This window comes from Lysobacter sp. N42, from assembly GCF_004344885.1.
The window spans coordinates 1-56,475 of the sequence record NZ_SKFB01000013.1; the positions used below are offsets into that span (position 1 = coordinate 1).

Sequence of the window (56,475 nt, forward strand, 5' to 3'; positions counted from 1 at the left end):
TGAAGCCCAGCGCCGCCAGGCGGGCGATGTCCTCGGGCTCGACGAAGCGCGGGTCCAGCTCGATGGAGATGTCGCGGTCATCGGACGGCGAGAAGCGGAAGCGGCGTTCCAGCTCGCGCACCACGTCGGCGAGCTGGGCCGGCGACAGGAAATTCGGGGTACCGCCGCCGAAATGCAGCTGGCGCACCTCGCGGTCGGCGTCGAACAGCGGTGCGACGCGCCCGATCTCCGTTCGCAGGCACTGCAGGTAATGTGCCGAGCGGCTGCGGTCGCGCGTGATCACGCGGTTGCAGCCGCAGTAGAAGCAGGGGCTGTGGCAGAACGGCACGTGCACGTACAGCGACAGCGGCCGCGGGATCGGGTCCCCGTTGCTGGACGCGATCGCCGCGCGCAGGTCGGCGTCTCCGAACGCGGCATCGAACTGCGGCGCCGTCGGGTACGACGTGTAGCGGGGGCCGGGCTGGCTGTAGCGTTCCAGCACGGAGCGCTCGGGCAGGGTATGGGTGGCCATGGGCGCCACGGTACGGGCAGGCCTGCGGACCCGCTTGATCTCGATCAACCCGGCCTGCCCGCCGGCGGCATGCGTTCACGCCCGGCCCCAGGACGGGCCCGCGCCGCCCGCCGGATCAGTGGAGGCCGGCCTGCGTCACGTAGCGGCCGAGTGCGTCCGACAGCGTGGGCATCGGGAAGGCGCGGCGGCTCGACAGTGCGCTGTAGCGCGGGCGCCGCGCCGCCAGCCGGCTCCGGTGGTCGCTGCAGATCTCCAGCCGGCTGGCGTCGACGCGTGCCAGTTCGGCGGCCTGCAGGGCGAGGTCGGCCCAGGTCACCTCGCCCTGGTTGGTCAGGTGCCAGATGCCGGCCTCGCGGTCGATCAGCAGGTCCAGGCAGGCGTTGACCAGGTCGGGCACGTAGGTCGGCGACACCGTCATGTCGTCCGCGGCCAGGAAGGCCTCGCCGCGCCGCAGCGCGCGCAGCGCGATGGTAATGAAATTGTGTTCGTCCCAGGGTCCGAAGAAGGAGCTGGTGCGAACCACGAGAGCGTCCGGATGGCGGTCGAGCACCAGCTCCTCGGCGCGCGCCTTGCTCATGCCATAGACGTTGAGCGGCCGGATCGCATCGGTCTCGACGTACGGACAGTCCTGCTCCCCGTCGAACACGAGGTCCGAGGAAAAGGTCACCAGCGGTAGCCCGTGCCTGGCGCATGCGGTGGCCAGGTTGGCCGGGCCGGTTGCGTTCTCCAGGAAGCAGCGCTCGCTGTCGCGCTCGGCGTCGTCCACGCGCACGTAGCCGGCGGCATTGATCACCGCCCACGGCTGGTGTGCCTGCAGTGCCCTGTCGATGGAGGCGGGGTCGGTGATGTCCATCTCCGCCCGGGTGAGTACGCGGCAGGCCAGTTCGCGCTCGGCGCAGATGCGGGCGAAGGCGCGGCCCAGTGTGCCCGTGGCGCCGGTGACCAGGATGGGCGCACGGTTGCTGCCGGTAAGCGGCCGCGCGGGGAAGTCCAGGCCCGGCAGCACCACCGGCCGGCTGAAGAAGCGGTCCGGCCGCTTCCACCAGCCGTTGCCGGCCAGCACCGGGTGGTCGGGCAGGCCGCCGCGCGCGAGGTCCTTCATCAGGTGCGCGACCGCCGTGGGGCGGGGCTCGCCCCCGCGGATGTCGAAAGCGCCGGACTCGTAGTAGTCGCGCACTTCGGTGAGCAGGCAGTTCCAGTCGTACAGGCCCAGCATCCCCCAGACCGTCACCGCGCGCACGTCCACGCCCGCCTCGCGGGCCTGCTCGGCACCGCGCCAGATCTCGGCCAGCCAGCGCAGCTGGTCCTCGCGGCGCGCGTCGATGTGGGCTTCGGTGACCGCGATGGGACGCCGGTAGCGCTCCCAGATCTCCAGCAGCAGCGGGCGGATGCCGCCCGTGGGCTGGGAGAGCACGCGGGCCGCCTCGACGTCGGCATAGCGATGACGGTGGTTGCCGCCGCGATGGTGCTCCGGATAGCGCTCCCAGTCCTCGTCCAGGAACCGCTCGCTGGTGATGTAGTGGTTGACGCCGATGATGTCGGGAGGACAGGGGTTGTCCCGGAACCACAGGATCTCCGCGGGCGTCGCGCCGCAGTGCGTGGTCAGCCAGTCCCACATGTAGTGCGCCGGGTCGACCATCCCGCAGACCAGGTCCCAGGCCAGCCAGCGCAGCTCGTTGTTGAACTCCGCCTGGTAGGCCAGCAGCGGCGTGCTGTAGGTCTTGCCCAGGTCGTCGGTCTGCACCAGCCGGGCCGCCGGGTTGACCTCACGGATCGCGCGCATGGCCATCACCACGCCGCGGCACTCGTTGAACAGGCAGTCCTTGAAAGTCGCAGGGTCCCGGCCATGCGGGTACCAGAGCCCGTACAGGCCCGAGAAGCGGGCGGTGGTCAGCGGCTCGTTGATCGGGGTGTAATGCCCGACCCAGGGATAGCGCGCCGCTACCGCGCCGGCATAGGCGGCGAGCTTCTCGGGGAAGGCGGGGTCGACCAGGCTGGTGTCGATGGGCCCGCTGCCATGGTGCACCAGCCCGACGATGGGCATGACGCCCAGCTCACGCAGCCGCGCGAGGCGCTCGTCGGGCCATGACCAGTCGGCCGAGTGCAACCCGTCCGGGGCCATCTGCTCCCAGAGCACCGGGTAGCGCATCGCCTTCAGCCCCAGCGCCGCGAAGCGGTCGAGGTCGTCGATCCGCGTCGCATGCGCATTGCGCTCGAGCTGACGGATGTACCGGTCGCCGACCCGGTTCACCGTGCATTCGACGCCGCCCCAGAGCTCGAGCGGCTCGCGCGTTTGCCTCATTCTCGTACCGTCCGGCTCAGTGCCTGGCGATGAGGGGTGCGGCCACCTCGCCGGGCGCGCGTGCGCCCGCGAGCTCGGCCGGCATGGTTTCGGCATCCGAGCCCATCTTCTCCAGCACGTATTCCACCGCCTTCAGCGCCGCGCCCACGCACTGGTCCATGTTGTAGTAGCGGTACTGGGCCAGGCGGCCCACGAAGGTCACGCCCTTCTCCTGTTCGGCCAGGCGCTCGTAGCGCTTGAACAGCGCCTCGTTCTCCGGGCGCGGCACCGGGTAGTAGGGGTCGCCCTCGGCCGTGGGGAACTCGCGGACCAGCGACGTGCCGCGGTGCGTCTGCCCGGTGAGGTGCTTGAACTCCGTGGTGCGGGTGTAGTCGTAGTCGTTCGGGAAGTTCACCGTGCCCACCGACTGGTACCACTCGGTATCCGGCAGGTGCTCGTGCTCGAAGCGCAGCGACCGATAGGGCAGCTTGCCGAAGCAGTGCGCGTAGAAGGCGTCGACCGGGCCGGTATAGACGATGTGGCGCGCCTGCACCTTGTCGCGCATGGCGAAGAAGTCCACGCCCAGGTCGACCTTGATCGACGGGTGGTCGAGCATGCGCTCGAACATCCTCGTGTAGCCCTCGGCCGGCATCTTCTGGAAGGTGTCGGTGAAGTAGCGGTCGTCCCGGTTGGTGCGCGTGGGCACGCGCGCGGCGACGGAGGCGTTGAGTTCGGACGGGTCCAGGCCCCACTGCTTGCGCGTGTAGCCGCGGAAGAACTTCTCGTAGAGGTCGCGGCCCACCGCGTTGATGACCACGTCCTCGCTGGTGCGGATGCGCTCGCGCGGCTCGCGCACCGAATCGTAGAAAGCCTGGATGCTGCCCTCGTCGAGGTCCAGCCCGTAGAGCTGGTTCACCGTATCGATGTTGATCGGGATGGGGACGAGCTTCTCGCCCACCTTCGCCAGGACGCGGTGCTCGTACGGCCGCCACTGGGTGAACTGCGAGAGATAGCTGGCGATGCGCTCGCTGTTGGTGTGGAAGATGTGCGGGCCGTAGGGGTGGATCAGCACGCCGTGGGCGTCCATGCGGTCATAGGCGTTTCCGCCGATGTGCTCGCGCTTGTCGATCACGAGCACCTCGAACCCGCGCTCGGCGAGCTCCCGGGCGACGACGGCGCCGGAGAAGCCGGCACCTACGATCAGAACGTCGGTTTTCATGGATGGCTTCCTTTCAGGCGGTTGCGGCGGCGCGCAGCGGGGCGTCGGCCCATACGGCTTCCTGGATGTTCCGTCGCATGGACGCGACCGTCGCGTCCCAGGAGGAACCGGCGGCGCGTTCGATGCCCCGCGCGATCAGTTCCACGTCCGGCGCCCGCCAGGCGCGTTCCACCGCCTCGATGAACTCCTTCGGCGAGTGCGCCACCTGCACGATCGGGGTGACGTTGCGCACCACGTCGGCGATCGGGGTGGAGACCACCGGCTTGCCGCCGGCCATGTACTCCAGCGTCTTGGTCGGGTTGATGTAGCGCGTGGCCTCGTTCAGCGCGAAAGGCATCAGGCAGACGTCGAACCCCTTCACCAGTGCGGGCAGGTCCTCGTAGCGCTGCTGCCCCAGCCAGTGGATGTTGCCGTGACGCGGCAACTCGTCCGGGTCGATCTTCGCGAACGGGCCGGCCATCACCACCGACGCATCCGGGAAGCGCTCGGCGAGAGCCGCGATCAGCTCGTAGTCCAGGCGCTCGTCGATCACGCCGAAGTAGCCGAACACGGGGCCCGGCAGCGCGGCGACCGCGTCGGGTACCTGCGTGTCGTCGGCGCGCGCCTTCGAGTAGTGCTCGACGTCCACGCCGCAGCCGTAGAAGTGCACGTTGCCATGATGGCGCGACTTGGCTTCGAACAGCTGGTAGCCGCCGGTGAAGACCACATGCGCCCGGGACAGCACGAAGCGCTCGCGGTCGGCGATGTCCGGCGGCGCGAACCGGAAGTTCGCCAGCTCGTCCATGCAGTCGTAAACGATGCCCGGCCCGCCGAAACGCCCGAGGTAGCCCGGCGCGGGCATGGGCGAGTAGAACCACTGCAGCGGCTGCTCGAAGCGCCCGGCCAGCAACGGATGCTCGTCGAGTGCGCGGCGGATGAGCGGATAGAAGATCTCCGCATCACGGTCGGCATTGACCGCCAGAGGCTGCGGGATCTGCGGAACGAGCCTGACCACGTTGGGGTAGGGCTCGGTGAGCTCCAGGCGCGGCTCGCCGTCGGCGATCACCGGGTCCTCGATGAAGAGCACGCGGTGCTGCTGCGCCAGGCGGGAGAAGATCTGCTGCGGGCGCTGCCAGACGAAATCCCAGCGCAGGTGGCAGTGCACGATGATCGGGAAGTTCTCGCGCGCGCCGATCGGCGTGCCGATGTCGACGAGGGTCGATTCGTCGAATGCCACTTCCGCGAATGCGCTGTCGCCGGCATCGGAAGCAGGTGGCGCGTCGGGTTCCTTTGACATGGCGCTCTCACTGAATTGGTTAGAACTGAGTTTCCGCTGAACCGTATCGGCGTGAAGTGAAGCCCAGGTCCTTTCGATGACGAGAACCGCGCAGGCCGTCCTGCAGCCCTTTTTCGCGGACGAGGTCTATCCCCGCCCGCAGTTGCAGCGTGCGCATTGGGTATCGCTCGACGGGACCTGGCGCTTCGCGTTCGACGACGAAAGGCGCTTCGCGCATCCACGCGAGGTGGACGCGTGGCCGCTTCGCATCGTGGTGCCGTACCCGGTGGAAGCCCGGGCAAGTGGCATCGGTGATCGCGGATTTCACAAAGCCTGCTGGTACCAGCGTGAGTTCGACGTGGAGGCCGGCCCGGACCGCGTGATCCTGCACTTCGGCGCGGTGGACTACCGGGCGAAGGTGTGGGTCAACGACCAGCTGGTCGCCAGCCACGAAGGCGGCCATACGCCTTTCTCCGCGGACATCACGGAGGTTCTGGCTCCCTCCGGGCGTCAGGTCGTCAGCGTGCTCGTGGAGGACGATCCGCACGAACTGAACAAGCCCCGCGGCAAACAGGACTGGCAGCTCGAGCCGCATTCGATCTGGTACCCCCGCACCACGGGCATCTGGCAGACGGTCTGGCTCGAGCGCGTGCCGCGCACCTACGTGCAGAAGATCCGGTGGACGCCGCATGTCGAGGGCTTCGCCTTCACGTTCGAGGCGCGCGTGGTGGGCGATCCGCAGCCCGAGCTGTCGGTCGAAGTGGAATTGCGCCAGGACGCGAAGTTGCTGGCGCGCGACCGCTACCTGGTGATCGACGGCGAAGTGGATCGCCGGATCATCCTCTCCGATCCAGGTATCGACGACTATCGCAACGAACTGCTCTGGAGCCCCGAACGGCCCACGTTGCTGGAAGCCCGCGTGCGCCTGCTGCGTGGCGACGAGGTGCTGGACGACATCCGGTCCTACACCGCCCTGCGTTCCGTGGGCGTGCTGCGCGACCGCTTCATGCTCAACGGTCGCCCGTACCTGCTCAAGCTGGTCCTCGACCAGGGCTACTGGCCGGACACGCTGCTCGCCGCACCCGACGATGCCGCCCTGCGGCGGGATGTCGAGCTCGCGAAGGCCATGGGCTTCAACGGCGTGCGCAAGCACCAGAAGATCGAATGCCCGCGCTATCTGTACTGGGCCGACCGCCTGGGCCTGCTGGTCTGGGAGGAGATGCCCTCGGCCTACCGCTTCACGCGCACGGCGATCAAGCGCCTGATCAGGGAGTGGGGCGAGGCGATCGAGCGCGACTTCAGCCACCCGTGCATCATCACCTGGGTGCCGTTCAACGAGTCCTGGGGCGTCCCCGAACTGACGTCCGTGGGCGCGCACCAGCATGCGGTCGCCGCGCTGTACCACCTGACCAAGACGCTGGACCCCACGCGCCCGGTGATCGGCAACGACGGCTGGGAAAGCAGCGACACCGACATCATCGGCATCCACGACTACGACGCCAACCTCGACCACCTGCGGCAACGCTACGGCCCGGAGGTCAGCACCCAGCAGCTGTTCGACCGCCGTCGGCCGGGCGGGCGCATCCTCACGCTCGACGGCTATCCGCACCGCGGCCAGCCCATCGTGCTGACGGAGTTCGGCGGCATCGCCTTCGATACGCGTCCGCCGGAAGAAGCGGCGCAGGAGGGCGAGGTCTGGGGCTACTCGGTGGCCGACCGGGCCGAGGAGTTCGCGCAGCGGTTCACGCAGCTCATCGAGGTGGTCACCAACACGGCGCTGTTCTCCGGCTACTGCTACACGCAGTTCGCCGACACCTTCCAGGAAGCCAACGGCCTGCTTACCGAGGACCGCGTGCCGAAGATCCCGGTCGAACAGATCCGCCAGGCCGTCGGCCAGTCGCGAACCCACATTCCGGGCGCCGCCTGATGCATCGCCTGGAACTGACGAAGCCGGACGGCCGTGGCCTCACGCTCTACGCGCTGGAGGCCATGCATGACGTGGGCCCCGCGCCGAGTCCGTTCCTCGAGCCGCTGGGGCGGTTCCCGCATCTTCGGCGCCATCCGCTGCGCGACGAGTGGATCACCTACGCGGCCTACCGGCAGGACCGCACCTTCCTTCCGCCCCCCGAGTACAACCCGCTGGCGGTCACCACCGACGCGGCGGCACCGACGGAACTGCCCGCGGGAAGCTGGGACGTGGCGGTGTTCGACAACCGCTTCCCCTCGCTGAGCCCCGACGCGGCTGAGGCGCCCGCATCGATCGTCGAGACGGCAGCCGGCGTCGGCAAGTGCGAGGTGGTCGTGTTCACCCAGGACAGCGGTTCGGCATTGGGCCGCCTGCCGCTGCGCCATATCGACCTTCTGCTGCAGGTCTGGGCGGACCGCACCGCCCGCCTGGCTGCGGATCCGCGGATCGCCTACGTGCTGCCGTTCGAGAACCGCGGCGCGGAGGTGGGGGTGACGCTGCATCATCCGCACGGGCAGATCTACGCCTATCCGGAGGTGCCGCCGGTGCCCGCACGCATGCAGCGGGTGGCGCGCGAGTATTTCGATGCACGCGGTCGCGGCGTGCTGCAGGACCACATCGCGAACGAGCTGGCCTCGGGCGAGCGCATCCTCTACCGCGGCGGGCACGCGGTGGCCTTCGTTCCGGCCTGCGCCCGCTATCCCTACGAGGTCTGGGTGGCGCCGATCGAGCCCGTCGCCACGTTCTGCGATCTCGACGCGGCCACGCGCACCGACCTCGCGCGCGCGCTCAAGACCGTGCTGATGAAGTACGACGCGCTTTGGGGGCGGCCGTTTCCTTACCTGATGGCCTGGTACCAGGCCCCGGTCGATGGTGCTCCGCACCCCGAGTGCCACCTGCATGCCGAGTTCTACCCGCCCTACCGCACGCGCGACCGCCTGAAGTATCTGGCCGGTACGGAACTCGCGGCGGGATGGTTCGCCATGGACGCGCTGCCGGAGGACAAGGCGCGCGAACTGCAGGCGATCAACGTGGAGATCGATGCGCCATGAGCTTCCAGGACATCTTCGGCTGCGAGCCCGCCGTCACGGCCACCGCGCCCGGACGCGTGAACCTGCTGGGCGAGCACACCGACTACAACGACGGCTACGTTCTGCCCACCGCGATCCCGCAGCGCACCACCGTCGCGATGCGGCCCAACTCGCAGGCCGAGTTCATCGTGTATGCGGCGGACCTGGCGACCGAGGCGCGCTTCTACCGCGACGAGGGGCCGGGCGACCATTTCGCGCAGTACGTGCATGGCTGCATCCGCGGCATCGAGGCGCTGGGCGTGAAGGTGCCGGTGCTCGACATCCACGTGGAATCGGACGTACCCATCGGCGTGGGGCTGTCGTCGAGCGCGGCGCTCGAGGTCGCCACCCTGCGCGCCCTGCGCGAACTGCTGCGCCTGGACATCGACGACGTGCGCATCGCGCAGATCGCGCAGCGCGCGGAGATCGAGTTCGCGGGCGTGAACTGCGGGATCATGGACCAGATGGCGTCGAGCCTGGCCGATACGCGAAGCGTGCTGTTCCTGGACACGCGCACGCTCGAACGGCGCCTGCTGCCGATGCCGCCGCGCACCGAGCTGCTGGTGCTCGACTCCGGGATCAGCCGCTCGCTCGCCGCAAGCGGGTACAACGAGCGGCGCGCACAGTGCGAAGAGGCGGCGACGCGGCTGGGCGTGGGCGCATTGCGCGACGTCGACGACCCCGCGGCCGTGGAGGCACTGCCCGATCCGCTGCGCCGCCGGGCGCGGCACGTGGTCACCGAGAACGCGCGCGTGCTGCGGGCGGTCGACGGCGTCGATGCAGCGGAGTTCGGCCGGCTGATGAACGAATCGCATGCCAGCCTGCGCGACGACTACGAAGTTTCCGTGGCGCCGCTGGATCGGCTGGTCGAGCTGCTGCAGGCGCATCCGGACGTGCACGGCGCGCGCCTGACGGGCGCCGGCTTCGGCGGCGCCTGCGTGGCGCTGTGCCGCGAGGGCACGGCCTCCGGGGTGGCACGACGCGTGCTGGCGGGCTATGCGGCCGACGGCCACGCCGGGCGCCAGCTCGTCCCCGCGGCGGAGGAGGGCGCGTGAGCACCACGGCACGCCGTGCGGTACCCGGCGGAGCACCGCGCACCCACATGATGCGCGCGGGCGACCTCAGCGCGACGTTCCTGCCCGAGTACGGCATGCTGGGCACGTCGCTGACCCACCGCCGCGAGGAACTGCTGCGCTTTCCAGCGGACATCGACCGCGCCGCACGTGATGGCACGTCGATCGGCATCCCGCTCAACTATCCCTATGCCAACCGCCTGCGGACGCCGGGTTATTCGGTCCTCGGGCGCCGCGTGGAACTCGATCCCGGTTCGGACTGGCTGATCACCGACTGGAACGGCACGCTGCTGCACGGCGTGCGCTGGGCCCGGCTCGAATGGGAAGAGCAGGAGGCCGGCGACACCGTGCTGGCCTCGCGGCTTTGCTGGGACCGGCCGGAAATGCTGGCGGTGTTCCCGTTCCTCCACACGGTCTCCATGCGCGTGGCCCTGGACGGCGACGGCCTCACTGTCGAAACGACGGTCCATGCCGACCGGGGCGAGGACGTGCCGGTGAGCTTCGGCTTCCATCCCTACATCGCCCTGCCGGGCCTGCCGCGCGAACGCTGGCGGCTCACGCTTCCGCGGATGCAGGCGATGGTGCTGGACGAACTGCTCCTGCCCATCGGCGAACGCGAGGACTTCCCGGCCTACGACCACCGCCTGGCCGATCTCGACTTCGACCACGGCTTCGCCTTCACCACGCATGAGCGGCGCATGGCGATCGCCGGCGCCGGGCGGCGCATCGCGGTGGAGTTCCTGGAAGGCTTCCCCTTCGCGCAGATCTACGCGCCGCCGGCCCACGACTACATCTCGCTCGAGCCCATGACGGCGCCGGCCAATGCCCTTGTCACGGGCGAGGACCTGCCCATCGTGCGGGCCGGCGGCAGCTACCGCGGCGTGTTCCGCATCGCGGTGGGCACCGAGGACGAGGGCCGCCGCGTCCACTGACCGGCGGCCCCCGGCGGATCAGGGCGATCCGGACTCCGGCGCGCTGGACACGTCGTCATTGCCCTGGCGCACCTCGCCCTTCGCATCGGCGGAGCGTACGTGCCGCTGGTCCTGCGTGCGGCGATCGCCGCCCTGGTTCATCAGGTCGCGGCGCTGGTTGTCGTTCAGGCCGGCCAGGCCCTGGCCCATGTTCTTGCCGGCGTCGTGCTGGTTGCGATCGCTCATCGGGGATCCTCCGTCTGGATGTCCGTCGACGCTAGGCCGCGCGCCGTGATCGGCCACTCAGCGGCCGTGGCGGGCCTCGGGCTTCTCAGCGGCTGCGACCTCCTGCCGGTAGGCTGTGCCGACCAGGAGACCTTCGATGATCGCCAAGACCGGCAAGTCCAGCGCCCGCCGCAGCACCGCTTATGTCTGCTCCGAATGCGGTTCGGAGCATTCCAAGTGGCAGGGCCAGTGCGTGGACTGCGGGCAGTGGAACACGCTCAGCGAGATCGCGCTGGAGGCCGCGCCCGAGCGGGTGGCCAATACCGTAGCGGCCTCGCGTCGCGCCGGCTGGGCGGGCAAGGTCGACGTGCCCACGATCACCGCGCTCAAGGACGTCACCCACTCGGAGGAATCGCGCGAGACCACCGGCATCGGCGAGTTCGACCGCGTGCTCGGCGGTGGGCTGGTGCATGGCTCGGTGGTGCTGGTGGGCGGGGATCCGGGCATCGGCAAGTCCACGCTGCTGTTGCAGTCCACCGCGCTCATGGCCGCGCGCATGCCGGGGCTCTACGTGACGGGCGAGGAATCGCTTTCGCAGGTGGCCGGCCGCGCGTCGCGGCTGGGCCTGCCGCTGGAGGGCGTGCATGCACTGGCCGAGACCTGCATCGAGCGCATCCTCGAGCAGGCCGCGCCGATGGGGCCCCGCCTGATCGTCGCCGACTCGATCCAGACGCTGTGGACCGAGACGCTGACCGCCGCGCCCGGCTCGGTGAGCCAGGTGCGCGAGAGCGCTGCGCGGCTGGTGCGCTACGCGAAGGAGACGGGCACGGCGGTGTTCCTCGTCGGCCACGTCACCAAGGAGGGCGGCATCGCCGGCCCGCGCGTGCTCGAGCACATGGTCGACGCGGTGCTGTATTTCGAGGGCGAGTCCGGCAGCCGCTTCCGCGTGCTGCGCGCCTTCAAGAACCGCTTCGGCGCGGTCAACGAGCTGGGCGTGTTCGCCATGGGCGACAAGGGCCTGCGCGAGGTGCCCAATCCGTCGGCCATCTTCCTCTCCGGCAGCCGCGAGCCGCAGCCGGGCAGCTGCGTGATGGTCACGCGCGAGGGCACGCGGCCGCTGATGGTCGAGGTGCAGGCGCTGGTCGACCACTCGCCGCTGTCGAACCCGCGCCGCGTGGCCGTGGGCATGGAGGGCAACCGCCTGGCGATGCTGCTGGCCGTGCTGCACCGGCACGGCGGCGTGGCGGTGGGCGACCAGGACGTGTTCGTCAACGTGGTCGGCGGCATCCGCGTGCAGGAGACCGCGGTCGACCTGCCGCTGCTGCTGGCCGTGCTGTCCTCGCTGCGCGACCGCCCACTGGCGGACATGACCGTGGCCTTCGGCGAGGTCGGCCTGTCGGGCGAGATCCGCCCCGTGCCCAACGGCGAGGAGCGCCTGAAGGAAGCCGCCCACCACGGGTTCAAGCGCGCCATCGTGCCCAAGGGCAACGCACCCAAGTCCGGCCGCCTGTCGGGCATGGAGGTGATCGCCGTCGAACGCCTGGCCGAAGCGCTCGAGCACGCCTGAGCGCGGTTGACCACGCCTGCGCGGGGGGCTACGGTGGCCACTCAGGACCCGGCCGATGCCGGGTCCTTTTTCACGTGGAGACCCCGATGAGCGCAGCGCCCCGCCTGGTCATGTCCGAACGCGATGCCCGCCGCCTGGAGGCGCTGATCGCATCGCCCGCCGCGCAGGGGCTGGCCACGGCCCGCCAGCTCGAGGAGGAGATCGCGCGGGCCGACATCCGCGCCCCCGCGGACATCCCGCCGGACGTGGTCACCATGAGCTCCGACGTGGTCTGCGTCGACGAGTCCACCGGAACCGAACACACCCTGCGCCTGGTGTATCCCGATGCAGCGAATGCCGCCGAGCACCACGTCTCCGTGCTCGCACCGGTAGGCGCCGCGCTGCTCGGACTGGCCGTGGGGCAGAGCATCGACTGGCCGATGCCGGGCGGACGCGTGGCCCGCCTGCGCGTCGTGCGCGTGCCCTACCAGCCGGAAGCCGCGGGCCTGCCGGAGTAGGCGGGCCGGCTGCGGCGACCGCGCGCCTTGCCGGCTCAGCGGGCCAGCAGCAGCTCGATGACGAACTTGCTGCCGAAATAGGCCAGCACCAGCAGCGCCATGGCCACGAGCGTCCAGCGCACCGCCCGCGCGCCGCGCCAGCCGTAGCGGTGCCGGCCCAGCAACAGGCCGCCGAACACCAGCCAGGACAGCACGCTCAGCACGGTCTTGTGGGCCAGGTGCTGCGCCAGCAGGTCTTCGACGAACAGCACGCCGGTGAGCATCGCGGCAGTCAGCACGACGAAGCCCGCGGTGATCGTCCGGAACAGCAGCGACTCCAGCTGGACCAGGGGCGGCAGGGCACGGAGCCAGCCATGGAACTCGCGCCGCCGCAACGCACGCTCCTGCAGCGCCAGCGTGACCGCCAGCACCGCCGCCACCGCCAGCGTCGCGTACGCCAGCAGGGCGAGCGCCGCATGCAGCTGCAGGCGCCAGTCCAGCGGCGTGGCCGGGCCCGGGCCGTGGGCGCGGTAGGCCACCATCAGCCCGCCGGCGAGTGGCAGGGCGAAGACGCCCAGGGCGGCCAGCCGTTCGCGCCGCGCGACGAACGTGGTCAGCGCGGCCATGCCCAGGCCCACCAGCGACAGCGCGGCGAAGAAGTGCAGGTCCGGCCCCTGGCGCTGGTGCCAGGCGAGGATGTGCACGCTCGCGTGAAGACCCATCGCCAGCGTGGCCGGGATCCGCCAGCCATCGGCCGGCGAGGCGGCATCCACGCGCAGGGCGCCGGCCAGCATGCCCGTCGCCACGACGTAAAGCGCGAGGGAAATGAGAACGAGTGTCATCGGGGGAGTGTCGCACAGCCCGCACGGCGGCCGCACAGGAAGCGCCCGGTATACTTCGCGCCCCTGTTTTCCGTGGCCCTCGCGTCCATGTTCGAGTCCCTCTCCCAGCGCCTCTCCGGCACCATCGAGCGCCTGCGCGGCCGTGGCCGCCTGACCGAGGAGAACATCCGCGAGTCCCTGCGCGAGGTGCGCATCGCCCTGCTGGAGGCCGACGTCGCCCTTCCGGTCGTGCAGGCGCTGATCGAGCGCATCAAGGTGCGAGCCGTCGGGCAGGAGGTGCTGAAATCACTGACGCCCGGCCAGGCGCTGATCAAGGTCGTGCGCGACGAGCTCACCGCGGTGATGGGCTCGCAGGCCAGCGACCTCGCGCTCAACGTCCCGGCGCCCGCCGTGATCCTGATGGCCGGCCTGCAGGGCGCGGGCAAGACCACCACCGTAGGCAAGCTCGCCAAGCACCTCAAGGAGCGCCGCAAGAAGAAGGTGATGGTGGTTTCGGCCGACGTCTACCGCCCGGCCGCCATCGAGCAGCTGCGCCAGCTCTCGCAGCAGATCGACGTGCCGTTCTTCCCGTCGAGCGCCGACCAGAAGCCCGAAGCCATCGTCCGCGCCGCCATCGACGACGCGCGCCGCAGCTACGTCGACGTGCTGATCGTCGACACCGCCGGCCGCACCAGCATCGACGAAGCGATGATGGCCGAGATCAAGGCACTGCATGCCGCGGTGTCGCCGGTCGAGACCCTGTTCGTGGTCGATTCCATGACCGGCCAGGACGCCGCCGTCACGGCCAAGCACTTCGCCGAGGCGCTGCCGCTCACCGGTGTCGTCCTGACCAAGACCGATGGCGACGCACGCGGCGGCGCGGCGCTGTCGGTGCGCTACATCACCGGCAAGCCGATCAAGTTCATCGGCACGGGCGAGAAGCCCGAGGGCCTGGACGTCTTCCATCCCGACCGCATCGCCTCGCGCATCCTCGACATGGGCGACGTGCTCTCGCTGGTCGAGCAGGTCGAGCAGCAGGTCGACAAGGACAAGGCGCAGAAGCTCGCCGAGAAGGTCGTCAAGGGCAAGAAGTTCGACCTCAACGACATGAAGGACCAGCTCGAGCAGATGCAGAACATGGGCGGGCTGCATGGGCTCATGGACAAGCTGCCGGGCATCGGCAAGCTGCCCGACGAGGTCAAGAACCAGGTCACCGGCAAGGAAGTGCCGCGGATGATCGCCATCATCAATTCGATGACGAAGAAGGAGCGCCGCAACCCCGCGCTCCTCAACGGCTCGCGCCGCGCCCGCATCGCCCGGGGCGCGGGCCTCCAGCCGTCCGACGTGAACAAGCTGATGAAGCAGTACCAGCAGATGGAAAAGATGATGTCCAAGCTGGCCGGCGGCGGCATGAAGGGGCTCATGCGAGGCATGAAGGGGATGATGGGCGGCCGTGGGGGGCTGCCGTTCCGCTGAAAGCGGCCCGCCGTGATGGCGGATGGCTTCGGCCCGTGCGTCGATCGGAAACGCGTTGCTGCCGGCGTTGGCACGGAACCTGCATTGTTGGGACCGGGGGGGGTTGCGTCCACCAAGCGGAGGCAACACCGTGGCGGGTGCCATGCGTCGCCCGCGGCGTCCGGCTGCGGGCGCGGCGCGTGCGCGCCCGGCCGACGTGCCTCCTGCTCGAACCAAGGTAGCCCGCTGTGCCCGCTGCGTGTTTGCTCATCGCCGATGTGACTGTCCGCGGCCGCCATGGACGCGTTGTGTCACGTGCGTGCGTGTATTTGTCCCGGCTTCCGGGATCACGGGCCATCCTGATCGCTGGGTGGGCACGTGAGCCCTAAGGTGTTGGCCTCGACTGCGCCCGCGGCAAGGATGCCGGGCACGCACGCTGCAGACGCGTCGTCCCCCGCGCATCAAATGCCCGGGCGCGTCGATCACCCCCGCCGCGGCCGCTATTTCTCGGTGCCGGCAAAGTACGCCGTGTCGATCGCGATCGGCATTGCGTGGACAGCGATCAGCGTATTCCTGTCATTGCGCTGGCTGGACGCCCTGTCCGCCGTCGTCGGCTCGTTTCTTGCCCTGATCATCATCACGTTCATTGCGTACGTGCCGGGGTTCATGAACGCGTTCCTCGTGTCGACGATCCTGCTCGATCGCCGACCACGCCGGCGAGCGCCCGCGACGTATCCGTCCGTGTCGATCCTGGTTGCGTGCTACAACGAGCAGGCGGCCATCGCCGATACGATCCGGAGCCTGGCACGGCAGGACTATCCCGGCCCGATGGAGATCCTGATACTCGACGACGGATCGGTCGATGAGACCGTCGCGCGTGCACTGGAGACGATAGGCGGGCTGTCGCTTCCCGGGCATTCCAGCATCCGCGTCGTTGCCGGTTTTCCCAACCTGGGCAAGTCTGCTGCGCTCAATCGGGGATTGGAGCTGTGCCGCCACGAGATCGTCCTGACCATCGACGGCGATTCCTGGGTGTACGCGGACGCGGTGACCCACATCGTCGAGCGCTACCTGGCCGATCCGCCGGAAACGCGAGCCGTTGCCGGGTGCGTGCTTGCTCGCAACTCCCGGAAGAACTGGGTCACGCAGATGCAGGAGTGGGACTACTTCCACGGCATCGCGGCCGTCAAGCGCATGCAGAGCATGTATCACGGAACGCTGGTCGCCCAGGGTGCGTTCTCGCTCTATGACAAGGCTGCCCTGCAAGCCGTCGGGGGGTGGCCCGAGTGCGTGGGCGAGGACATCGTCGTCTCGTGGGCGTTGCTCGAGAGGGGGTACAGGATCGGCTACTGCGAGGACGCGGTGGCCTTCACGAACGTTCCCGACACGCTGCGTCAGTTCGCGCGGCAGCGCCAGCGATGGTCGCGGGGCCTGCTGGAAGCGTTCAAGGCGCACCCGCGCCTGCTGCTGAAGGCCCGGATGTCCACGCTATTCGTCTGGTGGAACGTATTCTTCCTGCCGCTCGACCTGGTCTATACCTTCGCGTTCCTGCCCGGCCTGCTCCTTGCGCTGCTCGGGATGTTCTACATAGCGGGCCCGATGACACTGCTCGTGTTGCCGCTCGCGATCCTGTGGAATCTCGTGATCTTCAGCGTGCAGCGCCAGATGTTCAAACGGCAGGACCTCGTCGTAAGGCGCAATGTCAAAGGCTTCCTGCTGTACGTCTTCGTTTATACGATGATCCTGCAGCCCGTCTGCGTGTGGGGCTACGCGTCCGAGTTGTTCGGCCTGCGCAAACGCTGGGGAACCAAATGAGCTCGGTCATCCTGAAAAGCATCGCTGCGCTCGCAGCCCTGTCGGCTGCACCGGTCCTCTTCGGCGTCGCGCATGCCGAAGAGCGGGCCCTGCGGACCACCGCATTCGTTTCCGACGACGCGGACGGTACGGTCGTGGTGAAGGTCTCGGCGGGCATGCTGTTCCGGTATCGCAGCCCATCCAGTTACCGGGGGGTGGTGGCGGAAGCGGTCCGGATCCGTCCCCTGGGTGGGGATAGCTGGGACGACAGGCGGATCTATGTGGCGTTCGCGGACGACGGCCACTTCGACGTCAAGGGCCTGGTCGGCACCGATGGCAGGACGGTGGTCGGAAGCGCCTCCGCTGTCCGGGAGGAGGGAGTCCGACAGGAGTACTTCATCGAGCGGGACCGCCTGGAGACGCCGGGCGGGGTACGGGGGGAGGGCCTGTACCACACGTTCGCCGGCGCCGCCTATGACATCCCGCTCGACGGCGCCGGGACCCGGCAGCTGACCCTGCTTGGTGGCGTGCAGGACTTCACGGGCAGGAACCTGCGCGCCCACCTGCGTGCCCGCTACATCGCGGTCGTGGCGCCTGACTCCGGCATCAGCCTCCAGCTGCGGACCCGCGCGTTCCGGAACACTCATCCCTTCGAAGCGGACTATTACTCGCCGGCCTGGTTCGTCGAGGTGATGCCCGCGGTTCAGGTCCGGCGGTTCCGTAAGGGCTGGATGTGGGCTGCGGCGGCGGGGTGGGGCCGGCAGAAGGGTGGCGACGAATGGCAGCAGGCGCGGCTGGTGGAATTTTCCGTCGCCAGCCCGCTGACGGCTGCCGGCGGGCGCTTGCAGCTGAATGCCCTCTACACCAATACGCCTGTCGGGGCAGGCGGCAGCTACGGGTACCGGCAGCTGTCGGTCGACTGGGTACGGCCGCTGTAGGCACGGCGATTCAAGGCATGGGGGGAGGTGTCCGGACGGTCGCCACCGTTTCCACGGCGCAGGCAAGTGCGCTAACATTACCGGCTTACCCTGCCATCCCGGCAGCTGGGCAACACCGAGAAACCAATGGTCAAGATCCGCCTGACGCGTGGCGGCGCCAAGAAGCGCCCCTTCTACCACATCATCGTCACCGACAGCCGCAGCGCCCGCGATGGCCGCAACATCGAGCGCGTGGGTTACTACAACCCGGTGGCCGCGGGCAACGAGAAGCGCGTCGAGCTCAACGTCGAGCGCGTGCAGCACTGGATCGGCCACGGTGCGCAGATGACCGACAAGGTCGCCGACCTGTACAAGCAGGCGCAGAAGGCGCAGGCCGCGGCCTGATGACCTCGCCCGTGCAAGGCGCGGGCGGTAGCGATTCCAGCGGGACCCCGAAGCGCCGCATCCTCGTAGGCAGGGTGGTCGGCGCTTTCGGCGTTCGTGGGGAAGTGAAACTGGAGAGCTGGACCGAGCCGCGCTCGGCCATCTTCGGCTACCGGCCCTGGATCCTCCGCGATGCGCGTGGCAACGAGCGCGAGCTCGGCACCGTGCGCGGCCGCCAGGTCGGCAAGGGCCTCGCCGCCGAGATCCCCGGGGTGGAGGACCGTGACGCCGCCGAGGCGATGCGCGGCACGGAGGTCTGGGTACCGCGCTCGGCGCTGCCCAGGCCCGCCGAGGGCGAGTTCTACTGGGCCGATCTCGAGGGGCTCGACGTGGTCAACCTCGAGGGCGTGGCCATGGGCCGCGTCTCGCACCTCTTCGCCACCGGCGCCAACGACGTGCTGGTCGCGCGCGACGGCGAGCGAGAGTGGATGATTCCCTTCGTGAGGCCGCAGTTCGTCACCGACATCGACCTCCACGCGGGCAGGATCACGGTCGACTGGGACCCGGAGTTCTGAAAGCCGCTCCCGGGTAGGAGGAGCACTGCCCTGGTGCCGGCCCGTGGCGCCGTACCCGGGCGTCCCTCGCGCCAGCCGGCGCGGGCAGGCGCGCCAACGCCCGAACCTCCCATCCCGGATACCGGAACCGCCATGCGCATCGACATCGTCAGCCTTTTTCCCGAGTTCGTCGCGCAATGTGCGTCCTTCGGGGTCGTCGGGCGCGCCGTGGAGCGGGGGCTGCTGTCGATCCACGGCACCAACCCGCGGGACTTCGCGGAGGGCAACTACCGGCGGGTGGACGACCGCCCCTTCGGCGGCGGGCCCGGGATGGTCATGCTCATCGACCCGCTGCGCCGCGCCATCCAGGCCGCGCGGGCGGCCGGCGAAGGGCCGGCGCGGGTGGTCTACATGAGCCCGCAGGGCCGCCGGCTGGACCAGGCCGCCGTGCGCCGGTTGGCCGCCGCGCCCCGGCTGATCCTGCTCTGCGGGCGCTACGAGGGCGTGGACGAGCGCCTGATCCGCGCCGAGGTCGACGAGGAGATCTCGATCGGGGACTACGTGCTTTCCGGCGGCGAGCTGGCGGCGGCCGTGGTCGTGGACGCCATCGCCCGGTTGCAGGACGGCGCGCTCAACGACGCGGAATCGGCCGTGCAGGATTCGTTCGAGGACGGGTTGCTCGACTGTCCGCACTACACCCGACCCGTGGAGCACGAGCTCGGGACCGTGCCGGACGTGCTGCTGTCGGGTGACCATGCCCGTATCGCCCGCTGGCGGCGCATGCAGGCGCTGGGCCGCACCGCGGAGCGGCGGCCGGACCTGCTGGCCGGGCGCGAGCTGTCCCGCGAGGACCGCGCGCTGCTGGAGGCCTATCGCGCCGAGCGCGGGCGGCCCGATACGCCCGAGGGCACGTAGCGCCAGACAGGGGCCGGCGGCGGCATCCCGCGCGCGCGTAGTGGATTACGGGTCCGCCGCGCTTGCCGGGCGCCGACCGGCGGGCGCTAAGCCCTAGCCACGCAAGGAAAAAAGCCGTTAGAATGCGCGGCTTCGCTCCACCCAGCCGGCACGCGGGTCCACGCGCACTCGCGGCTCTACAACGACACCAACAGGCACAAGCCAATGAACAAGCCGTCCCTCAATACGCTGCTCCAGAACTTCGAAGCCGAGCAGATCACCCGCAAGCTCCCGGAGTTCAGCCAGGGCGACACCGTCGTGGTGAACGTCAAGGTCAAGGAAGGCAACCGCGAGCGCGTCCAGGCCTATGAGGGCGTGGTCATCGGCATCAAGAACGCCGGCCTGAACTCCTCGTTCACCGTGCGCAAGATCTCGCACGGCTTCGGCGTGGAGCGCGTGTTCCAGACCCACAGCGCCACGATCGATTCGGTCGAGGTGAAGCGTCGCGGCAAGGTGCGCGCGGGCAAGCTGTACTACCTGCGTGGCCTCGAGGGCAAGAAGGCGCGCATCAAGGAAGACCTGGCCGCCTACGCGAAGGCGAAGGCCGCCGCGGCCGCCGCGCAGCAGTAACCGGCGCGCAGTGGTCCCGCTCGACGGCCGCCCCAGGGCGGCCGTCGGCGTTTGCAGGCCTGCATCGTGCCTCCACCGTGCCGGGTGGAGGCTGGCGCGATGCGTGGCTCGAATGACCACCGTGCGCATGCCTGCATGCGCGTGCACGGGCGCCTGGCGCGGTTCGTCGCGCCGCATCGGCGCGGGGCGTGGTTCAGGTTCGCCTTCGACGGCCGGCCCGCGCTCAAGGACCCGGTCGAGGCCGCCGGCGTGCCGCATACGGAGGTGGTGCAGGTGCTCGTCGACGGCGAGCCGGCGTCGCTCTCCACCCGTCTTCGCGGCGGCGAACACGTGGAGGTCCACCCGGTCGAACGTCAGCAGGCGGGCGATCCCCCGCGGTTCGTCCTGGACGTCCACCTGGGCCGATTGGCGCGCGACCTGCGCCTGCTCGGCATCGATGCCGCCTGGCAGCCGGGCCATGACGACGACGCCCTGCAGGCGTGCGCCGCCGGCCAGCGGCGGGTGCTGCTCACGCGCGACGTCGGCCTGCTCAAGCGCACCGACGTACCGGCCGGCGCATTCGTGTACGTGACCGACCCCGCAGGCCAGCTGTCGGAAGTGCTGTCGCGCTTCGGACTCGCGGCGCATCTTCGGCCCTACACACGGTGCAGCCGCTGCAATGCGCCGGTGGACGCGGTCGAGGCGGCCGCCGTTGCAGCGCAGGTGCCGGCACGCGTCCTGGACGCGACGCGCCGGTTCAGCCGCTGTAGGGGCTGCCTGCAGGTCTACTGGCGCGGCACGCACGAAGCGGGGCTGCGCGAACGCCTGGCCGTCGCCGGCGTCGACTTCGTTTTTCCCGATCCGTCCCCAGTTTCGCATCCACCCGCTCCGCACGAACCCGCATGACCGATTCCACCGACAACGTCCGTATCGACCAGTGGCTCTGGGCTGCGCGCTTCTTCAAGACCCGCTCGCTGGCCAAGCAGGCGGTGGAGGCCGGACGCGTGGAGATCGGCGGGCAGCGGCCGAAGCCGTCGCGCGCGGTGCGGGCCGGCGACCGGCTGGACATCCTGCGCGGCGAGGAGCGTTTCGAGATCGACGTGCTCGGCATCAGCGCCGTGCGCGGTCCGGCGCCGGTCGCGCAGGCGCTTTACGCCGAAACCGATGCCTCGAAGGCCCGTCGGGACCAGGTGCGTGCCGAGAAGGCGGCCATGCGCGATGGCTACCGCCCGCCGGAGCAGCGCCCCGACAAGCGTGCCCGGCGCCTCATCCGCGCGCTGGGCGATATCGACATGCTCTGACCGGCGCCGCGGTCAGAGCAACGGGCGCGGGCTGCGCATTTCCGCGGTCTGCGTATCGAGCACCTGCCGGTCGCGGCCGCGAACGAAGTCCTGCAGGTCGACGTCGCCGTCCCCGTCGCGGTCGAGCACCGAGAGCAGCCCGGCGCCGAAGCCCTCGCGCGTGCGCATCTGCTCCTCCTCCCGCTCGAGCAGGCGACCCAGCCCGCGCGGTGTCGGTTCAGGCGTTTCCGGGCCGGCCGCATCCGAGGGCATGAAGACGCGCCGGGCGAGATAGGCCAGGACCACAGGCGCGAGCATGCGCAGCAGCGTCGCGGCACGGTCCTGGCCCAGCCCGCCGATGGACCCGAGCGTCTGTGCCGCCACCGGCGTCCGGCCGCCCAGCACATGGCGCAGGATGCTTTGGCCCGCGGTACCGCCGGCCAGCGCGGTCCCGAGCACGTTGCCGGGATCGAGTCCGCGGTGATCGCGGGCCAGTGCGGCGAACAGCGCGTCGGCTCCTTCGGGCTGGCGGGCATTGCGGCCCATCGCGCCGAACAGCAGGGGCAGCGCCGCGGCGACGGCGTCGTCGACCTGCGACTGCGAAAGCCCGAGCCGTGCCGCGATGTGCGGGACGCCGTCGCGGCGGAGTTCGTGGAGAAGATCGTCGGTCAACGGTGCATTCATGGGCTGTCTCCGTGGCGCGCGACGATGCTCCGACGCGATCTATCGAGAGCCCGTGACGAAGCCGGCGAGGTGTTCAGGCGGTCGGCCGCGACAGGGGCTGGCCCTCGGCGTCGATGCCGGACCGTGGCGGTGGTCCCGTGCGGCTGCTCAGGCAGGCAGCCGAACCGGCCACCTGCGCAGGGAACGTCCTCGTCGCGCTTCACATGTCGATGTGCGGCATCGCCGGGAATGCGAAGTCGGTTCACGGTCCGCCCGCCGGCACCGGCCTGCTGCCGCTGGCACGTGCGCGAATGCGGCGGCCGCATCGGCGCGGCCGCCGCTGTCGCGTTCCCCCCGTCCTGGGCCCGACCTGCCGCCGCGGTTCCGCGGCGGCATGCAGGTGGCCTGGCTCAGGCCGCCTACGCGTACCGGAGGTCGAAGCGGTCCAGTTCCATCACCTTGACCCAGGCGGCGACGAAGTCGCGCAGGAAGTCCTGCTCGCCGTCGCGCGCCGCATAGACCTCCGACAGCGCGCGCAGCTGGGCATTGGAGCCGAAGAGGAGTTCGGCGACCGTAGCCGTCCAGCGCAGCTCGCCCGTCCTGCGGTCGCGGCCTTCGAACACGCCCGGCGCCGTCTCCGACTTCGACCACGCGGTGCGCATGTCCAGAAGGTTGCGGAAGACGTCGGGCGTGAGCGTGCCGGGGCGGTCGGTGAACACGCCGTGCCGTGCGTTGCCATACGTGGCGCCCAGCGCGCGCATGCCGCCGACGAGCACGGTCATCTCCGGCGCCGTGAGCATCAGCAGGTTGGCGCGGTCGATCAGCGCATTCGGCACGCTGTCCTCGGCGCCTGCACGCACGTAGTTGCGGAAGCCGTCTGCCGCGGGTTCGAGCACGAGGAACGAGTCGATGTCGGTCTGCTCGGGCAACGCATCCGTGCGGCCCGGAGTGAACGGCACGGTGATGTCGAAGCCGGCCTTGCGCGCGGCCTCCTCGATCCCGGCGCTGCCGCCGAGCACGATGAGGTCGGCCAGCGAAATCTTCTTGCCGGAGGTCTGCGCCGCGTTGAACGCCTGCTGCACGCGCTCGAGCGTGGCGAGCACCGTGGCGAGCTCGGCCGGCTCGTTGGCCTCGAACTCCTTCTGCGGCGCGAGGCGGATGCGGGCGCCGTTCGCGCCGCCGCGCAGGTCGCTGCCGCGGAAGGTCGAGGCCGATGCCCAGGCCGTCTTGACCAGCTGCTGCACCGAGAGGCCGGCGTCGAGCAGCCGGGTCTTGAGCGCGGCGACGTCGGCGTCGTCCACGAGTGGATGATCGACGGCGGGGATCGGGTCCTGCCAGATCAGGTCCTCGGCCGGCACCAGCGGGCCGAGGTAGCGCACCTTCGGGCCCATGTCGCGATGGGTGAGCTTGAACCAGGCGCGCGCGAAGGCGTCGGCGAACCTGTCCGGATCGGCGAGGTAGCCGCGCGCGATCTTCTCGTAGGCCGGGTCGAAGCGCAGGGCGAGGTCGGCCGTGGTCATCATCGGCTGGTTGAGCTTGCCCGGGATGTGCGCATCGGGCACCACGCGCCCGGCATCGCCGACGGGCTTCCACTGATGCGCGCCGGCGGGGCTGGTGGTGAGTTCCCATTCGAAGCCGAACAGCGTTTCCAGATAGCTCATGTCCCACCTGGTGGGCGTGGGCGTCCACGCGCCTTCCAGGCCGCTGGTGATCGTGTGCGCGCCGATGCCGCTCTCGTACGTGCTCTTCCAGCCGAAGCCGAGCTCTTCGATGTTCGAGCCCTCCGGCTCGGCGCTGACGTGCGTGGCGGGGCCGGCGCCATGACACTTGCCGAAGGTGTGCCCGCCGGCGATCAGCGCGACCGTCTCCTCGTCGTTCATGGCCATGCGGCCGAAGGTGTCGCGGATGTCCCGTGCCGAGCCCAGCGGGTCGGGCTTGCCGTTCGGGCCTTCGGGATTCACGTAGATCAGGCCCATTTGCACGGCCGCGAGCGGGCGCGCGAGCTCGCGCTCGCCGCTGTAGCGCTCGTCGCCGAGCCAGGTGGATTCCGGGCCCCAGTCGATGGGCAGCGGTTCCCAGATGTCCTCGCGGCCGCCGCCGAAGCCGAATACCGGGCCGCCCATCGATTCGATCGCCACGTTGCCGGCGAGGATCATGAGATCCGCCCATGACAGCTGCTTGCCGTACTTCTGCTTGATCGGCCACAGCAGGCGGCGCGCCTTGTCGAGGTTGCCGTTGTCGGGCCAGCTGTTGAGGGGCGCGAAGCGCTGCTCGCCCGAGCGCGCGCCGCCGCGGCCGTCGAAGATGCGGTAGGTGCCGGCCGAATGCCAGGCCATGCGGATGAAGAACGGGCCGTAATGGCCCCAGTCGGCGGGCCACCAGTCCTGCGAATCGGTCATCAGCGCGTGCAGATCCCGGATGACCGCATCGAGGTCGAGCTTGCGGAACTCGGACTTGTAGTCGAAATCCTCGACCATCGGATCGCCGAGCTTCGAGTGCTGGTGCAGCATCCCGAGGTTGAGCTGGTCCGGCCACCACGGCGCGTTCGTGCGGGTCTGCATGCGCTTGGCGCCATGCGCGACGGGGCACCTCGTCTCGGCGTTCATGTCTTTCTCCTGTCGTGTCGCGCACCGCCTGATTTCGATGCGTGGGCGGCCGCTCGGCGCGCATGGCGCCGTGGCCGGTATGCCGGAGATGACGTTAAGTCCTGGAGGTGGATCGGAAAAATCGAATGTTCGGATAGGTCGGATAGCCGAGGGCTATCGCCGGGCCGCAGCCGCGCAGCAGCGACCCGGCGCCTGGAAGCGGCCGTCGTCGCCCGGTCGTCTGCGTACGGCGCGCATCGCGAGGTCGCCGCAGCGACCCTACGGCCGGCAGCGGCTACAGCAGCGCCTTGAGGCGATACAGGGCCTCGAGCGCCTGCCGCGGCGACAGGTCGTCCAGATCCAGGCCCGCCAGGGCGTCGACTGCGGCGCTGCTGGGCGGGAAGAGGGCGAACTGCTGCGGGGCGTCGAGTGTGGAAGCGGTCATTGGCGCGACGGCGTCGGCGGGGCGCTGCCGCTCCAGCTCCGCCAGCCGTGCGCGCGCCTGCTCGACCACCGCGCGTGGCAGACCGGCGAGGGCCGCGACCTGCAGGCCGAAACTGCGGTCCGCCGGGCCGTCCTTGACCGCATGCATGAAGACCAGCTTGTCGCCGTGTTCCACAGCGTCCAGATGCACGTTCGCGATGCCGCTTCCCGGCTCCGCGAGCCGCGTGAGCTCGAAGTAGTGCGTGGCGAACAGCGTGTAGGCGCGGTTGACCTGCGCCAGATGGCGCGCGCAGGCCTCGGCGAGCGCGAGGCCGTCGTACGTGGAGGTGCCGCGTCCGATCTCGTCCATCAGCACCAGCGACTGGTCGGTGGCGTGGTGGAGGATGTAGCTGGTTTCGGCCATTTCGACCATGAAGGTCGACTGCCCGCGCGCGAGGTCGTCGCCGGCGCCGATACGGGTGAGGATGCGGTCGATCGGGCCGATCACCGCGGCCGACGCCGGCACGAAGCTGCCGATGTGCGCCAGCAGCACGATCAGCGCGTTCTGCCGCATGTACGTGCTCTTGCCGCCCATGTTCGGGCCGGTGATGACGAGCATGCGGCGGCCGGCGTAGTCCGGCGCGCAGTCTAGGATGAGGTCGTTGGGCTCGAAGGGCGCGTCGCGCACCGCCTCCACCACCGGGTGGCGGCCGCGCTCGATGCGGATGCCGGGGTGCTCGGTGAGCTCGGGGCGCGTCCAGTCCAGCGCCTGCGCGCGTTCGGCGAATGCGCACAGCACGTCCACTTCCGAGAGCGCGGCGGCGCAGCGCTTGAGCGGCTCGAGCACGGCGTTGAGCGCGTCCAGCAGGTGCTCGTACAGCAGCCTCTCGCGTGCCAGGGCACGCTCGCGCGCGCTGAGCACCTTGTCCTCGAACTGCTTGAGCTCCTCGGTGATGTAGCGCTCCGCGCCGGTCAGCGTCTGGCGCCGCGTGTAATGCGTGGGCGCGCGCCCGGCCTGCGCCTTGGAAATCTCGATGTAGTAGCCGTGGACGCGGTTGTAGCCGACCTTCAGCGTCGGGATCCCGGTGGCCTCGCGCTCGCGGGCCTCGAGGTCGACCAGGAACTGGTCCGCGTGGGTCGACAGCCGGCGCAGCTCGGCGAGTTCGGCGTCGTACTCGTCGGCGAAGACGCCGCCATCGCGGGCCAGCACCGGCGGATGCGGCACCAGCGCGCCGGCCAGCAGCGCCGCGGTGTCGTCGTGCTCGCCCAGCGCGTCGCGCAGGGCCTGCAGGCTCGGGGAATCGAGCGGCGCCAGCGCCTCGCGCAGCGCCGGCAGGCGGGCGAGGGCGTCGCGCAGGGTGGACAGGTCTCGCGGCCGGGCGCTGCGCAGCGCCACGCGCGCGAGGATGCGCTCGACGTCGCCGACCGCGCGCAGCTGCTCGCGCAGGTCGTCGCCGGCACGCGTGTCCACCAGCGTGGCCACGGCCTGGTGGCGCAGGCGCAGGGTGGGGCGGTCGCGCAGGGGGCGGTGCAGCCAGCGGCGCAGCAGGCGCCCGCCCATCGGCGTCACGGTGGAATCCAGCACGCCCAGCAGGGTGTGGCGCGTGTCGCCGTCGATGCGGCTGTCGAGCTCCAGGTGGCGCCGCGTGGCGGCGTTCATCGCGATCGCGCCGTCGCCCGATTCGACCGCGATCGAGGTCAGGTGGGGCAGGCGCTGCTTCTGCGTCTCCTCGACGTAGCCCAGCAGCGCGGCCGCCGCGGCGATGGCGAGCGGGCGGTCCTCGAGGCCGAAGCCGGAGAGGTCGTGCAGCGCGAAGAACCGCAAGAGCTGGCGGCGGCCGCTGTCGACGTCGAAGAGCCACGGCGCGCGGCGCCGCAGGCCGACGCGGTCGGCCAGGCAGGCGGGCAGGGGGTCCTCGTCGGGGCAGAGCACCTCGGCCGGATCGAGCCTGGCGATCTCGGCTTCCAGCTGGTCCTCGTTGCCCACCTCGTTGCAGAGGAAGCGCCCGGCGGCGAGGTCGGCCCAGGCGAGGCCATAGCCCTGCCTGCCGCGGGCCACGGCCAGCAGCAGCGTGTCGCGGCGCTGGTCGAGGAGCGCTTCGTCGGTGACCGTGCCCGGGGTGACGATGCGCACCACCCTGCGCTCGACGATGCCCTTGCTGGCCGCCGGGTCGCCGATCTGCTCGCAGATCGCCACCGACTCGCCCAGCGCGACCAGGCGCGCGAGGTAGCTCTCGGCCGAATGATGCGGCACGCCCGCCATGGGGATGGGCTGGCCGGCCGAGACCCCGCGCTGGGTCAGGGTGATGTCGAGCAGGCGCGCGGCCTTGCGGGCGTCATCGAAGAACAGCTCGTAGAAGTCGCCCATGCGGAAGAACAGCAGCACGTCCGGATGCTCCGCCTTGCAGACGAAGAACTGGCGCATGAGCGGGGTATGGGCGTCGGCGGGCTGCGCGCGGGAGTCGGTCACGGCGTTCGAAGGAGGGTGGCCCGCGGCCGGCGGCGGGCGCGCAAGTATGCCAGCGTGCCGCTCGTCAGCCGGCGTGCAACCGTGCCCTTTCCGCAGTGCAACACGCTGCTACCTTCGGGGTACGGCTGCGGATGGGGATCCGCGCCACACCTGGGGATTTCGACGATGCCGAACGTGCCGTACCGCAGGATGCTGACGCTCGCCGTGACCGCCGCGCTCGCCGCCGGCGCAGCCCGCGCGTAGGAAACGACGCAGCCCGCCCCGCCGCAGGGCGAGCCCGAGGACGAAGTCACCACGCTGGACTCGATCCGCGTCACCGCGCAGAAGCGCGAGGAAGCGCTGCAGGACGTGCCCATCTCGCTCACCGCCCTCCCCGAGCGCCTGCTGCGCGACACCGGGGTGCGCGACATCAAGGACATGCAGGTCCTGGTTCCCGGCCTGACGGTCACCAGCACCCAGAGCGAGGCGCAGCCCACCGCGCGCATCCGCGGCATCGGCACCGTGGGCGACAACGCGGGGCTGGAGTCCTCCGTTGGTGTCGTGATCGACGGCGTCTACCGTCCCCGCAACGGCGTCGGCTTCGGCGACCTCGGCGAGATCGAACGCATCGAGGTGCTCAAGGGGCCCCAGGGCACGGTGTTCGGGAAGAACACCTCCGCGGGCGTCATCAACGTGATCACGCGGCGCCCGAGCTACGACACCCGCGTCGAGGGCGAGCTCACCGTCGGCAACGACGGCGCCCTCGGCGTGGCCGGTGCGTTCAACTCCGCCCTTGGCGAGAACGCCGCTTTCCGCGTCTACACGGCCAAGCGCGTGCGCGACGGCTTCACCGACGTGCGCGTGGGCGCCGGCCCGCGCCGCGAGCTGGAAGACGGCGACCAGAACATGCACACCGTGCGGGGGCAGCTGCAGCTCGACCCGACCGACAACGTGCGCGTCAACTTCATCGCCGACTTCACCAGCCGCGAGGAGAACTGCTGCGTCGGCGTCACCACCGTGCGCGGCGCCACCGCCAGCATCATCGACGCGCTCTCGCCCGACAGCGGTGTCGCGCCCGTCGCCGACCCCTTCGCGCGCGTGGCCTTCAGCAACCGCAGCACCGAGCAGGATCTCAAGGACAAGGGGGTGTCGGCCGAGGTCAACTGGACCACGCCCTGGTTCGGCGGCGCCACCCTCACCTCGATCACCGCCCAGCGCGAATGGCAGTCCCTCAACGGCCTGGACTTCGACTTCTCCAGTGCCGACATCCTCTACCGCAACCCCACCGAGGACGAGGCCTTCGCCGCCTTCGACACCTTCAGCCATGAACTGCGCCTGACCGGCTCCAGCGAGCGCCTGGACTGGATGGTGGGCGCGTTCTATTCCGACGAGGACCTCGAGCGCAACGAGGCCTACCAGATCGGCTCGGCGTACGAGCCCTACCTGTCGGTGGCCCTGCTTTTGCTGGTCAGCCCTGCCGCCGGCGCCCGCGCCGATGCGCCGCTGTTCCTGTCGCAGGTGACCGGCCGCCCCTTCGGCACCGTTTTCGCCGGCACCGGCGCACGCGATACCTACCAGCAGAACGCGCGCAGCACCGCGCTGTTCACCAACAACACCTGGCATGCCAGCGATGCGCTCGACATCACCGTGGGCGCGCGCTACACGGTCGAGGACAAGCGCCTGGATTCGCGCTACACCAACCCCAACGGCGGGCTGGGCTGCGCGTCCTACTTCGGGCCCACGGGCGCGGTGAGCCCCGCGGCGATCGGCCGCATCGCCACCGCCCTGACCACGCGCGGGGTGCCGTTCGCGGCGCTGCCGCCGGCGCAGCAGCAGGCGATCATCTCCAACATCGTCGGCTTCAGCTGCCTGCCCTGGACCAATCCGCTGCACAACGGGCGCGCGACGCGGCAGGAGCGCGAGGAGAAGGAGTGGTCGGGCACGCTGAAGGCGGCCTACCGCTGGAACGAGAACGTGATGACCTACGCCTCGGCCGCGCGCGGCTACAAGGCCGGTGGCTTCAACCTCGACCGCGTGCAGTCCAACACCGGCCTGTCCAGCGGCACCCAGGGCATCCTACCGGTCAACGACACCTCCTTCCCGGGCGAGTTCGTCGACAGCTACGAGATCGGCGCCAAGACCACGTGGGCGGGCGGCGACCTCCTGCTCAACGCCACCGCCTTCCACCAGACGTACTCGGGCTTCCAGCTCAACAGCTTCCTCGGCACCAGCTTCGTCGTGAGGTCCATCCCCGAAGTGGTGTCCAAGGGCGTGGATGCCGACGTGCTGTGGCAGCCGGTGCGCGGCCTGCTGCTGCAGGGCGGCCTGACCTATGCCGACACCCGCTATGGCGACGAGGTGCCGGGTGGCGATTTCGTTGCCCCCACCGGCAGCCTCTACAAGCTGCCGGGCAACCGCATCAGCTTCGCCCCGTACTGGTCGGGTTCGGCCTCGGTGACCTGGGAGCACGACCTGCCCAGCGACCTCATCGGCCGCTTCAACATCGGCGCCAAGTACATGTCCGAGCACAACACCGGCTCGGACCTGGACCCGGAGAAGACGCAGGAGGCCTATACGGTCGTCAACGCCCGCTACGTCTTCGGCGCGCGCAGCCGGGCCTGGGCGGTGGAGCTCTGGGCGCAGAACCTGTTCGACGAGGACTACGTGCAGGTCGGCTTCGATGCACCGTTGCAGAACGTCTCGCCGGCGCCGGGAAACCCGTTCAATTCGTACAACGCCTTCCTGGGCGCACCACGCACGTACGGCGTGACCCTGCGCCTGCGGTACTGACGCATGCGGCCATAATGGCCGCATGAGCATCGCCGACGACGACAGCCTGCGCCGCCTTGCCGAGACCCTCGGCCGGGCGGCGCAGTCCCACCACCTGAGCATCGTCACCGCCGAGAGCTGCACGGGCGGGTGGATCGCCAAGACGCTGACCGACATCGCCGGCTCGTCCGCCTGGTTCGACTGCGGCATGGTCGTCTACAGCTACGAGGCCAAGCAGGCGCTGCTGGGTGTGAACCCGCACACGCTCGAGCAGCATGGCGCGGTGAGCCGCGAGACGGTGGTCGAGTTGGTGTCCGGCGCACTCGTGCACTCCGCGGCCAGCCTCGCCGTGGCCGTGACCGGCATCGCGGGTCCGGGCGGTGGCACGCCCGACAAGCCGGTCGGTACCGTGTGGATCGCCTGGAAGCGCCGCGGCGGCTATCCGCAGGCGGCGGTGCACCATTTCGACGGCGACCGCGAGGCGATCCGGCGCCAGACCGTCGAAGCGGCGCTCACGGGCCTGCTCGAGCTCGCCGGCTGACGAACGGGCTTGCGGTGGGCGGGGGAGTTAGTAGTATTGCTACTAATGAGCCTGACCGACACCCAGCAGGCGATCCTCGAAATGATCGCCGAGCGCATCGAGGCCGACGGCGTGCCGCCGTCGCAGACGGAGATCGCCCAGGTCTTCGGCTTCAGCAGCGTCCGTGCCGCCCAGTACCACCTGCACGCGCTGGAGCAGGCCGGAGCCATCCGCAGGGTACCCGGACAGGCGCGCGGCATCCGCCTGGTCGCCACGCCCGGTCGCCCTGCCGCCAACGCGCCCGACATGCTGCACCTGCCGGTGCTCGGCCAGGTCGCTGCCGGCCTGCCGATCGGCGCGGACATCGGCTCCGACGACATGGTCCTGCTCGACAAGAACCTGTTCGCGCCGGCGCCGGACTACCTGCTCCGCGTGAAGGGCGATTCCATGCGCGAGGAGGGAATCTTCGACGGCGACCTCATCGGCGTGCACCGGACGAACGAGGCGCGCTCGGGGCAGATCGTGGTGGCGCGCATCGACGACGCGATCACCGTCAAGCTCCTGAAGATCGCCAAGGACCGCATCCGCCTGCTCCCGCGCAACCCGGACTACGAGCCGATCGAGGTCACCCCGGAGCAGGACTTCGCCATCGAGGGCCTGTACTGCGGCCTGGTGCGCCCCGGCCGCTGAGGCCCGCCACGGGCTTTTCCCACATCCGCCCGATGCCCGGTCCGACGGTCCTCCGCCGCCGCTCATCGCACAGTTCATCTGCCGATGCCATCGTCTCAGGCCTTGCGATGTCCGGCCTCTAGAGTCCCAATCTCACCAATGAACACCAGGAACCCATCAATGGACGAGAACAAGAAGCGCGCGCTTGCGGCGGCCCTCGGGCAGATCGACAAGCAGTTCGGCAAGGGGTCGGTCATGCGCATGGGCGACCGCACCGTGGAGGCCGTGGAGGTCGTCGGTACGGGTTCCCTGATGCTCGACATCGCCCTCGGCATCGGCGGCCTGCCGCGCGGCCGTGTGGTCGAGATCTACGGCCCGGAATCCTCGGGCAAGACGACGCTGACGCTGCAGGCCATCGCCGAGTGCCAGAAGATGGGCGGCACCTGCGCCTTCATCGACGCCGAGCACGCGCTCGACCCGATCTACGCCGCCAAGCTGGGCGTCAACGTCGACGACCTGCTGCTCAGCCAGCCCGATACGGGCGAGCAGGCGCTCGAGATCGCCGACATGCTGGTGCGCTCGAACGCCGTCGACCTGGTCGTCATCGACTCGGTGGCCGCGCTCACGCCGAAGGCCGAGATCGAGGGCGAGATGGGTGACCAGCTCCCCGGCCTGCAGGCCCGCCTGATGTCCCAGGCGCTGCGCAAGCTCACCGGCAACATCAAGCGCAGCAATACGCTGGTGATCTTCATCAACCAGCTGCGCATGAAGATCGGCGTCATGATGCCGGGCCAGAGCCCCGAGACCACCACCGGCGGCAACGCGTTGAAGTTCTACGCCTCGGTGCGCCTGGACATCCGCCGCATCGGCTCGATCAAGAAGGGCGACGAGATCATCGGCAACCAGACCCGCATCAAGGTCGTCAAGAACAAGCTGGCGCCTCCGTTCAAGCAGGTCGTCACCGAGATCCTCTACGGCGAGGGCATCTCGCGCGAGGGCGAGCTCATCGACATGGGCGTGGATGCCAAGCTGGTCGAGAAGTCGGGTGCCTGGTACAGCATGGACGGCGAGCGCATCGGGCAGGGCAAGGAGAATGCCCGCCAGTTCCTCAAGGAGAACCCGCAGCTGGCTGCGAAGCTGGAAGCGGCCCTGCGCGAGAAGTTCGTCCCGCAGGAGATCAACCCCGCCGAAGCCGAGGCGGATGCCTGATCCGGGCCATGGCCGGACGCCGCTCCCGCCATGATCGCGATCCGGCCCCGGGTGACGAGCCCGGGGCCGGATCGTTTGCACGTTCCGGCGGGAATGCCGCGGAGCCGACGGGGATCGTCCGCCTCGCGGACCTGCTGCCGTCGACCTCTACGGAATCGCGGCCGCGACCGGCCGAGGAAAACAGCGCGTTCCGACCGGCTCCGGCAGGGGCGGGCGGGCGGACGCGCGTGGCAGATCGGTCGGCTGCGAACCCGCCACGCTCGGGCAGCGAGCGGCGCGACGACGTCCGTCACTTGCCCGGCCCGGGTCGCCCTACCCGTGCCCCCGTCGAGAGGGGTGAGCACCCCGCGGAGGCTGCAGCCCACGGCGCATCGCCCGAAGACGAGGCCGTGCCCTACGAGAGCCTCTTCGGCCCCGGGGCCAAGGGACGGCGCGCGCGGCGCGAACGCCCGCCCGCCACGGCGATGCAGCGTGCGCTCGGCCTGCTGACCCGCCGCGAGCATTCGCGCAAGGAGCTCACCCGCAAGCTGGTAGCGCGCGGGGTAGATGCCGCCGAGGTCGAGTCGGCGGTCGAGCGCCTTGCCAGCGCCGGCTGGCAGGACGAGCGCCGCTTCGCCGAGAGCCTGGTACGTGCGCGTGCGGCGTCCGGCTACGGGCCGTTGCATATCCGCGCGGAGCTGGCCACGCACGACCTGCCGGCCGAACTTCGCGACGCGGCGATGGACGCGTTCGAAGGCGACTGGTCCGAAATCGCGGCCGACCTCGTGCGGCGTCGCTTCGCCCGGATCGACGACGCGCGCGTGCGGGAGCGCAAGGCGGCCGACTTCCTGGTCCGCCGCGGCTTCCCGGGCGAGATCGCGCGCGTGGCCAGTCGTTTGGCGCCCGACGGCGACTGACCGTCCCATACGCGGGCGGCCGGAAGGGGCGCGCGCCTGCTACTCTTCACGGTCCGTCCCGCATCGCAGGACCGCCGCCCGGCGGCCGTCGCGCTGCCCGGCCTCCATCCCACGCCCCGCATCCCGCATGAAAACCACGTCCGAAATCCGGAGCGATTTCATCGAGTTCTTCCGCAGCAAGGGCCACACGATCGTGCCCTCGGCGCCGCTCGTGCCCGCGAACGACCCCACGCTGCTGTTCACGAACTCGGGCATGGTCCAGTTCAAGAACGTCTTCCTCGGCAGCGAGAAGCCCGGCTATGTGCGCGCGGCCGACGTGCAGCGCTGCCTGCGGGCCGGCGGCAAGCACAACGACCTCGACCAGGTCGGCTACACCGCGCGCCACCACACGTTCTTCGAGATGCTGGGCAACTGGTCCTTCGGCGACTACTTCAAGAAGGAAGCCATCGCCTGGGCCTGGGAGCTGCTCACCAAGGTCTGGGGGCTGTCGCCCGACCGCCTGCTGGTCACCGTCTACCACACGGACGACGAGGCCTACGACATCTGGAAGAACGACATCGGCCTGCCGCCCGAGCGCATCGTGCGCATCGGCGACAACAAGGGTGCGCCGTTCGCCTCCGACAACTTCTGGCAGATGGCCGACACCGGCCCCTGCGGCCCCTGCACCGAGATCTTCTACGACCACGGCCCCGACGTGCCGGGCGGCCCGCCGGGCTCGCCCGACGAGGATGGCGACCGCTACATCGAGATCTGGAACAACGTCTTCATGCAGTTCGACCGCCAGCCGGACGGCACGCTGGTGCCGCTGCCTGCGCCCTGCGTGGATACCGGCATGGGCCTGGAGCGAATGGCCGCCGTGCTGCAGCACGTGCACAGCAACTACGAGATCGACCTGTTCGCGCGGCTGATCCGCGAGGCCGCGGCCGCGACCGGCACGGACGATCTGTCGAACAAGTCGCTGCGCGTCATCGCCGACCACATCCGCGCCTGCTCCTTCCTCATCGTCGACGGCGTGCTGCCGTCCAACGAAGGGCGTGGCTACGTGCTCCGCCGCATCATCCGCCGCGCGCTGCGCCATGGCTGGAAGCTCGGCCAGAAGGGGCCCTTCTTCCACAAGCTTGTTGCGCCGCTGTCGGAGCTGATGGGCGACGCCTACCCCGAGCTACCCGCGAGGCGCGAGCTCGTCGAGAAGGCGCTGCTCGGCGAGGAGGAGCGCTTCGCCGAGACGCTCGAGTCGGGCATGCGCATCTTCGACGACGTGGCCTCGCGCGCCCAGGGCGTGATTCCCGGCGCCGACGCCTTCCGCCTCTACGACACCTACGGCTTCCCGGTCGACCTCACCGCCGACATCGCGCGCGAGCGCGGGCTCACCGTCGACATGGAGGGCTTCGAGGCCGCGATGAACCAGCAGCGCGAGACCGCGCGTGCCTCCGGCAAGTTCGGTAACGCGACCACGCTGCCGGCCGAACTCGCCGCGCAACTGCCCGCCACCGAGTTCCTCGGCTACGACAGGATCGTCGAGGGCGGCCTGCAGGTGCTGGCCATCCTCAAGGACGGGCGCCCGGTCGATGCGATCGAAGCAGGCGACGAAGCCGTCGTCATCCTCGATCGCACGCCGTTCTATGCCGAAAGCGGCGGCCAGGTGGGGGACGCGGGCGAGCTGGGCGGCGAGGGCATGCGTTTCGCCGTGCGCGACACGCTCAAGTTCGCCGGGCAGTTCCACGGCCACGTCGGGCGCCTGGAGGCGGGCCGCATCGCACGGGGCGACCACGTCCTCGGGTCGGTGGACGCGCCGCGCCGCGCCGCCACCGTGCTCAACCATTCGGCCACGCACCTGATGCATGCCGCGCTGCGCCGCGTGCTCGGCGAGCACGTGGTGCAGAAGGGCTCGCTGGTCGCGCCGGACCGCCTGCGCTTCGACTTCGCGCATTTCCAGCCGGTCACGCAGGCCGAGCTGGCCGAGATCGAACGCCAGGTCAACGCCGAGATCCGCGCGAACCACGGCGTCGACATCCACCACATGGGAATGCAGGAAGCGATCGACTTCGGCGCGCTCGCGCTGTTCGGCGAGAAGTACGGCGATCGCGTGCGCGTTCTGCGCATGGGCGAGGCTTCCACCGAGCTCTGCGGCGGCACGCACGTGTCGCGCACCGGTGACATCGGCTTCTTCAAGATCCTCTCCGAAAGCGGCGTGTCCGCCGGCGTGCGCCGCATCGAGGCGGTCACGGGGCAGGCGGCGCTGGATTTCGTCTCCACCGAGCTGCAGCGCCTGGACGAGGCCGCGAAGCTGGTCGGCGCACCGCGCGCGGAAGTGGCCGACAAGCTGCGCGGTCTGCTGGAACGCCAGCGCCGCCTGGAGCGCGAGCTGGAATCGCTGCGGGCCAAGGCCGCGAGCGGCGCCACGTCCGATCTCGGAGCGGGCGCGGTCGATGTCGACGGCATCAAGATCGTCACGGCCCGTCTGGAAGGATTCGACGCGAAGGCCCTGCGCGAGGCGGTCGACCGGCTAAAGCAACAGCTGGGTGATGCCGTTGTCGTACTTGCCGGCGTCCAGGATGGCAAAGCCGCCCTGGTGGCCGGTGTCGGCGGCAGCGCGCTGGGCCACGTCAAGGCCGGAGACCTGCTCGGCCACGTGGCGCGACAGATCAACGGAAAGGGCGGCGGTCGGCCCGACATGGCGCAGGGAGGTGGCGACGACAGTCCCGCATTGCCTGCCGCCCTGGCGGGTGTCGTCGAGTGGGTGAGGGAACGCAGGAGCGCGGCGGGAACGTGACTTTCGTCCCGGGCGTGTTCCATGGCCGCTCGCTAACATGGCGAGTGTTTGTGTCCATATTCCGACGCGATGCGGGCTTGATCGCGTCCACCCGGCAGTGTGCCGGATCGAGGAGGTTGTAATGCTTATCCTGACGCGCCGCGTGGGCGAAACCCTGATGATCGGCGATTCGGTTTCGGTCACGGTGCTTGGCGTCAAAGGCAACCAGGTGCGGATCGGCATCACCGCGCCGAAGGATGTCGCGGTCCACCGCGAGGAGATCTACCACCGCATCCAGCGGGGCGCCGAAGGCCGCGACGAAGCGGGCGACGACGGCGAGGCCTGACGGATTGCCGAGGCGACGTCGAGCCGGTACCATCTCCGGCTCGCACGCGTAAGCGACTGCGATCCCGGAGACGTGCCCGAGAGGCCGAAGGGGCTCCCCTGCTAAGGGAGTATGGGGTCAAAAGCTCCATCGAGGGTTCGAATCCCTCCGTCTCCGCCAGCAATACCCGCCGCGAGGCGGTCCGGAACCGCGGCAGTGATGCAGCGGTTCCGAAACGGAAAAGCATTGACGACAGGCTGGTTCGGAGTCATAATTTTCCGACTACGCGCCCGTAGCTCAGCTGGATAGAGCACCAGGCTACGAACTTGGGGGTCGGAGGTTCGAATCCTTCCGGGCGCGCCACTACGAAGAAGGTCGACGAGCACACGCCGTCGGCCTTTTTTGTTGCCTGCCGTACGGGCATCGGCTGTATCCGGATGCTTCGATGCTTCGATGCTTCGATGCTTCGATGCTTCGATGCTTCGATGCTTCGATGCTTCGATGCTTCGATGCTCGATGCCATCGCACGGCACGGGTGGCCGGCGTGCGGTCGCGCCCGCCACGTCTCGTCGGCACACGCTCGCAGCGTCGCGCGCCATGTCGCCTCGCGCAGCAGACGAGCGCTCGAAACGGCCTTCTGCGCGGTCCCTCATGGCGTCGTCCGAGGTATGCGGGCTTGCAGTCAAAGCCCAGTATCCTGCGTCGTTTCGCCGCCTTGCATGGCATCGCCGGGCGATGCCGTAGGCCCACCTAATCGAGCAGGGCGCGCACGACGGCGTCCGGTGCGCGCATCCAGTGGAAATGGTCCGGGCGCGCTCCGAGCGTTTCGCGATCGAGCACGCGTACGCGCTGCTCGCGGCTGCCGAGCTTGCCCAGGAGATAGGCCAGCGAGCCGCGCGGCGCGAGCCAGTCGTGGGACAGCAGCACGGCATGGACCGGAACGTCGACGGCACGCATGCGCGCTTCGACGTCGCCGACGCCCGGCGCGGCGTAGCGGCCGCTGAGCGCCGTGCGGCTCCAGTCGCGGATCACGCCGCGCGCCTCTCGTCCGCCGAAGCCGATGCGGCGGCCGGGCAGGGCCCCGAATGCGCGCGCAAGGAGAGCGAGCAGCCGGTAGGCGGCAGGCAGCCACAGGCGGTAGGCCCATGGAAACGCCCGGGCATAGGGTGAGCCGCTGGCGACCAGCCACAACGCCTGCGCCGAGCCAGGCTCCAGCGCGAGGCTGCACGCGGCCAGTTGGCCGCCCAGGCTGTGCCCGCCGAGCGTGACGGGCATCGCCGGAAACCGGGCTTTCGCTGCTTCGCGCGTGGCGGGGATGTCGATGCCCAGCAGCTCGCGGTAGCCCCAGTCACAGTCGTGCGAGGCGCGCAGGGAGCTCGCGCCGAACCCCCGCCACTCGTGCACGACCACCGCGACGCCGCGCGCGGCCAGTGTCCGCGCGAAGGCCTCGTAATGCCGCGCGGGCACCCCGAGTGCGGGAAGCCATACCAGCAGGCGCTCGGGCGACGCGGGCGCGGCGTACATCACCTGCCACCGGTGCCCGTCGCGTGCGACCGGCAGCCAGCCCACGTCGATGTTCATCGCGCCGCGCCGAAATGGTCGAGCACCACGACGTCGCCCCGTCCCGGCCGATAGGCGCGCTCGAGCGCGCGGTGCACGTAGTCGCCGGCGGCGCGGCAGGCCGCCTGGACGTCGTCGCCGAGCGCCAGGCGCGCGGCGATGGCCGAGGCGAGCGTGCAGCCGGTGCCATGGGCATCCACGGGCAGCCGCGCATGCTCGAAGATCCACGTCGCGTGCGCGGTGTGGAGGCGGTCGACGACCGGGCCGCCCACCGGCAGGTGCCCGCCCTTGACCAGCGCCGCGTCGGCGCCCAGCGCGAGCAGCGCCTCGGCCGCGGCGGCCGCATCGTCGGCGCCTGCGATCGGCCGGCCGACCAGGAGCTCGGCTTCGGGGATGTTCGGGGTCACGATCGAAGCCAGCGGCAGCAGACGGCTGCGCAGCGCGTCCAGTGCGGCGGGCTCGAGCAGGCGCGCGCCAGAGGTCGCGACCATCACCGGATCCAGCACCACCGCCTGCGGCGCGTGGCGCGCGAGGGCGTCGGCCACCACGCCGATCACCGCGGCGTCGGCGAGCATGCCCAGCTTCACCACGCGCACGTCGAAGTCGTCGAAGCAGGCGTCGATCTGCGCCTGCAGGAAGTCGGGCGGGGGCACGTGCACGGCGGTGACGCCACGGGTGTGCTGTGCCGTGAGCGCCGCGATCGCGCTCAGCCCGTGCACCCCGTGCGCCGCGAAGGTCCTGAGGTCGGCCTGGATGCCGGCGCCGCCACCCGAGTCGGAGCCGGCGATGGTCAGTACGCTGCGGACCATCGCGTCAGAGCACGTCCGAGGCGAAGTCGGCCAGGCGCGAGCGCTCGCCGCGACGCAGCGTGATGTGCGCGCTGTGCGGCCAGGCCTTGAAGCGGTCGACCACGTACGTGAGGCCCGACGTGGTCTCGGTGAGGTAGGGCGTGTCGATCTGCTCGAGGTTGCCCAGGCAGACGATCTTCGTGCCGGGGCCGGCGCGGGTGATCAACGTCTTCATCTGCTTGGGCGTGAGGTTCTGCGCCTCGTCGAGGATCAGCCAGCGCGAGAGGAAGGTGCGGCCGCGCATGAAGTTCATGGAGCGGATCTTGATGCGCGAGGCGAGGAGGTCGTTGGTCGCCGCGCGCCCCCAGCTGCCGCCCTCCTGGTTGCTGGTCAGCACCTCGAGGTTGTCGGTGAGCGCGCCCATCCAGGGCGTCATCTTTTCCTCCTCCGTGCCGGGCAGGAAGCCGATGTCCTCGCCCACGCTGACCGTGGCGCGGGTCATGATGATTTCGCGGTAGATCTGCTGGTCCATCGTCTGCGTCAGGCCCGCGGCGAGCGCCAGCAGCGTCTTGCCGGTGCCGGCGGTCCCGAGTAGGGTGACGAAGTCCACCTCCGGGTTCATCAGCGCGTTGAGCGCGAAATTCTGCTCGCGGTTGCGCGCGGTGATGCCCCAGACCGAATGCTGCTGAGTGCGGAAGTCGTCGACGATCTGCAGCCGCACCTTCGCATCGTCCACCTCGACCACGCGCAGCTCGGCCTCCTCGTCGCCGGGCAGGTGCAGGAACTGGTTCGGGTACCAGTCGTCGCCGTCCTGCCGCGCGATCTCGTAGAAGGTGCGGCCGCGCTCGGTCCACGAGCGCAGGCCCTTGCCGTGGCGGCTCCAGAAGTCCTCCGGCAGCGCGGTGACGCCGGTGTAGAGCAGGTCGAGGTCGGTAAGGGCGCGATCGTTCTCGTAGTCCTCGCTCACCAGGCCGGCGATCGCGGCCTTGATGCGCATGTTGATGTCCTTGGACACCAGCACGACCGGCACCTCCGGCTCGCGCTTCTGCAGCGAGAGCACGGCGGCGAGGATGGCGTCGTCGGGCCCGCCGGAGGCCAGCGAGAGGCCCTCGGAGGAGGTGGGGACGGTCTGGAACCGCAGGCGGCCGACCATCTGGCGGCCGCGCAGATTCACGCCGGCCGGCTGCACCAGCGGCACGCCGGTCGACAGGGCGTCGACGCCGGCGGCCTGGATCAGCTCGTTGAGGTAGCGGCTGGTCTGGCGGGCGTTGCGGCTGGCTTCCGACGTGCCCTTCTTGCCCCGGTCGAGCTCCTCGATCACCTGCATGGGCAGGTAGACGTCGTGTTCCTCGAAACGGAAGAGCGCGGTCGGGTCGTGCATCAGGACGTTGGTGTCCAGCACGTAGATCCGCTTGGTTCCCGTCATCAACCCACTCCGGCAGGCGCGCGGCTCGCGCGCGGACTAGCGCACCATAGCGCCGGGTGGGCGGGCGGTGAAGGCTCGGCCGTCAGGCGGCTCCCGCGCGGAGGGCATCGAGCACCGCCTGCGCGTGGCCGGGCACCTTGACGCCGCGCCAGGCCTGCGCGACGCGGCCTTCCGGGTCGATGAGGAAGGTGCTGCGCTCGATGCCCACGTACTCGCGGCCGTAGAGCTTCCTGGGCTTGACGACGTCGAAGGCATCGCAGAGCCGGCCGTCGGCATCGCTCACGAGGTCGAACCGGAAGCCCTGCTTCGCGCAGAAGTTCCTGTGCGAGCGGATGGAGTCCTTCGACACGCCCAGCACCTTCGCGCCGAGCGCTTCGAACTCCGGCAGCAGCGCGTTGAAGTCCAGGCCCTCGGTGGTGCAGCCGGGCGTGCTGTCCTTCGGATAGAAGTAGAGCACCAGCCAACCGCCGCGGTAGTCCGACAGGGACCGCGCCTGCCCGCTGGTGAGCGCGAGCGGCAGGTCCGGGGGAGTGTCGCCAATGTCCATCACGTCCTCGATGCTGTCCCGAATCCCGGCGGATCAGAACTTCATCGGGTCCATGATCGCGTCCAGATTCAGGTGGTCGCAGAATTCGAGGAAGTCGTCGCGCAGGGCGGCGATGTGCATGCTGGACGGCACGCCGATGGTGAGCTGGGCGCTGAACATGTCCGCGCCGGTCTGCATGGCCCGGTAGCGCGAGCAGTGCAGGGTCTCGATGGTGATGCCCTGGCGGTCGAAGAAGTCGGCCAGCTGGAACAGGATGCCGGGCTTGTCGGCGGCGACGACCTCGACCACGTAGGGCAGCAGGTTCGACTGCACCGGCTTGGGCCCCGTGCGGTACCAGACCAGCTTCAGGCCTTCCTCGCGCTCCAGGCGCGTGAGCATCGCCTCGAGCTTGGCCACCGCATCCCAGGAGCCCACGGCCAGGGCCGTCACCGAGACGTCGCGGCCGACCGTCGACAGGCGGGCGTCGACCATGTTGCAGCCGCTGTCGGCGATCCGGCGCGTCACCATCAGCAGCGGCGACTCCGGATGCACGGTGTAGGCGTTGATCAGCAGGTAATTCTCGTTCGGCGACGGCCGGGCGGCGGTGTCGGTCAAGGTGGCGCCTTCGTGGATGCGGAGGGAGGGTCGGGCGGGGCACCCGCGCGGGACCACGCGGCGGCCCGTGACTTGCCGCCGATTTTACGACGCAAGTACGATCGCCGGGCGCATACTGCGCGACCCACCGTTTTTTCCCGCGCCCGCGGAGGCCTCCTTGCGACCGAGCGGCAGCATCACCGCGCTGGCGACGCCCTTTGACGCGTCCGGCGAACTCGACCTCGACGGCTGGCAGCGGCTTCTCGCCCTGCAGCTGGAGGCCGGCACCCAGGGCATCGTCGTGGCCGGCTCCACCGGCGAGGCGGCCGCGCTGCTCGACCCCGAGTACGACCTGCTGCTGCGCACGGCCGTGGAAGCGGTGGGTGGGCGCATCCCGGTCATCGCCGGCACCGGATCCTCCAACACGCTCAAGACCATCGAGCTCACGCGCCGCGCCGCCCGGCTGGGCGCGGACGCCGCGCTGGTGGTGACGCCGCCCTACGTTCGGCCGACGCAGGCAGGCCTGGTGGCGCATTACCGCGCCGTGGCCAGCGACGCCGCGCTCCCCGTGGTCCTCTACAACGTTCCCGGCCGCACGGGCTGCGACATGCTGCCCGAGACGGTGGCCGCCCTCAGCGGGCACCCGCGCATCGTCGCGATCAAGGAAGCCCGTCCGGAACCCGAGCGCATGAGCGCCCTGCTGGCGCTGCGTGCCGACGACTTCGCGGTGCTGAGCGGCGACGACCCGACGGCCTGCCGCGCCATGCTGCAGGGCGCGGACGGTGTCATCTCCGTGGCATCGAACGTCGTGCCCGGCGCATTCCGCCGCCTGTGCGACCTAGCGCGATCGCGGGATGCGCAGGCGGAGGCCTGGGATGCGCGGCTGCGCGAACTCTACGACTTCCTCGGTGTCGAACCGAATCCGATCCCCGTGAAGGCGCTGCTGGCGCGAATGGGGATCGGCGAGGGCCTGCGGCTGCCGCTGCTTCCGCTCTCGGCCACGCACGAGGCCGACGCCATCCGCCTGGCGGGCGTCGTCCAGCAGATCGAAACCGCCTGCCGCGAGCACCTCGCGGCGTGACCACCGGAGTATCCATGCACCGACCGTCGTTCCCCTCGCGCGCCGTGCTCGCCGCGCTCGTCCTCGCCGCCGCCGCGACCTCGGGCTGCTCGTGGTTCCGCCGCGGCGACGCGCTGTACGCGGGTCCGGCGGAAAGCCGCCCGCTGGAGGTACCGCCGGAACTCGACACCGCGACCACCGCCGCCAGCACGTCGGCCGGCTCCGTCACCGCCTCGGGCGCGCAGCAGGCGGCGGCAGCGGCGCAGGCGGCACTGGGCTTCACCGTGGCTGGCGAGCGCGATGCGGTCTACAGCCGCGTCGGCGAAGTGCTGGGCACCATCGACGGGCTCACGATCGCCAGCCGCGCGCAGCTGCTGGGCGCGTACGACGTGAACTACGCTGGCGCGAGCTTCCTCGTCCGCGTCAGCCCCGGTACGGGCGGCGTGTACGTGTCGGCGGTGGATCCGCGCGGGCTTCCGGCCACCGGCGACGCGCCCAAGCGGGTGATCGACGCGCTGCGTGCCGCGCTCGCGCGCTGAGCCTCGCTCGGCCGCAACGCAAAACGGGCGCTTCGGCGCCCGTTTTCGTTTCCGCCTGGCCGCGTCCTCAGCGCTCGAGCAGCGGCAGCTTGTTCGGCTTGCCTTCCCAGTCCTTCGCGTCGGGCAATGCATCCTTGCGCGCGGTGATCGCGGGCCATTCCTTGGCAAGTTCGGCATTGAGCGCGATGAAGTGCTCCTGGCCCGCGGGGACGTCGTCCTCGGGGTAGATCGCGTTGATCGGGCACTCCGGCTCGCAGAGCGTGCAGTCGATGCACTCGTCCGGGTCGATCACCAGGAAGTTGGGGCCCTCGCGGAAGCAGTCGACCGGACAGACCTCGACGCAGTCCGTGTACTTGCACTTGATGCAGTTCTCGGTGACGACGAAGGGCATGGCGGTCTTTCCGGAAGGTCGGCGCGGTTGTGCGTCGTGGCCTGAAACGAAACAACCCGCGCATCGCTGCACGGGTTGCCGGTGGGTCTATCGCATCGAGGATGACGCGCCGGACCGTGTATGGCGCTCCCTACGGGATTCGAACCCGTGTTTTAGCCTTGAGAGGGCCACGTCCTAGGCCTCTAGACGAAGGGAGCAGGGGAGGTGCCGGAAGCTCCGTCCGGCACGCTGCTAGTATAGGCAGGCTCGGCGCCCGCGGCAACGGGCGCGTTTCCCACTTCCCACGTAAACGGCGCAACGCCGGCCGATGCCCAACGAATCCCACGTCGCCCCCACCGTCATTCCGCGTGACGCCCACAATGTCTCGCGGCGGGACATCAGCCCCAATGCGCTGCGCGTGCTCTACCGGCTGCGCGAGGCGGGCTTCGGCGCATACCTCGTCGGCGGCGCCGTGCGCGACCTGCTGATCGGAGGCCATCCCAAGGACTTCGACGTGGCCACCGACGCCACGCCGGAGCAGGTGCGCCAGCTCTTCCGCAACTGCCGGCTGATCGGCCGCCGCTTCCGGCTCGCGCACGTGGTGTTCGGCCGCGAGGTGATCGAGGTCGCGACGTTCCGTGCGAACCAGGCGGAGGACGACCTTGAGGCGCACGAGGTCGAAGCCATCGTGCGCGACAACATCTACGGCACCATCGAAGAGGACGCGGTGCGCCGCGACTTCACCGCGAACGCGCTGTACTACTCGATCGAGGATTTCTCGATCCGCGACTACGTCGGTGGCTTCGCCGACGTGCAGGCGCGGGTGATGCGCCTGATCGGCGATCCCGAGCGCCGCTATCGCGAGGATCCGGTGCGCATGCTGCGCGCCGTGCGGCTTGCCGCGAAGCTCGGTTTCGAGATCGAGCCCGCCACGGCCGAACCGATCCCGAGGCTGGCGCCGCTGCTGCGCGAGGCCGCGCCGGCGCGCCTGTTCGAGGAATGCCTGAAGCTGTTCCTGTCGGGCCATGCGGTGGCGAGCTTCCTGGGCCTGGAGCGTTACGGGCTGCTCGACGTGCTGCTGCCCGAGGCCGCCGCGGCGCTGCGTTCCAACCGCAGCGGGGCGCTGCGGCGCATGGTCCTCAAGGGCCTGGGCGACACCGACGCGCGCATCGCGGCGGACGAGCCCGCGTCCCCGGCCTTCCTGTTCGCCCTGCTGCTGTGGCCCGCCTATTGCCGCGCGCTCGCACGCCTGCAGGCCGATGGCGTGCACCTGCCCGAGGCACAGCAGCGCGCGGCCGACCGCGTGACGCTGCACCAGATGGACGTGGTCGCACTGCCGCGGCGCTTCTCGCTGCCGATGCAGGAGATCTGGCTGCTGCAGCCGCGCTTCGCGCAGAGGCAGCGACGCCGCGTCTTCCGGCTGCTTTCGCACCCGCGCTTCCGTGCGGCCTTCGACTTCCTCGTCCTGCGCCTGGCCGCGTCGGACGAGCATGCCGCCGACGTCGAGTTCTGGCGCGAGGCCCAGCAGCATCCGGACGCTGCGATCTCGGCGGTCGAATCGGGCCACGACGATGCCGACGGCGAGGGCGGCCGGCCGCGCCGCCGTCGCAGGCGGCGGCGGGCCGGCGCGCCGGAGTGAGCGCGCCGGTCCGCGCCTACGTCGGGCTGGGTGGCAACGTGGGCGACGCGCGGGCGCGCGTGACTGGCGCGTTCGATGCCCTGGGGCATCTGTCGCGCACCCGGCTCGTGGCCCGCTCGTCCCTGTACCGCACGCCCGCCTGGGGTCCGGTGGCGCAGGACGACTACGTCAATGCCGTGGCGGCCGTGGACACGCAGCTGCCGCCGCTGGAGCTTCTGGAGGCACTGCTGCGCCTGGAGCGTGAAGCCGGCCGCGATCGCGAAACCGCCCTCCGATGGGGCCCGCGCACGCTCGATCTCGACCTGCTGCTCTATGGCGAGGACAGCATCGACCTGCCGGGCCTGCGCGTGCCCCACCCGCGCCTGCACGAGCGGGCCTTCGTGATCGTGCCGCTGGCGGAGATCGCGCCTGCGCTGCGTATTCCGGGCCACGGCGAGGTCGGCGCGTTGCGGGCGTCGATGGAAACGGCGGACATCCAGGCGCTAGGCTAGTCGCATGTACTCCGACCGCCCCGACGCCGCCACGACGCCCGTCACCGTGCCCGCGCTGTTCGACGCCAAGCGCGACGGCCGGCGGCTGACGATGCTCACCTGCTACGACGCGGGCTTCGCGCGCGCCATCGACGCCGCCGGGGTCGACATGGTGCTGGTAGGCGATTCGCTGGGCATGGTGGTGCAGGGGCATTCGAGCACGCTGCCGGTGACGGCGGAGGACATCGCCTACCACACCGCCTGCGTGGCGCGCGGGCTGCGCCGCGCGCTGCTGGTCGCCGACCTGCCGTTCCAGGCCGATGCGACGCCCGCCGAGGCCTTGCGGGCGTCGACGCTGTTCCTGCGCGCGGGCGCCACGATGGTCAAGCTCGAGGGCGCGGGCTTCAAGCTCGACGTCATCCGGTACCTGGTGGAGCGCGAAGTGCCGGTCTGCGCGCACCTGGGGCTGACGCCGCAGTCCGTGCTGCGCCTGGGGGGCTACCGGGTGCAGGGCCGGGGCGAGGCCGCGGGCGAGCGTCTGCTCGCCGACGCGCGGGCCGTCGCCGAGGCGGGCGCTTCGCTGCTGGTGCTCGAATGCGTGCCGATGGAGCTGGCGCGCCGTGTCACCGAGACGGTCGGCATCCCGACCATCGGCATCGGCGCTGGCCCCCACTGCGACGGCCAGGTGCTGGTGCTGCACGACATGCTGGGCCTGCGTCATGGCCGCCGGCCGCGCTTCGTGCGCGACTTCCTGGCCGATGGCGGCAGCGTGCAGGGCGCATTCGAGGCCTTCGTGCGCGAGGTGCGCGAAGGCGCGTTTCCGGCCGCCGAGCACGGCTACGCCTGAGCCATGACCCGGATCGTCGACGCGCTCACCGACCTGCGCGAACGCGTGCGCGCCTGGAAGCGCGCCGGCGAGCGCGTGGCCTTCGTGCCGACCATGGGCAACCTGCACGCCGGGCACTTCTCGCTGGTGCGCATCGCGCGCGAGCATGCCGACCGCGTGGTCGCGAGCGTCTTCGTCAACCCCACCCAGTTCGGCCCCAACGAGGACTTCGCGCGCTATCCGCGCACGCCGGCGCAGGACGCCGCGGGCCTGGAGCAGGCCGGCTGCGACCTGCTGTGGATGCCCGGAGTCGACACCATGTACCCGTTCGGGCCGCAGGCCGCCGTGCAGATCCGTGTGCCCGGGATCACCGGCGTGCTCGAGGGCGCGCACCGGCCGGGGCACTTCGACGGCGTGGCGACGGTGGTCGCGCGCCTGTTCCTGCAGGTCCAGCCGGACGTGGCGGTATTCGGGCTCAAGGACTACCAGCAGCTCGCGGTCATCCGCTACCTCGCCGCCGAGCTTTCCTTCCCGGTGGAGATCGTGGCCGGGCCGACCCGGCGCGACGAGGACGGCTTGGCGCTGAGCTCGCGCAACCAGTACCTGTCGCCGGCCGAGCGTGCCGTGGCGCCGGAGATCCATCGCAGCCTGCTGGACATGCGCGAGCGCGTACTGGCCGGGGCGTCCGTCGCCGAGGCCGAAGCGGCCGCCGCGGCGCGGCTGCGGGCCGCGGGCTTCGAGGTCGACTACGCCGCGCTGCGCCGCCCGGACCTGCGCGAGCCCGGACCCGCCGACGGGCGGCTGGTGGCGCTGGTCGCCGCGCGGCTGGGCCGCACGCGGCTGATCGACAACCTGGAGTTCGACCGCCCCACCGACGCGCCCAAAGCCGGCTGAACGGCTGCATGTTGCAGCGCGCCATGCGCTGCTAGACTTTGCGCGTCCACGCCCGCAGCCCGCGGGTCGAGTGCGCCGCCATGCTCCTGAACATGCTCAAGGCCAAGATCCACCGTGCCACCGTCACCCATGCCGAGCTGCACTACGAAGGCTCCTGCGCGATCGACGGGCGCCTGCTGGACATCTCGGGCATCCGCGAGTACGAGCAGATCCACATCTGGAACGTCAACCAGGGCACGCGCTTCGTGACCTATGCGATCCGCGCGGACGAGGGCAGCGGGATCATCTCGGTCAACGGCGCGGCGGCGCACCTGGCGCAGCCGGGCGATCTGGTCATCATCGCGGCCTATGGCCAGTGCGACGAAGCCGAAGCCGCGAAGTTCAAGCCCGTCTGCGTCTACGTCGATCGCGACAACCGCCTGACGCACACGAACCATTCGATCCCCGCACAGGCGGCCTGAAGCGGCGCATCGTCGCCGCGATCACCCGGCTTTGCAGCCGGCGACGGCACAGTGGCGCGCATCCACGCGCCACTTCGCCGATGATCCACGCATGACGCCTGCCCATCGCATCGCCGCCCTGCGCGCCGCCGCCGCGCGCATTTCCGACGTTCCCCTCCGCGAACTCGTCAGTGCCGACGCCGACCGCGTGCGGGATTTCGCGCTTCGCGTCGGGCCCATCCACGCGAGCTTCGCGCGCCAGCGCCTGGACCGCGCGGCACTCGACGCGCTGTTCGGGCTGGCAGGCGAATGCGACTTCCAGGGCCGCCTGCAGGCGCTGTTCTCCGGCGAACACGTCAACGGCACCGAGGATCGCCCCGCGCTGCATACCGCGTTGCGCGGTGCACTGGTCGACGCCGCCGCGGCCCGCGCGGCCCACGCCCAGGCGCGGGAAGGCCGCGACGCGATGCGAGGCGTCATCGAAGGACTGCGTGCGCTGGGCGTGCGTGACGTCGTCAGCGTCGGCATCGGCGGCTCGGACCTCGGGCCGCGCCTGGCGGTGGACGCGCTCGCGCCGGTATCGGGCGGGGAGTTCCGCGTCCACTTCCTGTCGAACGTCGACGGCCATGCCGCGCAACGCGTCCTGGCGGGCCTCGACCCGGCGCGCACCGCGGCGCTGCTGATCTCCAAGAGCTTCGGCACGCAGGAGACGCTGCTCAACGGCGCGATCCTGCGCGACTGGCTCGGCGACGACGCGCGCCTGTTCGCGATCACCTCCAACGAGCAGCGCGCCGCCGGCTACGGCGTTCCGGCCGAGCGCATCCTGCCGATGTGGGACTGGGTGGGCGGGCGCTACTCGATGTGGTCGACGGTCGGCCTGCCGATCGCGCTGGCCATCGGCATGGACGGCTTCGAGGCACTGCTCGCCGGCGCGGCCGAGATGGACGCGCACGTGCTGCATGAGCCCCCGCGAAGCAACCTGGCCGCCTGGCACGCGCTGGTGGCGGTGTGGAACCGCAACGCGCTGGGGCTCGCGAGCCACGCCGTGCTGCCCTACGACGAGCGGCTGCGCCTGCTGCCCAACTACCTGCAGCAGCTGGTGATGGAGAGCCTGGGCAAATCCGTGCGCCGCGATGGCTCTCCGGTCGGCGTCGACACGGTGCCGGTGTGGTGGGGCGGGCCCGGCACCGACACCCAGCACAGCTTCTTCCAGGCGCTGCACCAGGGAACCCTGCGCGTGCCCTGCGACTTCATCGGCGTCGCGCAGGCCGATGCACCGTATGCGGGCAACCACCAGGCCCTGCTGTCGAACCTGCTCGCCCAGGGCGAGGCCTTCGCGAACGGGCAGGACAGCGAGGATCCGCACCGCGCCTATCCCGGCGGGCGGCCCGGCACGATGCTGCTGCTCGACGCGCTGACCCCGCACTCGCTGGGCGCGCTCGTCTCGATGTACGAGCACAGCGTCTACCTGCAGTCGGTGGTGTGGGACATCAACGCCTTCGACCAGTTCGGTGTCGAGCTGGGCAAGCAGATCGCCAACCGCCTGTTGCCGGTGGTTCGCGGCGAGGCGGAAGCCGATGACCCGGTGACGCGCGCGCTGGTTGTCGAGCTGCGGCGGGCCTGAAACCCGCCGCACGGACCGGCCTCCGTGGCGCGCCCGCGGTATGCGGGCGTCGAGCTACCCGTCGGGTTGACGTGGACACGGGCGGCGCTGCGCGCGCGAGGTCATGCAACCGTCAGGCGGTAACGCCCGGGGTCGCGCCATCGCGTGCGGCGTGCTGCTGCAGGGCCCATTCGACCGCTTCGCGTACCACCGGGTCCGGCCATTCGATGCGGGATCGCAGCGCCGCGAGTACATCGGGCGTGGTCGGTGCATTGCCGAGCGCGATGGCGATGTTGCGCAGCCAGCGCGCATGCCCGCTGCGGCGGATCGCACTGCCTTCGGTCCGCTGCAGGAACTCGGCCTCGCTCCAGGCGAACAGCTGCGGCAGCGTGGCGGTGTCCAGGTCGTTGCGTGCGCGGAAGTCGGGCTCGTCGCTGCGGCGCGCGAACTTGTTCCAGGGGCAGGCCAGCTGGCAGTCGTCGCAGCCGAAGATGCGGTTGCCCATCAGCGGGCGCAGCTCGTGGTCGATCGGGCCGTCGTGCTCGATCGTCAGGTAGGAGATGCAGCGGCGGGCGTCCAGGCGCTGCGGCGCGGTGATGGCGCCGGTGGGGCAGATGTCGATGCAGCGCGTGCAGGTCCCGCAGTGCGCGGTGGCCGGCGCATCGACCGGCAGCGGCACGTCCACGTAGATCTCGCCGAGGAAGAACCACGAGCCGCCGTCGCGGTCGATCAGGCAGGTGTGCTTGCCGATCCACCCCAGGCCCGCGTTGCGTGCCAGCGCGCGTTCCAGCACCGGGGCCGAGTCGACGAACACGCGGTAGCCGAAGGGGCCGATCTCGGCGGCGATGCGGTCGGCCAGCTTCTGCAGCCGGTTGCGCATCAGCTTGTGGTAATCGCGGCCCAGGGCGTAGCGCGCGACGTAGGCGCGGCTGCCGTCGGCGAGCGTCTGCCAGGCTTCGACGTCGTCGCGGCGGCCGTAGTCGAGGCCGACGCTGATCACCCGGACGGTGCCGGGCAGCAGCTCGGCGGGCCGTGCGCGCATGAGGCCATGGCGCGCCATCCAGTCCATGGAGCCGTAGAGGCCCTGTGCCAGCCAGTCCGCCAGGTGGGCCTCGTCCTCGGACAGCTCGACGCCGCTGATTCCGCAACGCTGGAACCCCATCGCGCGCGCGATGTCGCGCACCCGCGCGCCCAGGGCGGCGAGGTCGACGTCGGGAGAGAGCGCGGCGGTGCTCACGTGGGCGCAGTATAAAATCGCTCGATGACCGACGATGCCGCCCTGTTCGATGTCGATTCAGTGCGGCGGCTCGAGTCCGCGTCGCGGGCGGTGCTCGGCGAGCACGTGCTGATGGAGCGGGCGGGGCAGGCCGCATGGCGCGCGCTGCTCGCTGCCTGGCCCGATGCGCGCCGCATCCTCGTGGGATGCGGCCCGGGCGGGAACGGCGGCGATGGCTACGTGCTCGCGCGCCATGCGCTGGAGGCGGGGCGCGACGTGCAGGTGGTCACCCTGGATGACCGCGAGCCCGCGCACGCCGAGGCCCGCGCGGCGCGACGGCGCTTCCTCGACGGCGGGGGGCGCGCGACCGGCTTCGATGGGCGTCTGCCGGCTGCCGACGTCGTCGTCGATGCGCTGCTGGGCATCGGCCTGTCGGGCGCGCCGTCGCCTGCAGCGTCCGCCCTGATCGCATCGATGAACACGCTGGGCGCCCCCGTGCTGGCGCTCGACGTGCCCAGCGGCGTGGGGGAGCGGGGTGTTGAAGGCGCGGTGGTGGATGCCACGCAGACCATCGAGTTCCTGCTGCCCAAGCTGATGCTGCGCACCGGGGCGGCACTGGACGCCTGCGGCCGTCGCTCGCTCGCGCGGCTGGATGTTCCCGGCGACCTGGTGGAGGTGCTGCAGCCCGCGGCCGGTGCGATCGGCGCGGACTCGCTGCCGCGTTACCTGTCGCCACGCCGGCGTGACAGCCACAAGGGCATGCACGGCCGCGTGCTCTGCGTCGGCGGCGATGCCGGCAGCGCCGGAGCCATCCTGCTGACGGCGGAGGCCGCCCTGCGCACCGGGGCCGGCCTCGTCCGCGTGCATACGCGGCCCGAGCATTTCGCGCCGCTGCTGGCGCGGCTGCCCGAAGCCATGACGTCGCCGGCCGGGATCGATCTCGCCTGGGCCGAGGTCGTTGCCGTCGGGCCGGGCCTCGGCCAGCGCGACTGGGGCCGGGTCCTGTTCGACGCCGCGCTCGAGGCCGGCAGGCCGCTGGTCGTCGATGCCGACGCACTCAACCTCCTGGCTGCGCGGCCGCGTGCCCTGCGCGGCGACTGCGCGCTCACCCCGCACCCGGGCGAGGCCGCGCGGCTGCTCGGGCGCGACATCGGCCAGGTGCAGCGCGACCGCCCGGGCGCACTGCGCGCGCTGGTGGAAGCCCAGGGCTGCGTGGTGGTGCTCAAGGGCGCCGGCACGCTCGTCGGCGCGCCTGGCCGCCGTCCGGTCGTCGTCGACGCCGGCGGGCCCGCCTTGGCCACCGGCGGCACGGGCGACGTGCTCACCGGCGTGATCGCCGCGCTCCGTGCCCAGGGCCTCGATGCCTTCGACGCCGCCTGCGCCGGCGCGCTGCTGCATGCACTTGCCGGCGACGCCGCCGCCCTGGATGGCGCGCGCGGGCTGCGCGCCTCCGACCTCATGCCCCACCTGCGCCGGCTCGCCAACCCATGAAGACGCTCCGACTGCCCGATCCCGAAGCCACCGCTGCGCTCGGCCGCGCGCTCGCGGCGACGCGTCCCTCCGCCGCGGTCCTGCACTTGGCCGGCGACCTGGGGGCGGGCAAGTCGACCCTGGCCCGCGAACTCCTGCGCGCGCTGGGCGTCGAGGGCCCGATCCGCAGCCCCACCTACACGCTGGTCGAGCGCTACCCGGTGCCGGGCGGCGAAGCCTGGCATCTGGACCTGTACCGGATCGGCGACCCCGGGGAGCTGGAGTTCCTCGGCCTCGATCCGTCGGAGGCGAGCCTCTGGCTGGTGGAGTGGCCGGATCGGGGCAGCGGCGCGTTGCCACCGCCAGACCTGCGGATCGAGCTCGACCACCTGCCTTCCGGCCGCGAGGCGCGCCTAACCGCGCTTTCACCCGCCGGTGATGGCTGGCTAACGGCTGCTACGGCCGCCTTCACCGCCCTGATCTTCACGGTCGACTGAGGAACTTGCGCCAGGTCTCGGATTAACAAGGGAAAATCTCCTTGCATTGCGGGCGGGCCGGTGCTTGACTAGCGCCATGCGTGTGAGGGCCGACACGGTGCAGAAGATTCTTCTCGGGGCCGCGCTCCTGGTGGCGCTGGGCTGGAACCTCGCGGAAGCGGCCGAGGTCCGTGGCGTCGAGGTCAGCCAGGGGGCGACGGGAACGCGCGCGGAGATCGCGCTCGACACCGCGGCTGATTACCGCCTGATCACGCTGGCCACGCCGGATCGCCTCGTCGTCGACCTGCCGGCATCGAGCCTGCGCAGGGGCGCCGCGCTGCCTGCACCGGCCGGCATCGTCCGCGGCGTCCGCCTCGGCCAGCCCGAGCCCGGCGTTGCGCGCATCGTCTTCGACCTGGCCCAGCCCGTGGCCGCGCTGCGCCCGCACCTGCAGCCGGTCCCCAACGGCATGCGCCTGGTGATCGAGTGGCCGGGTGACTTCCCGGCGACGGCGTCGACCGCTCCGGTACCCCCGGTCGCCAGCCCCGCCTCGCCCTCCGTTGCCGCGCCCACGCCGCGAACGGAAGCCGCGACGCCGACGTTCGAGACGGTTGCCACGTCGGCCGTCGTCCAGACGCCGGTCACGGCGGTCGGCCAGGCGCAGCCGATCGCGCAGGCGACCCGGCCGCCGGGGGCGACGGGCCCTGCCGGCGCAACAGGCGCCGTCGCGCCGGTCACCAACGATCCGGCGAAGCTGCTGCCCCCGACGGTTCCCTCGGCGCAGGCCACGCCCCAGGCCGCGGCAGGCGTTGCCGTGCAGCCCGTGGTGCCGGCCATCGACGCGCCGGCTGCCGTCACGCTCCCGCCGCCGGTGAAGTCCCTGCGCGACGCCGCCGGCCGCCCGTTGCGCCCGTTGGTCATCGCGATCGATGCAGGCCATGGCGGACAGGATCCCGGTGCCATCGGCCTCAACGGCAGCCGCGAGAAGAACGTGACGCTCGCCATCGCCCGCGAGCTCGCGCGGCAGATCAATGCCACGCCCGGTTACAGGGCCTTCCTGACGCGCGATACCGACGTCTTCCTGCCGCTGCACCAGCGTACGCGGCTGGCGCGCCAGGCCAAGGCGGACATGTTCGTCTCGATCCATGCCGACGCCGCCGAGAACCGCGCCGCGCGGGGCTCGTCGGTGTACGTGCTGTCCACCAAGGGCGCCTCCTCGCAGCGCGCGCGCTGGCTGGCCGACAAGGAGAACGCGGCGGACCTGATCGGTGGCGTCAAGGTCGAACCCGGGAACACACTCGCGTCGGTGCTGCTCGACCTCACCCAGAGCGGCAACCTGCGGGCCTCGGAAGATGCCGCCTCGCAGGTGCTGGCCGGGCTCGGCCGCATCGGTCCGCATCACAAGCGCACGGTGGAGCGCGCGAACTTCGCGGTGCTGCGTACCTCCGACATCCCGGCAATGCTCGTGGAAACGGCGTTCATCTCGAATCCGGAGGAGGAGCAGCGCCTGGTCGACCCCTCGCACCAGCGCGCCATCGCCCGCGCCGTGCTGGAAGGCGTGAACGGCTATTTCACCCGCCAGCCGCCGCCGGGCACGCTGCTGGCGGCGCGGCTGGAAGCGGAGGCCGCCACCGTGGCGGCCGCCGGCGTGCAGGCGGGCGCGCGCTGACACCGGCATCGCCGCGGCCTGCGCGGCGGCTATCATCGCGTTCGCACCGAACCTGCTGACGCGCCCGCGCGCGAGCGAGCCGCCTTGGCGATCCGACAACTCCCCGACGTCCTCATCAACCAGATCGCCGCGGGCGAGGTGGTCGAACGGCCTGCGTCCGTCGTCAAGGAACTGGTCGAGAACGCTCTCGATGCCGGCGCCGGGCGCGTCGACATCGACCTCGAGGACGGCGGCATCCGCCTGATCCGCATCCGCGACGATGGCCTGGGCATCGCGCCCGAGGACCTGCCGCTGGCGGTGCGTCGCCATGCCACGAGCAAGATCGCCACGCTCGACGACCTGGAAGGCGTCGCCACGCTGGGATTTCGCGGCGAGGCGCTTCCCTCGATCGCGTCGGTGAGCCGCTTCGCGCTGATCTCGCGCCCGCGCGATGCCGCCCACGCACTCGCCATCGAAGTGGAGGGCGGCGCGGTCGGGGCGCCCATGCCGCGCGCGCATCCGCAGGGCACCACGGTCGAGGTGCGCGACCTGTTCTACAACGTGCCCGCGCGCCGGAAGTTCCTGCGCGCCGAGCGCACCGAGCTCTCGCACATCGAGGACTGGCTGCGGCAGCTGGCGCTCGCGCGTCCCGACGTGGAGCTGCGCGTGACGCACAACGGCAAGCCGTCGCGGCGCTGGAAGGGCGAGCGCGACCTGCTCTCGGGCGAGCGCCTGCACGAGGCGCTGGGCGAGGAGTTCGTGCGGCATGCGCTGCGCGTCGACCACGGAAGCGTGGATGGCGACGGCCGCGGCCTGCGCCTGCAGGGCTGGATCGCCGAGCCGTCGTACAACCGCGCCAGCACCGACCAGCAGTACCTCTTCGTCAACGGCCGCGCCGTGCGCGACCGCGGCGTCGCGCACGCGGTGCGGCAGGCCTATGCCGACGTGCTCTTCCACGGGCGCCACCCGGCCTACGTGCTCTTCCTTTCGCTGGACCCGCGCCGCGTCGACGTCAACGTGCATCCGGCCAAGCACGAGGTGCGCTTCCGCGACGGCCGGCTGATCCACGACTTCGTCTACCGCACCCTGCACGAGGCACTGGCGCAGACGCGAGCGGGCACCACGATTCCGGCCTGGACGCCAGCCTCCCCGGCCGCGCAGCTCGCGCCGGGCGGGGGCGCGTGGAACGCGCCGATGCCGCAGGCGCCGCTGGGCCTGCAGGTCGCCGAAACGCGCGAGGCCTATGCGGCGCTCTACGCGGGCGGGGAAACCGCGCTGCTCGAGCGCGGGGCGGCGCCGGTCGCCATGCCCGCCGCGGATCCCGCGCGCCCGGACATGCCCCCGCTGGGCTTCGCGATCGCGCAGCTGCACGGGATCTACATCCTGTCCGAATGCGCGGGCGGGCTGATCGTGGTGGACATGCATGCCGCGCACGAGCGCATCGTGTACGAGAAGCTCAAGGCCGCGCACGACGGCGAAGGCCTGCGCGCACAGCCGCTGCTGGTGCCCGTGGCCGTGGCGGTGGCCGAGCGGGAGGCGGACGTGGCCGACCGCGAGGCCGCCACGCTCGCCGCGTTGGGCTTCGACCTCACGCGGACGGGGCCGCAGTCGCTGCTGCTGCGCAGCGTGCCCGCGCTGCTGGCGCAGGGCGACGCCGAACGCCTGCTCCGCGACGTGCTGGTCGACCTGCGCGAACACGGCGAGTCACGCCGCATCACCAGTGCACGCGACGAGCTGCTCGCGACCATGGCCTGCCACGGCTCGGTGCGCGCGAACCGGCGCCTGTCGATCCCCGAGATGAACGCGCTGCTCCGGGAGATGGAAGCCACCGAGCGTTCCGGCCAGTGCAATCACGGCCGGCCGACCTGGGCCCGCTTCGACCTGGCGGAGATCGATCGATGGTTCCTTCGCGGACGCTGATGCTCTGCATCGCGCTGGCGGCGGCCGTCGCCTGCACGCGCGAACCACCCGCGCCGAAGCCGCCGGGCGCCGCCGAGCGTGCCGCGCGGGCGGCCTTCGAGCGCGACCAGGCCGCATGGCGCGCGCAGCGCCGGGAGGAACTGCTGGCGCCCGATGGCTGGACCTCGCTGGTCGGCCTGCACTGGATCGAACCCGGCGCGCACTACATCGGCCGCGACCGCGACAACGGCATCCGCCTGGACGTGGGGCCGGGCCAGTTCGGCATGATCGACCTCCGGCCGCCGCGCATCCGCTTCGTGCCCGACCGCGATGCGCGCCTGCAGCTCGACGGAAAGCCGCTGCGCGGCGCCACGATGCTGCGCGCCGACGACGCGCCGGAGGGGCCGAGTCGCATCGGCTTCGACGCGGGCAAGGGCGTGGCCACGGTGATCCGCCGCGGCCAGCGCTACGCGCTGCGCGTCCGCCATGCCGACGCACCCGCCCGCACG

The 56,475-nt window shown here is 70.7% G+C and carries 50 protein-coding genes, 3 tRNA genes and 2 pseudogenes (1 of these 55 only partly in view); 37 read left to right on the forward strand and 18 right to left on the reverse strand.

Annotation, left to right across the window (positions count from 1 at the left end; translation table 11 throughout):
• The 4 genes and pseudogenes from EYQ95_RS16355 to EYQ95_RS16370 all read right to left on the reverse strand — a co-directional run.
• A pseudogene (locus EYQ95_RS16355) lies at positions 1–559 on the reverse strand (coproporphyrinogen III oxidase); the annotation flags it as partial.
• A 67-nt stretch (positions 560–626) separates the two neighbouring features.
• Positions 627–2,813, reverse strand: a complete 2,187-nt coding sequence (gene rfbD, locus EYQ95_RS16360; protein ID WP_132328283.1) for a dTDP-4-dehydrorhamnose reductase — start codon at positions 2,811–2,813, stop codon at positions 627–629.
• Positions 2,814–2,829: 16 nt separating this feature from the next.
• The gene (gene glf, locus EYQ95_RS16365; RefSeq protein WP_132328284.1) at positions 2,830–4,011 is read right to left on the reverse strand and encodes a UDP-galactopyranose mutase; all 1,182 of its coding nucleotides are present in this window, start codon (positions 4,009–4,011) and stop codon (positions 2,830–2,832) included.
• A 13-nt stretch (positions 4,012–4,024) separates the two neighbouring features.
• The gene (locus EYQ95_RS16370) at positions 4,025–5,287 is read right to left on the reverse strand and encodes a glycosyltransferase (protein WP_132328285.1); all 1,263 of its coding nucleotides are present in this window, start codon (positions 5,285–5,287) and stop codon (positions 4,025–4,027) included.
• A gap of 76 nt (positions 5,288–5,363) precedes the next feature.
• Between EYQ95_RS16370 and EYQ95_RS16375 the strand changes: the two genes are divergently transcribed.
• Genes EYQ95_RS16375 through EYQ95_RS16390 form a run of 4 tightly spaced genes read left to right on the forward strand, consistent with a single transcriptional unit; the run spans position 5,364 to position 10,307 of the window.
• Complete coding sequence (locus EYQ95_RS16375; RefSeq protein WP_132328286.1) at positions 5,364–7,193, forward strand: glycoside hydrolase family 2 protein; 1,830 nt, start codon at positions 5,364–5,366, stop codon at positions 7,191–7,193.
• Complete coding sequence (gene galT / locus EYQ95_RS16380; RefSeq protein WP_132328287.1) at positions 7,193–8,284, forward strand: galactose-1-phosphate uridylyltransferase; 1,092 nt, start codon at positions 7,193–7,195, stop codon at positions 8,282–8,284. Before EYQ95_RS16375 ends, galT begins: the two co-directional genes overlap by 1 nt.
• Entirely contained in the window at positions 8,281–9,357 is a 1,077-nt protein-coding gene (gene galK / locus EYQ95_RS16385) for a galactokinase (RefSeq protein ID WP_132328288.1), read from the forward strand. Before galT ends, galK begins: the two co-directional genes overlap by 4 nt.
• Positions 9,354–10,307 carry an aldose 1-epimerase gene (locus EYQ95_RS16390; protein WP_132328289.1) on the forward strand — a complete coding sequence of 318 codons (954 nt, stop codon included), beginning with the start codon at positions 9,354–9,356 and terminating at the stop codon, positions 10,305–10,307. Before galK ends, EYQ95_RS16390 begins: the two co-directional genes overlap by 4 nt.
• Positions 10,308–10,325: 18 nt before the next feature.
• Here EYQ95_RS16390 and EYQ95_RS16395 read toward each other — a convergent pair whose 3' ends face one another.
• On the reverse strand, positions 10,326–10,532 hold the full coding sequence (locus EYQ95_RS16395) for a hypothetical protein (protein ID WP_132328290.1): 207 nt from the start codon (positions 10,530–10,532) through the stop codon (positions 10,326–10,328).
• Positions 10,533–10,668: 136 nt separating this feature from the next.
• Between EYQ95_RS16395 and radA the strand changes: the two genes are divergently transcribed.
• Complete coding sequence (gene radA, locus EYQ95_RS16400; protein ID WP_132328291.1) at positions 10,669–12,078, forward strand: DNA repair protein RadA; 1,410 nt, start codon at positions 10,669–10,671, stop codon at positions 12,076–12,078.
• An 86-nt stretch (positions 12,079–12,164) separates the two neighbouring features.
• Entirely contained in the window at positions 12,165–12,575 is a 411-nt protein-coding gene (gene rnk / locus EYQ95_RS16405) for a nucleoside diphosphate kinase regulator (RefSeq protein ID WP_132328292.1), read from the forward strand.
• 35 nt (positions 12,576–12,610) lie between these two features.
• Here rnk and EYQ95_RS16410 read toward each other — a convergent pair whose 3' ends face one another.
• Positions 12,611–13,396, reverse strand: coding sequence for an inner membrane protein YpjD (locus tag EYQ95_RS16410; protein WP_132328293.1), 786 nt, complete (start codon positions 13,394–13,396; stop codon positions 12,611–12,613).
• Positions 13,397–13,483: 87 nt separating this feature from the next.
• Between EYQ95_RS16410 and ffh the strand changes: the two genes are divergently transcribed.
• From ffh to EYQ95_RS16455, 9 genes are all read left to right on the forward strand, one after another.
• Complete coding sequence (gene ffh / locus EYQ95_RS16415; protein ID WP_132328294.1) at positions 13,484–14,851, forward strand: signal recognition particle protein; 1,368 nt, start codon at positions 13,484–13,486, stop codon at positions 14,849–14,851.
• Between the two features lie 444 nt (positions 14,852–15,295).
• A complete protein-coding gene (locus tag EYQ95_RS16420) occupies positions 15,296–16,645 on the forward strand; it encodes a glycosyltransferase family 2 protein (protein ID WP_132328295.1) in 1,350 nt (449 codons plus the stop codon).
• Positions 16,642–17,562, forward strand: a complete 921-nt coding sequence (locus tag EYQ95_RS16425; RefSeq protein ID WP_132328296.1) for a hypothetical protein — start codon at positions 16,642–16,644, stop codon at positions 17,560–17,562. The genes EYQ95_RS16420 and EYQ95_RS16425 overlap by 4 nt, the downstream gene beginning before the upstream one ends.
• A 126-nt stretch (positions 17,563–17,688) precedes the next feature.
• Complete coding sequence (gene rpsP, locus EYQ95_RS16430; RefSeq protein ID WP_132328297.1) at positions 17,689–17,946, forward strand: 30S ribosomal protein S16; 258 nt, start codon at positions 17,689–17,691, stop codon at positions 17,944–17,946.
• Entirely contained in the window at positions 17,946–18,500 is a 555-nt protein-coding gene (gene rimM / locus EYQ95_RS16435) for a ribosome maturation factor RimM (protein ID WP_132328298.1), read from the forward strand. The genes rpsP and rimM overlap by 1 nt, the downstream gene beginning before the upstream one ends.
• A 132-nt stretch (positions 18,501–18,632) precedes the next feature.
• Positions 18,633–19,394 carry a tRNA (guanosine(37)-N1)-methyltransferase TrmD gene (gene trmD / locus EYQ95_RS16440; protein WP_132328299.1) on the forward strand — a complete coding sequence of 254 codons (762 nt, stop codon included), beginning with the start codon at positions 18,633–18,635 and terminating at the stop codon, positions 19,392–19,394.
• Positions 19,395–19,598: 204 nt separating this feature from the next.
• Positions 19,599–20,003 (forward strand): 50S ribosomal protein L19, encoded by a 405-nt coding sequence (gene rplS / locus EYQ95_RS16445; protein ID WP_132328300.1) that lies wholly within the window; start codon positions 19,599–19,601, stop codon positions 20,001–20,003.
• A 99-nt stretch (positions 20,004–20,102) separates the two neighbouring features.
• Positions 20,103–20,888, forward strand: coding sequence for a Mut7-C RNAse domain-containing protein (locus EYQ95_RS16450; RefSeq protein WP_132328301.1), 786 nt, complete (start codon positions 20,103–20,105; stop codon positions 20,886–20,888).
• On the forward strand, positions 20,885–21,283 hold the full coding sequence (locus EYQ95_RS16455) for an RNA-binding S4 domain-containing protein (protein WP_132328302.1): 399 nt from the start codon (positions 20,885–20,887) through the stop codon (positions 21,281–21,283). The genes EYQ95_RS16450 and EYQ95_RS16455 overlap by 4 nt, the downstream gene beginning before the upstream one ends.
• A 12-nt stretch (positions 21,284–21,295) precedes the next feature.
• Here the strand turns inward: EYQ95_RS16455 and EYQ95_RS16460 are convergent, their stop codons facing one another.
• From EYQ95_RS16460 to EYQ95_RS26840, 4 genes are all read right to left on the reverse strand, one after another.
• Positions 21,296–21,946, reverse strand: coding sequence for a DUF937 domain-containing protein (locus EYQ95_RS16460; RefSeq protein ID WP_132328303.1), 651 nt, complete (start codon positions 21,944–21,946; stop codon positions 21,296–21,298).
• A gap of 398 nt (positions 21,947–22,344) precedes the next feature.
• Positions 22,345–24,531 carry a catalase/peroxidase HPI gene (katG, locus tag EYQ95_RS16465; RefSeq protein ID WP_132328304.1) on the reverse strand — a complete coding sequence of 729 codons (2,187 nt, stop codon included), beginning with the start codon at positions 24,529–24,531 and terminating at the stop codon, positions 22,345–22,347.
• 274 nt (positions 24,532–24,805) lie between these two features.
• Entirely contained in the window at positions 24,806–27,358 is a 2,553-nt protein-coding gene (mutS, locus tag EYQ95_RS16470) for a DNA mismatch repair protein MutS (protein ID WP_132328379.1), read from the reverse strand.
• A 41-nt stretch (positions 27,359–27,399) separates the two neighbouring features.
• Complete coding sequence (locus EYQ95_RS26840; RefSeq protein ID WP_243699954.1) at positions 27,400–27,768, reverse strand: hypothetical protein; 369 nt, start codon at positions 27,766–27,768, stop codon at positions 27,400–27,402.
• On the opposite strand from EYQ95_RS26840, the gene EYQ95_RS16475 reads away from it, so the two are divergent.
• From EYQ95_RS16475 to EYQ95_RS16515, 9 genes are all read left to right on the forward strand, one after another.
• On the forward strand, positions 27,752–30,172 hold the full coding sequence (locus tag EYQ95_RS16475; protein WP_243699955.1) for a TonB-dependent receptor: 2,421 nt from the start codon (positions 27,752–27,754) through the stop codon (positions 30,170–30,172). The genes EYQ95_RS26840 and EYQ95_RS16475 overlap by 17 nt on opposite strands.
• A gap of 22 nt (positions 30,173–30,194) precedes the next feature.
• Positions 30,195–30,692 (forward strand): CinA family protein, encoded by a 498-nt coding sequence (locus EYQ95_RS16480; protein WP_132328305.1) that lies wholly within the window; start codon positions 30,195–30,197, stop codon positions 30,690–30,692.
• Between the two features lie 45 nt (positions 30,693–30,737).
• On the forward strand, positions 30,738–31,361 hold the full coding sequence (lexA, locus tag EYQ95_RS16485; RefSeq protein ID WP_132328306.1) for a transcriptional repressor LexA: 624 nt from the start codon (positions 30,738–30,740) through the stop codon (positions 31,359–31,361).
• 159 nt (positions 31,362–31,520) lie between these two features.
• Positions 31,521–32,549: a recombinase RecA gene (gene recA, locus EYQ95_RS16490; RefSeq protein ID WP_132328307.1), complete on the forward strand. Its 1,029-nt coding sequence runs from the start codon at positions 31,521–31,523 to the stop codon at positions 32,547–32,549.
• A gap of 464 nt (positions 32,550–33,013) precedes the next feature.
• Entirely contained in the window at positions 33,014–33,445 is a 432-nt protein-coding gene (locus tag EYQ95_RS16495) for a regulatory protein RecX (RefSeq protein ID WP_132328381.1), read from the forward strand.
• A 127-nt stretch (positions 33,446–33,572) separates the two neighbouring features.
• Entirely contained in the window at positions 33,573–36,218 is a 2,646-nt protein-coding gene (gene alaS, locus EYQ95_RS16500; RefSeq protein ID WP_132328308.1) for an alanine--tRNA ligase, read from the forward strand.
• Positions 36,219–36,339: 121 nt separating this feature from the next.
• On the forward strand, positions 36,340–36,543 hold the full coding sequence (gene csrA / locus EYQ95_RS16505; RefSeq protein WP_132328309.1) for a carbon storage regulator CsrA: 204 nt from the start codon (positions 36,340–36,342) through the stop codon (positions 36,541–36,543).
• Between the two features lie 66 nt (positions 36,544–36,609).
• A tRNA-Ser gene (locus tag EYQ95_RS16510) sits at positions 36,610–36,702 on the forward strand.
• 106 nt (positions 36,703–36,808) lie between these two features.
• A tRNA-Arg gene (locus EYQ95_RS16515) sits at positions 36,809–36,885 on the forward strand.
• Between the two features lie 387 nt (positions 36,886–37,272).
• Here EYQ95_RS16515 and EYQ95_RS16525 read toward each other — a convergent pair.
• From EYQ95_RS16525 to EYQ95_RS16545, 5 genes are all read right to left on the reverse strand, one after another.
• Positions 37,273–38,103, reverse strand: coding sequence for an alpha/beta fold hydrolase (locus EYQ95_RS16525; RefSeq protein ID WP_132328310.1), 831 nt, complete (start codon positions 38,101–38,103; stop codon positions 37,273–37,275).
• Positions 38,100–38,891, reverse strand: coding sequence for a bifunctional hydroxymethylpyrimidine kinase/phosphomethylpyrimidine kinase (gene thiD, locus EYQ95_RS16530; protein ID WP_132328311.1), 792 nt, complete (start codon positions 38,889–38,891; stop codon positions 38,100–38,102). Before thiD ends, EYQ95_RS16525 begins: the two co-directional genes overlap by 4 nt.
• A 4-nt stretch (positions 38,892–38,895) precedes the next feature.
• Positions 38,896–40,296: a PhoH family protein gene (locus EYQ95_RS16535; RefSeq protein WP_132328312.1), complete on the reverse strand. Its 1,401-nt coding sequence runs from the start codon at positions 40,294–40,296 to the stop codon at positions 38,896–38,898.
• Positions 40,297–40,378: 82 nt separating this feature from the next.
• Positions 40,379–40,843: a peroxiredoxin gene (locus EYQ95_RS16540; RefSeq protein ID WP_132328313.1), complete on the reverse strand. Its 465-nt coding sequence runs from the start codon at positions 40,841–40,843 to the stop codon at positions 40,379–40,381.
• Between the two features lie 33 nt (positions 40,844–40,876).
• Entirely contained in the window at positions 40,877–41,437 is a 561-nt protein-coding gene (locus EYQ95_RS16545) for a glycine cleavage system protein R (protein ID WP_132328314.1), read from the reverse strand.
• Positions 41,438–41,594: 157 nt separating this feature from the next.
• Here EYQ95_RS16545 and dapA point away from each other — a divergent pair, with 157 nt between their 5' ends.
• A complete protein-coding gene (gene dapA, locus EYQ95_RS16550; RefSeq protein ID WP_132328315.1) occupies positions 41,595–42,497 on the forward strand; it encodes a 4-hydroxy-tetrahydrodipicolinate synthase in 903 nt (300 codons plus the stop codon).
• Positions 42,498–42,511: 14 nt separating this feature from the next.
• Complete coding sequence (locus EYQ95_RS16555) at positions 42,512–43,015, forward strand: hypothetical protein (RefSeq protein WP_132328316.1); 504 nt, start codon at positions 42,512–42,514, stop codon at positions 43,013–43,015.
• Between the two features lie 67 nt (positions 43,016–43,082).
• Here the strand turns inward: EYQ95_RS16555 and fdxA are convergent, their stop codons facing one another.
• Positions 43,083–43,406 (reverse strand): ferredoxin FdxA, encoded by a 324-nt coding sequence (gene fdxA / locus EYQ95_RS16560; protein ID WP_132328317.1) that lies wholly within the window; start codon positions 43,404–43,406, stop codon positions 43,083–43,085.
• Between the two features lie 121 nt (positions 43,407–43,527).
• Positions 43,528–43,603 (reverse strand) — tRNA-Glu (locus EYQ95_RS16565).
• 140 nt (positions 43,604–43,743) lie between these two features.
• Between EYQ95_RS16565 and pcnB the strand changes: the two are divergent.
• The 6 genes and pseudogenes from pcnB to pgi form a co-directional block, all read left to right on the forward strand.
• Positions 43,744–45,024, forward strand: a pseudogene (gene pcnB, locus EYQ95_RS16570) (polynucleotide adenylyltransferase PcnB); the annotation flags it as partial.
• On the forward strand, positions 45,021–45,515 hold the full coding sequence (folK, locus tag EYQ95_RS16575) for a 2-amino-4-hydroxy-6-hydroxymethyldihydropteridine diphosphokinase (RefSeq protein ID WP_132328321.1): 495 nt from the start codon (positions 45,021–45,023) through the stop codon (positions 45,513–45,515). The pseudogene pcnB and the gene folK, both read left to right, overlap by 4 nt.
• Before the next feature lie 4 nt (positions 45,516–45,519).
• The gene (gene panB / locus EYQ95_RS16580) at positions 45,520–46,341 is read left to right on the forward strand and encodes a 3-methyl-2-oxobutanoate hydroxymethyltransferase (RefSeq protein ID WP_132328323.1); all 822 of its coding nucleotides are present in this window, start codon (positions 45,520–45,522) and stop codon (positions 46,339–46,341) included.
• A gap of 12 nt (positions 46,342–46,353) precedes the next feature.
• Positions 46,354–47,214 (forward strand): pantoate--beta-alanine ligase, encoded by an 861-nt coding sequence (panC, locus tag EYQ95_RS16585; RefSeq protein WP_370451274.1) that lies wholly within the window; start codon positions 46,354–46,356, stop codon positions 47,212–47,214.
• A gap of 80 nt (positions 47,215–47,294) precedes the next feature.
• Positions 47,295–47,675, forward strand: coding sequence for an aspartate 1-decarboxylase (panD, locus tag EYQ95_RS16590; protein WP_132328327.1), 381 nt, complete (start codon positions 47,295–47,297; stop codon positions 47,673–47,675).
• Positions 47,676–47,766: 91 nt separating this feature from the next.
• Complete coding sequence (gene pgi / locus EYQ95_RS16595) at positions 47,767–49,278, forward strand: glucose-6-phosphate isomerase (RefSeq protein WP_132328329.1); 1,512 nt, start codon at positions 47,767–47,769, stop codon at positions 49,276–49,278.
• Positions 49,279–49,390: 112 nt separating this feature from the next.
• On the opposite strand, the gene queG is transcribed toward pgi, so the two are convergent.
• On the reverse strand, positions 49,391–50,419 hold the full coding sequence (gene queG, locus EYQ95_RS16600) for a tRNA epoxyqueuosine(34) reductase QueG (protein ID WP_132328383.1): 1,029 nt from the start codon (positions 50,417–50,419) through the stop codon (positions 49,391–49,393).
• Between the two features lie 99 nt (positions 50,420–50,518).
• Here queG and EYQ95_RS16605 point away from each other — a divergent pair, with 99 nt between their 5' ends.
• The 5 genes from EYQ95_RS16605 to EYQ95_RS16625 form a co-directional block, all read left to right on the forward strand.
• Positions 50,519–51,964, forward strand: a complete 1,446-nt coding sequence (locus EYQ95_RS16605; RefSeq protein WP_132328331.1) for an NAD(P)H-hydrate dehydratase — start codon at positions 50,519–50,521, stop codon at positions 51,962–51,964.
• Positions 51,961–52,440 (forward strand): tRNA (adenosine(37)-N6)-threonylcarbamoyltransferase complex ATPase subunit type 1 TsaE, encoded by a 480-nt coding sequence (gene tsaE, locus EYQ95_RS16610; protein ID WP_132328333.1) that lies wholly within the window; start codon positions 51,961–51,963, stop codon positions 52,438–52,440. The genes EYQ95_RS16605 and tsaE overlap by 4 nt, the downstream gene beginning before the upstream one ends.
• A 76-nt stretch (positions 52,441–52,516) precedes the next feature.
• Complete coding sequence (locus tag EYQ95_RS16615) at positions 52,517–54,088, forward strand: N-acetylmuramoyl-L-alanine amidase (RefSeq protein ID WP_132328385.1); 1,572 nt, start codon at positions 52,517–52,519, stop codon at positions 54,086–54,088.
• 84 nt (positions 54,089–54,172) lie between these two features.
• Positions 54,173–55,987, forward strand: coding sequence for a DNA mismatch repair endonuclease MutL (gene mutL / locus EYQ95_RS16620; RefSeq protein WP_132328335.1), 1,815 nt, complete (start codon positions 54,173–54,175; stop codon positions 55,985–55,987).
• Positions 55,966–56,475 carry the 5' portion of a DUF1684 domain-containing protein gene (locus EYQ95_RS16625; RefSeq protein ID WP_132328337.1) on the forward strand. Its footprint extends 429 nt past the window's final position, so only the first 510 of its 939 coding nucleotides appear in the window; it begins with the start codon at positions 55,966–55,968; its stop codon lies beyond the right edge, outside the window. The genes mutL and EYQ95_RS16625 overlap by 22 nt, the downstream gene beginning before the upstream one ends.

Coding starts and splice junctions, on each gene's coding strand:
- panB (WP_132328323.1), top strand. CDS start 45,520: ATGTACTCCGACCGCCCCGACGCCGCCACGACGCCCGTCACCGTGCCC.
- alaS (WP_132328308.1), top strand. CDS start 33,573: ATGAAAACCACGTCCGAAATCCGGAGCGATTTCATCGAGTTCTTCCGC.
- rfbD (WP_132328283.1), bottom strand. CDS start 2,813: ATGAGGCAAACGCGCGAGCCGCTCGAGCTCTGGGGCGGCGTCGAATGC.
- EYQ95_RS16480 (WP_132328305.1), top strand. CDS start 30,195: ATGAGCATCGCCGACGACGACAGCCTGCGCCGCCTTGCCGAGACCCTC.
- EYQ95_RS16460 (WP_132328303.1), bottom strand. CDS start 21,946: ATGAATGCACCGTTGACCGACGATCTTCTCCACGAACTCCGCCGCGAC.
- fdxA (WP_132328317.1), bottom strand. CDS start 43,406: ATGCCCTTCGTCGTCACCGAGAACTGCATCAAGTGCAAGTACACGGAC.
- panD (WP_132328327.1), top strand. CDS start 47,295: ATGCTCCTGAACATGCTCAAGGCCAAGATCCACCGTGCCACCGTCACC.
- radA (WP_132328291.1), top strand. CDS start 10,669: ATGATCGCCAAGACCGGCAAGTCCAGCGCCCGCCGCAGCACCGCTTAT.
- glf (WP_132328284.1), bottom strand. CDS start 4,011: ATGAAAACCGACGTTCTGATCGTAGGTGCCGGCTTCTCCGGCGCCGTC.
- rnk (WP_132328292.1), top strand. CDS start 12,165: ATGAGCGCAGCGCCCCGCCTGGTCATGTCCGAACGCGATGCCCGCCGC.
- EYQ95_RS16395 (WP_132328290.1), bottom strand. CDS start 10,532: ATGAGCGATCGCAACCAGCACGACGCCGGCAAGAACATGGGCCAGGGC.
- lexA (WP_132328306.1), top strand. CDS start 30,738: ATGAGCCTGACCGACACCCAGCAGGCGATCCTCGAAATGATCGCCGAG.
- recA (WP_132328307.1), top strand. CDS start 31,521: ATGGACGAGAACAAGAAGCGCGCGCTTGCGGCGGCCCTCGGGCAGATC.
- EYQ95_RS16535 (WP_132328312.1), bottom strand. CDS start 40,296: ATGACGGGAACCAAGCGGATCTACGTGCTGGACACCAACGTCCTGATG.
- EYQ95_RS16410 (WP_132328293.1), bottom strand. CDS start 13,396: ATGACACTCGTTCTCATTTCCCTCGCGCTTTACGTCGTGGCGACGGGC.
- ffh (WP_132328294.1), top strand. CDS start 13,484: ATGTTCGAGTCCCTCTCCCAGCGCCTCTCCGGCACCATCGAGCGCCTG.
- EYQ95_RS16425 (WP_132328296.1), top strand. CDS start 16,642: ATGAGCTCGGTCATCCTGAAAAGCATCGCTGCGCTCGCAGCCCTGTCG.
- katG (WP_132328304.1), bottom strand. CDS start 24,531: ATGAACGCCGAGACGAGGTGCCCCGTCGCGCATGGCGCCAAGCGCATG.
- rplS (WP_132328300.1), top strand. CDS start 19,599: ATGAACAAGCCGTCCCTCAATACGCTGCTCCAGAACTTCGAAGCCGAG.
- EYQ95_RS16605 (WP_132328331.1), top strand. CDS start 50,519: ATGACCGACGATGCCGCCCTGTTCGATGTCGATTCAGTGCGGCGGCTC.
- trmD (WP_132328299.1), top strand. CDS start 18,633: ATGCGCATCGACATCGTCAGCCTTTTTCCCGAGTTCGTCGCGCAATGT.
- EYQ95_RS16450 (WP_132328301.1), top strand. CDS start 20,103: ATGCGTGGCTCGAATGACCACCGTGCGCATGCCTGCATGCGCGTGCAC.
- EYQ95_RS16370 (WP_132328285.1), bottom strand. CDS start 5,287: ATGTCAAAGGAACCCGACGCGCCACCTGCTTCCGATGCCGGCGACAGC.
- csrA (WP_132328309.1), top strand. CDS start 36,340: ATGCTTATCCTGACGCGCCGCGTGGGCGAAACCCTGATGATCGGCGAT.
- EYQ95_RS16555 (WP_132328316.1), top strand. CDS start 42,512: ATGCACCGACCGTCGTTCCCCTCGCGCGCCGTGCTCGCCGCGCTCGTC.
- queG (WP_132328383.1), bottom strand. CDS start 50,419: ATGGGGTTCCAGCGTTGCGGAATCAGCGGCGTCGAGCTGTCCGAGGAC.
- rpsP (WP_132328297.1), top strand. CDS start 17,689: ATGGTCAAGATCCGCCTGACGCGTGGCGGCGCCAAGAAGCGCCCCTTC.
- EYQ95_RS16525 (WP_132328310.1), bottom strand. CDS start 38,103: ATGAACATCGACGTGGGCTGGCTGCCGGTCGCACGCGACGGGCACCGG.
- galK (WP_132328288.1), top strand. CDS start 8,281: ATGAGCTTCCAGGACATCTTCGGCTGCGAGCCCGCCGTCACGGCCACC.
- galT (WP_132328287.1), top strand. CDS start 7,193: ATGCATCGCCTGGAACTGACGAAGCCGGACGGCCGTGGCCTCACGCTC.
- EYQ95_RS16615 (WP_132328385.1), top strand. CDS start 52,517: ATGCGTGTGAGGGCCGACACGGTGCAGAAGATTCTTCTCGGGGCCGCG.
- EYQ95_RS16540 (WP_132328313.1), bottom strand. CDS start 40,843: ATGGACATTGGCGACACTCCCCCGGACCTGCCGCTCGCGCTCACCAGC.
- mutS (WP_132328379.1), bottom strand. CDS start 27,358: ATGCGCCAGTTCTTCGTCTGCAAGGCGGAGCATCCGGACGTGCTGCTG.
- thiD (WP_132328311.1), bottom strand. CDS start 38,891: ATGGTCCGCAGCGTACTGACCATCGCCGGCTCCGACTCGGGTGGCGGC.
- EYQ95_RS16495 (WP_132328381.1), top strand. CDS start 33,014: ATGCAGCGTGCGCTCGGCCTGCTGACCCGCCGCGAGCATTCGCGCAAG.
- pgi (WP_132328329.1), top strand. CDS start 47,767: ATGACGCCTGCCCATCGCATCGCCGCCCTGCGCGCCGCCGCCGCGCGC.
- EYQ95_RS16375 (WP_132328286.1), top strand. CDS start 5,364: ATGACGAGAACCGCGCAGGCCGTCCTGCAGCCCTTTTTCGCGGACGAG.
- EYQ95_RS16455 (WP_132328302.1), top strand. CDS start 20,885: ATGACCGATTCCACCGACAACGTCCGTATCGACCAGTGGCTCTGGGCT.
- EYQ95_RS16420 (WP_132328295.1), top strand. CDS start 15,296: ATGCCCGGGCGCGTCGATCACCCCCGCCGCGGCCGCTATTTCTCGGTG.
- tsaE (WP_132328333.1), top strand. CDS start 51,961: ATGAAGACGCTCCGACTGCCCGATCCCGAAGCCACCGCTGCGCTCGGC.
- rimM (WP_132328298.1), top strand. CDS start 17,946: ATGACCTCGCCCGTGCAAGGCGCGGGCGGTAGCGATTCCAGCGGGACC.